The organism is Listeria grandensis FSL F6-0971, from assembly GCF_000525835.1.
GTDB classification, from domain to species: Bacteria; Bacillota; Bacilli; order Lactobacillales; family Listeriaceae; genus Listeria_A; species Listeria_A grandensis.
In genome coordinates this window covers 1-57,671 of the sequence record NZ_AODD01000009.1, presented here as the reverse complement: position 1 = coordinate 57,671, position 57,671 = coordinate 1, and the positions used below count along the sequence as shown (strand labels likewise).

Sequence of the window (57,671 nt, the reverse complement as noted above, 5' to 3'; positions counted from 1 at the left end):
GGTTTAGATTACGAGATGTTGCGTCTAGAACATGTAACTGCTTGGCGTGAGCGTTGGAAAAAAGCGGATGTGTTGATTTCGGGAGATGACGCGGCACAACAAGGGATTCGCTTTAATATTTTCCAATTGTTTGCGACGTATTATGGTGAAGATGCGCGTCTTAATATTGGGCCAAAGGGCTTTACGGGTGAGAAGTATGGTGGTGCGACTTACTGGGACACAGAGGCGTTTGCTTTGCCGCTTTATTTATCACTAGCGGACAAGAACGTATCGCGTAATTTATTGCAATACCGTCACGATCAATTGGATGGTGCAAAGATTAATGCGCGTAAAATTGGCATGAAGGGTGCGCTTTATCCGATGGTCACGTTCACTGGTGTGGAGTGTCATAACGAATGGGAGATCACATTTGAGGAGATTCATCGGAACGGCGCGATTGCCTATGCGATTTATAATTATACAAATTATACAGGGGATAGCTCCTATTTAGAAAATGAAGGCATGGATGTGTTGACTGAGATTAGTCGTTTTTGGGCGGATCGGGTGCACATGTCGGAACGATTGGATAAGTATATGATTCATGGTGTGACAGGGCCTAATGAATATGAAAATAATGTTAGTAATAACTGGTATACAAACTACATTGCGACATGGACATTGCGCTACACAATCGAATCGCTTGCGAAAATAACGCCAGGTAAAAAAGCGGAACTACAAGTTTCTGATGCTGAAATCGATCTGTGGCAGGATATCATTGATAACATGTACTTTCCGTATGATGAAAAGTGGCAAATATTTGTGCAGCATGACACATTCTTGGATAAAGAGTTGCGCTCAACGGATACATTGACAGAAGCAGATAAGCCAATTAATCAGAACTGGTCATGGGATAAAATTTTGCGGTCATGTTTTATCAAACAGGCAGATGTGCTACAGGGAATTTATATATTCGGTGATGAATTTGATTTTGAGACGAAGCAGCGAAATTATGAATTTTACGAACCGTTGACTGTGCATGAGTCAAGTCTTTCACCGGCAGTTCATACGGTGTTAGCCGCGGAAATTGGGCGTGAAGACAAAGCTGTCGAAATGTATAATCGAACGGCACGTCTGGATCTGGATAACTATAATAACGATACGGACGACGGACTGCACATCACTTCGATGGCGGGTAGTTGGATCGCGATTGTACAAGGCTTTGCAGGAATGCGTACCTATCAGGAACGCCTGTCATTTGCACCATTCCTACCGAAAACATGGACGAAATACGCTTTCAAAATTAACTATCGTGATCGCCTCATCGAAGTTTCGGTGAACGCGAAAACGGTACGCCTTGAATTACTCGATGGTGCGCCACTAGAGCTAGATTTATTTGGTGAAGCTGTGCAGTTAGTGGATAAGTTAGAAAAACATGATTACCATAAATAGTACGAGAGGGGGCTCCAAAGGGGGTTCCTTTTCGTGTTTATACAAGGCAGTCGTCACACGATTTTCTTAATTGTATTCAAATTTAATTAGGAAATACTTGGTTTTTCTTGCTTCTTTTTGGAGATAGCGACTTCTTTATAAATTCTTAAACAATTTCCGTGGCACAAATCTTTTTCCACCTCCTATTCTGTGCTATAATGGCAAGTATAAGCAATTTTCATACGCTTAATAATGGAAGCAGCAAAGGAACACGAACCTTGCTTTTTTGAAAACGGAGGCGAATTTATGACCATTCCAGACGGATCGATTTTGCATTATTTGGCAAATGTAATTGATATTTTAGTAGTATGGTTCGTTATTTATAAAGTGATTATGCTGATTCGCGGAACGAAAGCGGTACAGTTATTAAAAGGTATTTTTATTATTGTGGTTGTAAAGATCGTCAGCAGTTTCCTAGGATTACAGACGGTGGAATGGATTACCGATCAGGTGTTAACTTGGGGTTTCTTAGCTATTATTATTATTTTTCAACCCGAATTACGCCGAGCGCTAGAAACACTCGGGCGTGGTAGTTTCATCTCGAAAGCAGGGACTAAGCGTGAGAAAGAGCAACAACATCTGATTGATGCCATTGAGAAATCTGTCAGCTACATGGGCAAGCGTCGTATTGGCGCCCTTATTTCTATTGAACGTGGAACGGGGCTCGATGATTATATCGAAACAGGTATTTCAATGGACGCGGATATTTCTTCGCAGCTTCTAATCAATATTTTTATTCCGAATACACCGCTACACGATGGAGCAGTTATTATAAAAAATAATAAAATCGCAGCAGCAGCAGGTTATCTGCCATTGTCTGATAGCCCGTTTCTCTCAAAGGAACTCGGTACAAGGCATAGAGCTGCACTTGGTATCAGCGAAGTAACGGATTGCTTAACTGTTGTCGTTTCCGAAGAGACCGGTGGCATTTCGATCACAAAAGGCGGCGAACTTTTCCGCGAAGTAACACCAGAACGTTTACATGAAATTTTAGAGTTTGAGCTCGTTGTACCGATGCAGAAGAAGCCGTCAATTTTCAGCAAATGGAGAGGGGGCGGTAAGGAATGATGGATCGTATTTTAACCAATAAATGGTCTGTAAGAATCATTTCTCTCATCTTTGCAGCAATCCTGTTTACATCGGTTACATCGGCTACTGGCAACAATTCATTAACTACGACAGAAGGTGTGTATGTCGATGTTATCAACAATGTACCGGTAGAAGTCTACTATGACAAAGACAACATGAATGTCACCGGCGTACCAGATACGGTTGATGTGACGGTTAGTGGCTCGAAAGGTCTCGTGCAGCTCGCGAAAACCCAAGCAAATCTCATTGCCTACATCGATCTGACTAACGCAAAAGTTGGGACACAGAGCGTCAAAATAGAAATCAAAGGCTTATCAGATCGTTTGAAAGGAACGGTCAATCCACCAACTGCCAAAGTCACACTCGCAGAAAAAGTCACGAAAAAATATTCGGTAGAAGTGGAATTAAATAAATCGGTGATTGCAGACGGCTATGAGGCAGGAAGTATCAAAACTGATCCAAAGAAAGTCTCTATTACCGGATCGAAAGAAATACTCGACCAAATCGCCTATGTAAAAGCAACGGTATCTAATGAGAAAGATCAGACCAGCGACTTTACAACGAAAGCTACAATCAGCGCTTTTGATGTGAATTTAAATAAACTCGACGTCGAAATCGATCCAGAAGAAGTTGAGGTCACCGTTCCAGTTTCAAAAATAGGTAAAACCGTACCATTACGATTCCAACAAAGTGGCAACCCAGCAGATAAAACCGTAACGATTACAAGTATCACATCTGAAGATGAGAAGGTTACCGTGATTGGTAGCGAGGCTGATGACTGACAAGGTGGAGCAAATCACGATTCCAATTGATGTCACGCAAGTTACGGAGGACAAAACACTAGAGGTCCCAGTCCCAGTTCCAACTGGCGCAACATCGGTCACCCCTACTTCGGTAAAAGTAAAGATAAAAACTGGAAAAAAGCAGAATGACCAGAGTTCCAATGAGCCAAGTGAGAGCACTGGTCAGCCAACGAATAAAAGTCCGAATGTAACGGAACCAGATACACCGACGAAAGATGCAGAAAAAGACACGGATAAACAAGATGATTCAGCAGATCAAGACGCTTCCACAGGACAAAAGTCGACGGAATTTAAAGATGTTCCAATCAGTATTATTGGACTCGTTCGTTCTGAAACCTACAACACAGAATACTTGGACCCCAAAAGTGGGAAAGTGAGCATCATAATAAGTGGCATCAAGAAAGATATCGATGCATTGGGACGAAATGATTTTAATATCGTTGCCAATATGTCGAATTTACAAGACGGGACACATACCATTCCACTCACAGTTCATGGATTAGCATCAAATTTTACATTTACACTATCACAGTCTAAAGCAGAAATACAGGTCACCAAAAAAGTTGCAGATGCATCAGACCAGATTTCTAATTAATTTACAGCCCGATGAATATCGCATTATATGGCAGTTCATCGGGCAATTACATACGAATAGGTGTAAAAAAGATTAAAAAAAGGTATAATGAATAGATACACGGATCAAAAATTGTGACACAAAAGATTGGTCTCCACTAGGAATGAAAAACGAAATGAAGCAGACATTAATAAATCAGCGTGACCAACCTCTTAATTAAGAAGGAGCGAATTATAAAATGGGAAAATATTTTGGTACTGATGGTGTTAGAGGAATAGCAAATAAAGAGTTATCTCCAGAATTGGCATTTCGCTAGGAAGATTTGGAGGATATATACTAACAAAACACGTTGGGGAACATCCAAAAGTTTTAGTAGCCAGAGATACAAGAATCTCGGGTGAAATGTTAGAGTCTGCTTTAATCGCAGGTCTCGTATCCGTAGGAATTGAAGTTATGCGTCTAGGTGTAACCTCGACACCTGGTGTCGCTTATTTGACAAAAGCACAAGGTGCAGCAGCGAGCGTTATGATTTCCGCATCACACAATCCAGTAGAAGATAACGGTATCAAATTTTTTGGTTCCGATGGTTTCAAACTATCCGATGACCAAGAGTTAGAAATCGAAGCCTTACTTGATGGCGGAAGCGATGAGTTGCCACGCCCGAGTGATGCCGGATTAGGAACAGTAAGTGACTATTTTGAAGGTAAGCAGAAGTATTTACAATATCTAAAACAATCTGTAGAAGGCAACTTTTCAGGTTTACATGTGGCATTAGACTGTGCACACGGTGCTACATCATCGCTTGCAACGCATCTATTTGCCGATCTTGACGCAGATACAAGCTCTATGGGTGCATCACCAAATGGACTTAACATCAATGCAGACGTGGGCTCCACACACCCTGAAAAACTTGCTACATTTGTGAAAGAAAAAGAAGCACATGTTGGCCTTGCATTCGATGGTGATGGCGACCGTGTCATTGCAGTGGATGAGAACGGTGAAATTGTCGACGGTGATAAAATCATGTTTATCTGTGCAAAACATTTAAAAACACAAGGTCGTTTAACCAATAATACAATCGTATCTACAGTAATGAGTAATCTAGGTTTTTATAAAGGCCTGGATGAACTAGGAATTAAAGCAATACAAACCGCAGTAGGGGATCGTTACGTGGTAGAGGCCATGCGTGAAGGAAGTTATAGTCTTGGTGGTGAACAATCTGGCCACATCGTATTCCTAGACTACATTACAACAGGCGATGGTTTATTAACAGGTATTCAATTAGTCAATGTAATGAAAGAAACCGGGAAAAAGCTATCCGAGTTAGCAGCAGAAATGCAAACCTTCCCTCAAAAATTAGTTAATATCCGCGTTACTGATAAAAATCATGTCACGGAAAATGCAAAAGTTCATGCAGCAATCTCAGCAGTGGAGGCAGAAATGAACGGAAATGGTCGCGTATTAGTTCGCCCATCCGGAACAGAGCCACTCGTTCGCGTCATGGTCGAAGCAGCATCTGCGGAAGACACAGAACGTTTTTGTGATAGTATAGCAAGTGTGGTCGTTTCCGAAATGGGTCTCTCGGCGGAGTAACAAGCACTCATCCCCGTCGTTAAGCCTCTGCCTTGGTTTTCGGATTTTCGGTGACGAGTCAAAGTTTTAGGGATGAAGGCAAGTGAAATTAAGGGTAAGCGAGCAGTTTTTGCTCGCTTTTCATTTGTGGGGAGGTTTTTTTGTGAAGAAATATAAGATTATTTTGCTTACTATTGCCACGCTAGCTCTTTTTATTGTCGGTGTGCAGTTGATTGTGGATACGCATACGAAAAATCTGGCGGATACGAAAGCAGAGGCGAATCAGCAAGTGATGCGCAATATTACAAACACGCAGATGAAGTCGATTTTGGCAGAGAAGAAGACGGGGTATGTTTATATTGGACGCCCGACTTGTCCTGATTGTGAGCCGTTCCGTAAGAAGCTTGTTGGAGCGCTGAAGGAAACAGAGCGCCAGGCTTTTTATTACAATACGGATAAGGCTAGGGAGGCTGATAAGAACTATACAGCGATTATTAAAGAAATGGGTGTCAGAGTGGTGCCAACGCTTATTTATTACACACGGGGCCTGGAAACGGACCGTTATAAAGGAGATCTCGACGATCAAGCGCAAATCAAAACCTGGCTTGAAAAACAAAAATAGAGTGTCAAACATATCGCTGAGCTTGTTCAGTTCTATGTTTGGCACTCTATTTATTTTGGTGAATTAGTCTGTAGTCCGAGGCGTGCGGTGTATTTCCAATTGCTCACGAAGCTTCAGAATGTCCAAAATGACAGTTGGCTTTGGTTTCAGTCTGATAATGCCTTGCTCTCGTAATTTTTGAAGCTCTACGTTCGCGCGTGTTCTTGGGACTTGTGAAACTAGGGCAAGATGGTTTTGCGTGATGCCGCGCGGAAAACTAATACCATCATCTGTCTTGATTCCGACTGTGTTCGCAATGTAAAGCAATGCCGAAATAAGTCGGCGACGAGGATCATGGTGGGCAATTTCAACAAGGGCATTACGCTCGTGTACTTGACTGTAACCATCAAAGTACAAGAACCAAAAACCGTCTGAGTCTGTTTGGAAAAGGCGAAGAATATCATTTCGGTTGTAAATTCTGATTTTTGTATCTCGCAAAGCAGTTACATTAAATTGAAAAGGAGAATCTAACAAGAAATTAGCACTACCAAACCAAGTATTACTATTTAAAAAACGAGTAATTACTTGTAACTTATCTGAGTTTGTTACACTAAATGAAATAAGTCCAGAATCCACTATGTAAAAATGGGAATCTATTTTGCCTTCCTCCACAATGAGTTCATTTTTCTTGAAGCTCGCCGTCTTGTGTGGAATATCCAGTTCGGTTATCTTTTCAATTAACTTTTCTCCATTAAAATTTTTTACTAAGTCAGCTACATACATAATTTGATTTCCCCTTCTCTTTAACGATTGATCTTACTTCTTATTATAAAGATTTTTCAAAATAAAAAAAGTCATAAAGTATACTTTCGTAAAGAAAATTAAGTATAATATGTTACAGTTTTATGAATATGTTAAAAATATGCAACTTTATAGAGGAGTAATTGGAAAAATTAAACTGATTTTATAAAAGACGAATGTTTTTTCATTCCATCCATGAGAGTTGCAGAATAATTTGATCTTGGGCTAAGATTCCATTTTCCCAGATTGATTCAGAATAAGATGTAGTAAAATAATCTGGAACAATCTCGACCATTCGAAACCCAGCTTTTTGATAAAAAGCAAGTGCCTGAATACTCGAATTAGCTGTTTTGACGATCAAGTTTTTGCTACGTAATTGCTTTACATGGGAGATAGCATAATCTAAAAGTTGTTTTCCATAGCCTAGCCCTTGGTACTCTGCTAAAACAGCGATATTGACGATTTCTGAGCAATCTTCTTTATTTTGTATACAAACAACTCCGACTGTGTATTCCTCTTCTTCTATCAAGAAAACGTCAGATTGATAAAAGTAACGCTTAATCTCAGATATATTAGGATCTGCTAAAAGTAAGGCTTCATAGGGTATTATACCATACTCTACCCATTTCTTAATTTCCATGAAAGCACCTCCATCCTAATAGTAGCAATGATATCAAAAAAATACAATTAATATGGAAATTGCATAGTATTATAGGTTCAGGTTAATACTAATTGATTATGGATGATATTGTTTTGGCGATAATAGTGTTAATAAATCCATTATATGTAAAGAAAATGCTTACTTAGTTGATTTTTCCGGAAAAATGAACATAAATGCAATGTGATAGGAAATATAATGAAAATGTTCACAAAAAATTCACAAATAGAATCAACAATAATTAGTTCTTTTTTGCTATAATGGAAATATAGCCCATTAGGCTATGGTATACCTCAAGACCTAAAAATAAAAAGGAGTTGAATGACATGTCAGGACAAATTAGGATGAGCCCTGCGGAACTTCGCGATCGTTCAAAAACATACGGTCGTAAAGGACAGGACATCGAACAAATTTTAAGAGAGTTAGAACAATTACAAGAACAATTACGCAGTGAGTGGGAAGGGGAAGCGTTCCGCAAATTTGATGATCAATTCCAGCAATTGAAACCCAAAGTAACGGATTTCTCCAATTTGATGCACCAAATCGAACAGCAATTAAGCAAAACAGCAACAGCGGTGGAAGAAAACGATGCGAATTTATCGCGCAATTTCGGATTGAATTAAAGCGTTACCAACTGCATAAAGTACATAATACATCTTTGTGCAGTTACCGATGAGGTCGTACATTGTGATGTGCGGCCTTTTTAATTTGATTAAAAGGAGATGGAAGAATAATGTCAGGACAAATTAGAATGAGCCCTGCGGAACTCCGCGATCGCTCGAAAACTTACGGCCGTAAAGGGCAAGATATCGAACAAATCTTAAGAGAATTAGAGCAATTACAAGAACAATTACGCAGTGAGTGGGAAGGGGAAGCGTTCCGTAAATTTGATGATCAATTCCAGCAATTGAAACCCAAAGTAACGGATTTCTCCAACTTGATGCACCAAATCGAGCAACAACTGGCTAAAACAGCAAATGCAGTGGAAGAAAATGATGCGAATTTGTCTCGCAATTTTGGATTGAACTAAGAAATATTAGATGCTGGGGCTATTTTTTAGCCTCAGTAATATAGTAAACGCTTCATTTGGAAATTCGAAGTTGGGAGACTTCTTACATAAATAAAGCAACGGGAGTGGATATAGGTGAAAAAAATAAAGTGGAGTGTGTTGGCTTTTTTAGTGCTGGCTTTGCTTCTTTCGGCTGGAACGTCTTACTTGGCGTTGGAACAAAATGCGGCTAAGAAAGAAAATGGTATGCAAACGAAAAAAAAATGTCCATCGCGCTTGTCAATGAAGACATCGGAGTTAGGACGGATGACGGCGAGAAAATTGATTTTGGTGATAAATTTACAGCGAAAGTTTTGAAACAGACGGATCATAAATGGGCGACTACTTCTCGTGGATTTGCTGAAAATGGTTTGAAAAATCGGGTGTACGATATGATTATCTTTATCCCACAAGATTTTTCAAAAGCGGCGATGTCCATGACGTTGGAAAAGCCCGAGAAAGTGAAGATTTCTTATCGAATTAGTGAGACTGGAAATAAAGATGTAGCAGCAGAAGCTGAACGAGCGGCAGCGGCTGTACTAGAAGACTTTAATAGTCAGATTATTGATGTTTATTTTGCGAGTATTCTTACTAACCTTCATGGAGCGCAGGATAGTATAACAAAATTGGTCGACAAGGAAGAAACGTATGGTTCGATATATGATGCGCATGTTAATTCGCCATTATCTAACTATACGCAACAATTCAAAACGGTGCAGGATTACACGGTTATGTCTAAAGATAGTTTTAAAGGATTGCAGGATATTTTAAAAGGATTTGGAACAGGGCTCGCGGAAGGAACGAAAACGAACGAGACGTATTTTCAGTCTTTAGAAAAATTGGCGAAAAGTCAAGAAACGAATGCGCTTGTTTCAAAGTCGTTTGCTGAGCAGATGTCAGGAAACGATACAGCGATGTCAACGGCAGATGTATCGGAACAACTTTCTAATCTGAAAAGTTCTAATGATGCGATTTTCAAGCAGTTTCAGAAAATGGAAGAGGAACGGACATTATCGACTCAGGTAGATAGTGTACAGACATACCTAGATGCAGTGAGCGAGCAGGTTGCCATGATAAATACAGAGGTTACGACAAAAATGGGCGAAAGCTTGCGTGGAAGTGTGGAAGGGGACTTACTTAATTATATTTCGGATGAGGGGAATCGGAATATTACGCTAGATGATTTGACGGATAAGACGTTGAATAATCGCTTTAATGATGAAATTCAAAGATTAATGAAAGAGATTCCGAATTACGATGCTTATTTATTGAAAGATGATGCTAGCGCGGAGGAAAGAGCGGTTTTCAATGAGTTGCGGAATGTGATTGAAATCGCTAGAAGGTATATGAGTTCGAATGCAGGCGATTGGTCGGAGGGACTACTGGATAAGAAAAAAGAGTTTCCAAAATATGAAGCGGTCGAAAATGCAATTGATAAATTGAAACAGGAGAAGGTCGCTGGGCTTGGGACTCGTAATTTGGTTGACGGAAATTACTATATTTATACCTTTAGCCAAGATTTCCAGATTGAAAAATCGGGAGTCAAAGATAATACACAAAAATTAATTTTTAAACAGCCAGAAGGTTTTGCAGTGCCTAGTAGTGAAGCGACTTATTCTGTTAAGCTTACGAAAGAAGATGGCAGTTATGTATACAGTACAACTAACTATGATGAGGCAAAACAGGAGTGGACGATTGATATCGATCCAAGTGTGACGGACCCTGATGGATCGGGTGTTACAAACTTGGATTTGAATTTATCCATCGAATTGTATATTAAAGAAGAGGCGCTTACAAATACGGAAGGAACGGGATTTGATTTATTTGCTCCGATTAAGGTTGATGTGACAAATATCGAGACTAGGTTGGAAGTGGAAGAACCTGCGGACCCAGACAATCCACCTGATCCACCAGTTACTAATCCGGTAGAAGATAAAAACGTGAACATCGAATTAGGGCCGCAGTACATTATTACGACGCAAGAGCGAGATGATGCGATAAAAGAAATACACGATACGATTGGGGCTATTGAGAAAGAGACAACAATGTTAGCGGATAATGTGGCGGATTATGTCAAACCTTACTATAAATTATCTGAGCTCTTTAAGACGTATTACGGTATTGATGCTCGCGTTACGCCATTAGACTTAGACGGAAAATCATTGACGGAGTATGCAGCGGACAAGAAGAATTCCTACTACTATCAATTCAATATTGAAAATCGAATTGCAAGTATGGTAACGCTGATTACAGATAATGTCACGAATTTTATCCATCGGGATTTAGAAATTTTCCAGCAGCAAGTGGATGAGTCACAGACGCGGACGGCGATTACGAAAGAGAATGCGAATGTGTTATCGGAGCGTTTAACAGAAACAACGACACAGGCGGCGACTATGAATACGAGCGTTGCCCAAACGCTTGCAAATATAGAAGCATGGCGTAAAGTTAGCCTAGAGTTGCTTGAAAAAGGCGGCATCGTTGTGACGAATAGTGGCGATGAAAAGTCCGCTACTTTATCTTTGGGAAGTGAATTTGGCGCGTTACTATCGCAAAGTAAGTCATTGGCGGATTCTTCAAAAACGAATCTTAACTCGGCGGATAATGTATACAAAACATTTGATGCTATTGATAAACAAGCGAAGAACATCCAAAACAGCGGTTTAGGCATTGTAACGCAAGCGCAAAAACTATCGGCAAATATGGCGAATAAGCTAGGAACGGATCAGGAGTTTGCTTCTAATTTCGCGACTATGATGAAAAATAGTCGTGTTGGTGATCGCCAAAATGAAAATTTATATAGTTTTCTGAGTAACCCAGTCGAGAAAGTAAAAGGGGAAACGATTGCGGCGGGAGATACGTTTACACCGTACTTGATTGTTTTAGTTTGCTTTATTGTTGCTTTATTTACGGGTTATGTGATTGCGGCACAGGAGCGTAAACGTAAGCAAGAGGATGAGTTTTCTGAAGAAATGGCGTTGGCGTATCAAAATACACCGATTACGCTCATGACGGTTGGAATTGCCTTGATTGAGGGCGCGATTATTGGTGTTATTTCTGCTTACTTCTTGGAAATGAAAGGCGTTATTTTCGTTTCTTGGATGGGCGTTATTATGTTGGTTGTATTTGTTTTTGTAACGATTTCTACTTACTTGTTACGACAATTACGAATGATTGGGATGTTCTTGTTACTCGTTATTTTAGCGCTTTATTTATTCTTAACGGAGGCAGTTGGGCTTAAAATTGACCAAGATTCGATGTTAGCTACGATTCGTTCGTTGTCGCCATTGCAATATGTGGAGAACTTGTTGAATGGGTTTATGAGTCGCACAGATGATTGGCTTGTTCTGATGTATAGTCTGATTGGCGCGGCGGTAGTTGGTATAATCGTGAATTTATTCGTATGGCATCGGAGTAAGCAGGCAGGAGGAAACGACGATGAAGCATAAAAAAAGTATGATTTCTGCGATTCTGATGGGGACAATTCTTGCTATTCCTGTAGGTGTCTTTGCGGCGAATAGTGAAGATTCGTACCTTGGCGATGATGGGAAAATGGAAATGCAGTTGGACCGGGCGACAAAAACGATTGACGAGAAGAACACGGATATGGATACAGAGCAAACGGAGCTTGAAAAAATGGGAATCACGTTATTCACGCCTGAAGCTGAGAAAAATGCTGCGGAGATAAAGGCGCAAGAAAAGAAACAAATGGATGATGTAAAAGCTGCTCTGTTTACTGGGGAATCAAAAAAAGATAATTCCGTGCAAGTGATGAAAGCTTCTTTGTTTTCTGAGGCAGAGGAAGTAGCGGGGCAAAATGAAGCGACGGAAGTAGGTCAAGATGTGCCAGAAAAAACGAATAAGACGATTTGGTGGGTTCTATCGGGTATTGTTTTGGCTGTAGGCGCGTTGCTTTATATGGTTGTTCGGAAAGTATGGGAATAAGGAGAGGGAGATAGAGATGGCACAAGATACGCATATTAATGTGACGATCAATTTTACGAAGTGGGGTGGGCGGATTCACGATTTGCGAATCCCGAAGCACCAACCGGTCAAGGCATTGCTACTGAATTTGGTAGAGACGTTAAAGTTGTCGCAGCCGAACATGTCGCATTGCGCGATTAAGGTGGCTAATAAAGAACTATTGTTGACAGATGATGATAAGTTGACGGATTTTCAAATTACAGACGGGGACATCATTGAAATTTTATAAAAGGGAGATTTGAGACACATGATAACGAGGGAAATAATGGTAGATTCGATGGAATATAATTTTCAGGTGGATGGGACGACTTGGCAGGTTGATTTTTCGAAGTCACAAACGAAGGTGAAGGATATTCGTCAATTGGCTTTGTTGAAGGAGAATTCGACCTTTTTTGTACCGGCTTCTTTTGAGGATAAGGGCGATGCGTTATCGTTCCAATTCGATACAGCTGGAAAAACAACATGGGATGAGCTGTATGGACTTGATCGGAATGAGAAGTTACGAGCGATTGGTAATGTAGCACGTTTCGCAGAGTTGTTGAAGACGCGATTTACGTTCTTCTTACATCCAGAAAATATGGTTTTTGATGTGAATCAAATGCCGTTTTTAGTGTATCGTGGGATTCGTGATGTGTTGCCGCCGTATACGATGACGGACGAGAAGTTTTTGAAGCAGTATAAGTGTTTGATTGTGGCGCTGTTTTCGAAAAAGTACGCGTTTGATGAGTTGATTTCGGGATCGCTTGATAATGCGAAGGGGACGAGTTTTGATCGGAGTATTATTGAGGCGAAGGATTTAGCGGCAATTGAGGAGATTTTAGCGGAGAGTTATGCGAAGGAAACGGCGGCTGTGAATCGGAAAATGACGCTAGTGCAACGGAAGAATTATCGTTTGTTTAAAGGGCTTACGATTGGATTTATTATTGCGACGCTTGTTCTGGCGGTTCCGGTTGCTTATTTTGCTTTTGTGAAAGTGCCATTTCAAGAGACATTGCTGAGCGCGAATGAGGCGTTTATTGCGGATGATTATGGAAAAGTGACGGAAACGTTGCGTGATGTGGATCCAGAGAAGTTACCACAAGCGAGCAAATTTGAATTGGCGAAATCGTATGTGGAAAGCGCGAAACTGAGCGATGTTCAGAAGAAGACGGTGCTACAAAAAACAACGCTAAAATCACCGGAAGAGTATTTATTGTACTGGATTTATGATGGACAGGCGGAACTTACGAAGGCCAATGATATCGCGCTAACGATGAAAGATAATGATTTGCAGGTTTACAATTTAGCAAGACAGATTGAGCAGTTGGATGCTAATACGGAAATGAAGGCTTCTACGCGAAATGAGGAACAGGAAGCGCTCAACGACAAAATCAAGAAGGTAAAAGAGAACGAAGCGAAGTTAAAAGAAGAGATGGCGAAAGAGGAAGCCAATCAAAAAGAACAAGACAAAGCGCACGCAACTTCGGAGGTAGAATAAGATGGAGAAGCAGCTACTGACGATTAGTTATGGCAACCAGTTACATAAGTGCCAGTTAGATCCGAAAAAAGAGGTAACGATTGGCGGGGACTTGAGTCATACGGTGACCTATGATAACTTGGCGGATTCGTTGCAAGTGATTTGGAAAGAGGACGCGGAGCAATGGTTTTTAGGTGATTTGCCGCTTGCTTTGAATGAGCGTCTGAATTTGGAGACGTCTGACGGGGAGAAGATCCAGTTTTATTTGACGGAGGATTTGGCCGCGCAGGTTTTTGATACGACGACGAAATATTCGATTACATTTGGTGAGAAGGATTTTAATGATGTTGTGATTGCGGGCACGACGGCGGATTTGTTGTTTATTCGTGAGGAGCTTGGTGCGACGTTTAAATTGAATGTATATGGTGGGATTGTTTACCATAACTATTATCGTGTGGAATCGGAGTGCCTGTTGCAAGCCGGGGATCAGCTTTATTTTGATGGCGTGACAATTCGGGTTGGTAAGGAGGACATCGAGATTATCGCGGGAGATGGCCGTGTTCATGCGACGCTTGCGCAGTTGGTTGCGCCGGACAATGCTTTTAGTGCGGATTATCCGGATTATCACCGGTCACCGCGGATTATTTATCGTGCGCCGGAGACGAGTTTGACGATCGCGAAGCCGCCGGGCAAGCCTTCAAAACCAAGCGAGGAATTGATGAAAATTTTGATTCCGCCGCTGATTATGATTGCCATGTCGATTGTGATGATGTTTTTACGTCCGAATCCGATTTTCGTGTTGATGACGCTTGGGATGACGGGCGCGACGGTGATTTTCTCGGTGACTACGTATGTGAAAAATCGCAAAAAATATAAGGTGGACATGAAGGAACGTGACGCGAGTTATCGTCGTTATTTGAAAGACAAGACGTCGGAACTTCATGCTGCTGCAGAGGAACAGGCGCATTCGCTACATTATCATTTTCCAACGGTGACGGAGATTCGTGATATGGCGCTTTCTATTGATTCGCGGATTTATGAGAAGACGATGTTCCACCATGACTTTTTGCAGTATCGGGTTGGTACTGGGGAGGAGAATACGTCGTTTCAAGTGGAATTCCAAGAGGAGGAGTTCACGCAGGACAAGGATGAGTTGGTGGAGAGTGCAAAGGGTTTGAAGTCGCAGTATTATTCGGTGAAGGATGTGCCGATGGGGACGGATTTGATGAACGGGCCGGTTGGTTATATTGGGCACCGCGCGCTTGTGATTGAGCAGTTGCAGTTGATGGTGATGCAGACCGCGCTTTTCCACAGCTACTATGATTTGCAGTTTATTACGGTATTCCCAGAAGAGGAGAAGGAACAGTGGGACTGGATGCGTTGGTTGCCACACGCGAGTTTGCGTGATATTAACGTGCGTGGCTTTGTGTATCATGAGCGTTCGCGGGACCAGGTTTTGAACTCGTTGTACCAGATTTTGAAGGAGCGCAAGATGGCTTTGGAGGAAAAGGGCAACAAGTCGGAGCAGATGTACTTTTCACCGCATTATGTGGTGCTTGTGACGGACGAAAAACTGATGATGGATCACACGGTGATGGAATTTTTCAATGAGGATCCTAGTGAGTACGGGGTTTCGCTTGTGTTCGTGCAGGACGTGATGCAGAGTTTGCCGGAGCATGTGAAGACCGTTATTGATATTCGGGATGCGAAGAACGGGAATGTGATTTTGGAGCAAGGTGAGCTTGTGAATCGTGGCTTTACGCTGGATCATTTCCCTGCTGATTTTGATAAAGAGAGTGTGAGTCGTGCGTTGGCGCCGCTTAATCACTTGCAGAACTTGAAAAATTCGATTCCAGAATCGGTGACATTTTTGGAGATGTACGGTGTTGATCGCGTGGAAGAGCTTGGCATTAGCGCGCGTTGGGAGAAAAATGAGACGTATAAAAGCTTGGCGGTTCCGCTTGGTTTGCGTGGGAAAGACGATATTGTCAACCTGAATTTGCATGAGAAAGCGCATGGTCCGCATGGTTTGGTCGCGGGTACGACGGGTTCTGGTAAGTCGGAGATTATTCAATCGTATATTATCTCGCTTGCCGTGAATTTCCATCCATATGAAGTCGCGTTCCTGCTGATCGATTATAAAGGCGGCGGAATGGCGAATCTATTCCGAAACTTGCCACATTTGCTCGGTACGATTACGAACTTGGATGGCGCGCAGAGTATGCGTGCGCTAGCGTCTATTAAAGCCGAATTGCAAAAGCGTCAACGTCTATTTGGCGAGCACGATGTCAACCATATTAACCAATATCAAAAATTATACAAATTAGGCGAAGCATCCGAAGCGATGCCGCATTTATTCCTGATTTCCGATGAGTTCGCCGAGTTAAAAAGCGAGCAGCCGGAATTCATGAAAGAACTTGTTTCGACGGCGCGTATTGGGCGTTCGCTAGGTATCCATTTGATTCTAGCAACACAAAAACCGAGCGGTGTCGTGGATGACCAAATCTGGTCCAACTCGAAATTTAAACTGGCGCTGAAAGTACAAAACGCGTCAGATTCCAATGAAATTTTGAAAACACCAGATGCAGCGGAAATCACGCTACCAGGTCGTTCGTATTTGCAAGTCGGGAATAACGAGATCTACGAATTGTTCCAAAGTGCTTGGAGTGGTGCGGATTACGTGCCGGATAAAGACGATCAAGAGCAAGTGGACACGACGATTTACGCGATTAACGATCTCGGTCAGTATGAAATTTTGACGGAAGATTTAAGTGGTTTGGGCGATAAAGAGGATATTTCAAAAGTGCCGTCAGAGCTCGATGCGGTGATCGATTATATTCACGATTATACCGAGGAAGCGAACATTGCGATGTTGCCGCGTCCGTGGTTGCCGCCGCTTCCTGAGCAAGTATTCGCACAAGATTTGCACCCAGTAGATTTTGAAAAAGCTTGGCAAGAGCCGAAAAAATCACTGCGCGCGACGATTGGGTTACTTGATCAACCAGAGATACAAGCTCAAAATCCATTAACGCTAGATTTAACAAAAGATGGGCATGTAGCCGTATTTTCAAGTCCTGGGTATGGGAAATCTACCTTCTTGCAAAGCGTTATTATGGACTTGGCTCGTCAACATAACCCGGAACAATTACATGTGTATCTTCTAGACTTTGGTACAAATGGCTTGTTACCATTAAAAGAAGTACCGCATGTCGCTGATACAATCACGATTGATGAATTTGAAAAATGTACGAAATTTATTAATATGATGCTTGTAGAGTTGAAGTCGAGGAAAAAATTATTAAGTAAGTTCGGTGTAGCTAATGTGGGGATGTATGAACGTGCAAGTCAGCAAGAAATACCTAACATCTTGATAACCATTGATAATTTTGACGCAGTAAGAGATGCAGGATTGGACGAAAGGTTCCAACCTTTGATAAGCCAAATTGCACGTGAAGGTAGTTCCGTTGGTATTTATTTAATGATTAGTGGCGGACGCCAAAATGTCTTGAATATTCAACTTGTCGCCAACATAAAAACACAAATAGCGCTTTATCTGATTGAAGAAAATGAACCAAAGAGTATTGTAGGTCGGACAACGTTGAAAATTGAAGATATGATGGGCCGTGGATTAGTTAAAGTTGAGGACCCAACAATTTTCCAAACGGTGCTGCCGAATAGAGGTAGTGATGTGCTAGAGATCATTTCTGGAATTCAAGAGGAAGGTAAAGCAATGGATGCAAGTTGGTCTGGTGAGAAACCACTAGCAATTCCAATGGTGCCAGAGGAGTTAACGTATGAAGAATTTGTTTCATGGCGAGGAATAGAAAAAATCGGTAGCATAATACCATTAGGGCTTGAAAAAAATCAGGTAACACCAGTTGGAATCGATTTACGAGAAGTTGGTAACTTCGTAATTGCAGGTTTATCTAAGGAAGATGGAGATAATACAATACGTGTTATGTTGAAGTATATGTTAGCCCGCGATAGTTATGAGATTGGAATTATTGATACCAAAAAACGTGAATTCTCTGCCATGCAAGGAAAGGTCAAGCTGTATGTTAGTGGTAAGGAGAGTATTGTTCAGCTGTTAGAACAGTTGAATGGAATCGTTGCTAAGAGAGAAGAAGCTTATAAGTTGGAACAACAAGAAAATCCTGATGTAAGTCCGGAACATTTTATTACTAAATTTAAGCCTATTGTGATATTTATAGCCGACTCATCTGATTTAGTAGATGAAGTAGATGATAGAGATTGGGATAATGTTGTAAAACTTATGAAAACTGGTGCATTTATGGGAGTCAATATCGTTTCTAATACTCTATTTGATGCGTTAGATAGCCGTTACGACGTCATAACGAAGTATCTAAAAGTTCAATCACACGTATTATTATTTAGAAGCACATATGGACAGTCGATGTTTGATGTGACAAGTAAAGATACTCGTGCGACTATTTTTAATCCTCAAGAAGCTTATTTAATCAGTGATCGAGTAGCAACGAAGATTAAATTACCCTTGTGGAAGGAAGAGTAATAATGTTTTCTCATCCATTTCATATGGGCTGGATGAGAAACAATTAAGAGTGTAGACATGCAATTATTGGCGAAATAAATTTAACTTGTTTATAGTTAATGCTGTAGAGAAGTTAAAAAAAGGAAGTGAAATCATGAAGAAAAGAGCAATTGTAGCGGGAATAGTAATTAGCTTAATATTAGGAGGGTGTAATTTGATGGATAAAAAAAGTAATGAGGATGCAGTATCAAAGAAAGAAGTGGCAGTACAGGATTATACGGGACAGGGATTTATTTTCATTGATGGTGATAAGACGAAAGATATAGTTGCAGAGAATAAAGATCTGATTTCTAAATATGCGTTAGACTATTTTAAAGAAAAATATGATACCGATGTGGTGGTTAATAATGTTGTACCAGCGAGAAATGCGGCAGTAGTCATTTTGGAGTCCGAGGAGGAACCTCAATTTAATACATCGGTTATCGTGAGCATTGATATGAATAAAAAGAAGGTATTAGATTCGGTTACATCTGAAGAAGGAAGTATCGCTCAAAGTATACAAACGGGGCTTTATGCTATGGCTTATGAAGATAAGTTTTCTAATTTAGATAAGTTTGTTAAGTCTAATTCTGAAAAATATGGATTTATTGGATTGACAGATGAGGCGGTTAAAAAGACAAGAGATTCTGGCTATGTTACTAATTACTATTATTTGGCTATGCAAGGATCGGGCGCATCTAATATTTCCAATCTATATATGGCTAATAAAAATATTAATAAAGATTCTTTAAAGAGCTTATTTGAAAAAGAAAAAAATCCTGAAACTTTAGTAGGAATTGTCATTTCACTCTATACTAAAGATAAGACAGTGGACATGGATAAAGTGAATTCAATAATTACTAATTTAAAGAATGCAGAAGGACTACCTCCAGGTGCCTATGCAGTAATTGTTAATGGCAATATTATTGATGTAACAAGTGGTCATGCAATAGGGGATTCTGTGGGAACTTCAATAGGTGTGGATGAAATTGTGAAAAAATAGCACTAATATTTGGGGAGAGTGAAAATAATGGGAAAGACAACGCCAGATAAAGATTTAATAGAGCTAGGCGGAAGTTCTGTATATAAAAATCCAGTTGTAAATACCGTGATTTCTATCAATGGTAACTCATATAAAGTTTTAAATACGAATTATAAAGGAGCAGCTGGGCTAGATGCAATAACAATCGCTAATATAAAGACTGGTGAAATTTCAATAGTTTATCAAGGAACACAGGGAATTGATGATGTTCTTACAGATGCATCTTTACCGGGCAAAAATATAGATGCGCAATTAGCTGCGGCAAATGCGTATTATGATAAAATGAACAGCTACTATAAAAATAATCCAATTACTCTACGGCAAGCAGATGGAGAAATGAAAAAATTCTCTGCGAATGGTGTCTCAAATGTTGCTGGTAATTCTCTTGGAGGCGGATTAGCCAATCATGTAGCCATCCAGAACCAAGGTGTATATAGTGTCGCTTTTGACCCAGCTATACTACCATATGCACCAGATAGCGGTAAAAGCAAATATATCACAAATTATATGAGTCAATATGACCCACTCACGCTAGGAGAACTTGGCCTAGGATACGATGCAAGGTTACCTGGTAAACAAGTAACTATGTATGGTGGCTTACCTTGGTTCGCTGCGTTATCACATAATCATACAGGCTATAATGATGACGGTGAATATGAAATTGGGAAACCTGGGGATGTTGGCTATGGGAAAATAAAAATTGGTGCTGATGACTATTTAGCGGTAAGTCCTTGGGGGAATGTCCTTGCCAGCAATTATGGAGGATCGGGTACCAAGATTAAAATTGATCCGGGCACTTTGACGCAACTAGCGGTATCATTAACTGCTAACACATTAGGCCAACTTAAGGATGCTAAAAGTTATTTGGATAACTCTGTTGATATTGTTAACCATGAGGGAGGAAACCTTGATCATCGAGTTGGGGATTTAAAGGATCAGTTTGATGCTGTTCTAAAAGAAACAACTTTTGGAAAAATATTTTTAGGAGCTGGTGCGTATGAACAGTTAAGAAACCAGTTTGAAAAAGAATACCCAATATTTACAACGGCTGTTGACGTGATGCAAAGAATACGTACTACGCCCATTATTTCTGATGTTTTAGATTTTATACTAACTAACTCATTCACAGTGGTTGATGCATTATTGAAGCTACCTATGCTTTTAGGTGATATTGTCCTAAAGGCGGAAGACATAATTGATCACATGGGTGGGATAAAAACTAAAGCCATCCCCAAGCTATTTGTAAATATAGATACTAAATTTTTTTGATGGTATTGTAGACGAATTGGTTAAACATTATGCGATTATTGATACAAATAAAGATAAATTCGAAATGCAGGTCACTAATTTCAGAGATCAAGTAACAGCTGTCAAAGACGTGATGGAAATAGCAGATAGAAATGCATCGAAAGGTATTTATAATGAGGTTAATTCGGGACCTAGTACTGTGAAAATAACTATTGAAGACTCGCCGTACTTGAAAACTGGAATGACTGTGAGACAAAAGCAGATTGATTCTAATTTTAAAGAATTTTCAACGAGTCTGAGTCTAAGTATGAAGCCGCTGTTATGGAATCTAGGAAGTACCATAAATCAAGCAAAGATTGCTATGGATGATATTTTAGGAAATTTACGAATCATTGTTGCGGCAGTTAATGCAGTGGATATTCCTATTGTTTCGTTTGATGACGATTTAAGAAGTACATTAAGAAGTTTAGAGAGAACATTAAATGGCTTGAAACAATCAGCAGAAGGTGCGCATCAAGCAGTCACAGATCTAGAATCTGGATTTGAAAATGTTTTGACCAATTTTAAACCGTACATAGATACGGCATTGTTTGAGGGGACAAAGTATCATAATGTTATTTTGTATAATCAAGCAGCATTAAATATTCTAGAGATAACTAGGCTAGTGTTTATAGATATTAAATATCAATTAAGCGGTAGTAATAGTTCGGAAGCGGTTCAATCATTAGATATTATTGCTAACGATGTGAAACTGAATTTAGATAGATTGATTGAGCAAGTAAAACTGGGTACGATTCAGTAATAGAATGTGAGAAATGCTGAGGTTGGGAGTCCTCAGCATTTTCAATTGAATACATAACAATGCAAAATTAAAAACTATAAAGCGAGCTATCGATAATGATACAGAGATTATTGAGTATGATTTACCAAGACAAAAAGTTCGTTCCATAGCAGGGAAAACATTGAAAAAGCAATTTGTTAAATTTATGAAAGTGCAGGTGTGATAAAATATGGGAGCAGGTGAAATTTCGATCTCGCTTACTGAACAAGAACAACTGCTTGTTGAAATGCAGAAATTAGCACAGCATTCAGGAGAGTTGACACAATTGCTGAAAGAAGCAGGAGAAGCAGTAAGTGCGATTTGTTTAGAAGGTCAATTTAAAGATAGAATTATTAACAATGATCAAGGAACAATATCACGATTCACACTCAAAGCACAGACACTCCAAACACTGGCAGAAGTTTTGTCAATCCAAACAGAGAACACGTATAAAGCAATGATGAGGGGGAAATGCAAAACTTGGAAAGGTCACTAGAAATGGTCTGGATGAAACAAATAGTGATGTCGGTATTCAGTCGGAGCTTATGTTTGCATTGCAAGCTATGAGTTTTGGAGATGACTTGTACCAAAATCTTAAGAGTAGGAGCTTTCTTAAAGAACATTCTGAATTGGAGTTGGGGTGGCTAATCTCGAGTAGAGAAGAATCGAATGCAAATCTTGATAAAGCAATCGAATATTATATAGAGGGTATAACCGATAAGGCAGAAGCTAAAGAAGTAATAAATCAGATTGCTACTCCTGTTTTTAGTACTGATGAAACAGGATATGCGAGTGAACATATCCAAAAATTCAATCTAACTTTTCGACAGACAGCTCCATGGACGGAAGATGCTAAAGAGCAATTTCTAAAAGAGTTGAGTGCTATTCCTGGTTTAGAACCGGGACATTACGAAATTCTATTAGAAGCTAAAGACGCTGATACATCTGAAAAAACAGGGTTTTATATAAAACCAAACGGAGGCGTAGAACCTAATTATTATGATCCAAGTGACGAAAAGGAATCATGGATAAACTGGTATAAATAATTTAAATAGCAAAGCCGAGTTCCCGGACCACAAATCCCCGAACTCGGCTTTTTCCCATTCCTCCAAAACCTCTGCTATAATCACAATACCCACCAAAAACCCAATCCAGCCTCCAAACCCACCACACACTTTGTACTCAAATCACCTAGCTATCTTTATGTAACCGCTTTAAAATAAAAAGTAAGGAGGAGGCAATCATGTTTGATCAACGTGCATTTTGGCTTTTTGAGCAGATTATTCGGTATGAGAAAATGACGAGCGTGGCGCTTGTTCGAAAAATGGGGCTGTCGGAGCGGCAGTTTCAATATGATTTTGAAAAGATGAATCAGGCTTTGCGGCATGTTGGAAAATCGGAAATTGGCATACGAAATCAGTGTTTTATTATCGATCCTGGGCTGAAAACGGCTTATTTGGAGGGTTCGGAGTTATTTATACGGCAGGAGGAGCTTTTTCTCGGGGAGCAGGATCGGGTCTATTTACTTTATTTGTATACGTTTATTCGGCAGGAGGAAATATCGAATTTTCATTATCAGCGGGTGTTGCATGTGAGTCGGAATACGGCGCTGAGTGATGTGAAGAAGGTGCGTGGGTTTTGTGCGGAGGCGGATGTGCGATTGGTGTATTCGCGGCTTTCTGGGTATCATTTGGTGGGAACAGAGCGGGATAAGCGGGTGCTAGCGGGGCGTTGTGTGAATGCATTGTTGGTGTTGCCGCTCGGCGAGATTGCGCTGAAATTCGTTCTGGAGAGCTGGGGACTGCGCGCACGGTTAGACGCGACGGAGCGGATGCTGCTTGATTGGCAAAAGGTGAACCGGGTGGAGCTCGTGCAGGATCGGCAGCGGGAATGGCTTTATTTGGCGGCGTTTCTGAGGTGTCGCGGGAAGCATGCGGGGCTTGCGTTTTCGGGTATGGAGCGGGAGTTGATCATGCAGCAGGCGGTGTATAGGATGACGGAATCGCTTGTGGTGGCGCTGTTTGGGACGCAAAACGAGATGGAGCGGCTTTACGTGACGGTGCAGGTGATTGGGGCGCAGCGGACGGCGGAGATGGGTGAGCATGCGGTGTTGCTGGATTTGGCGGATCGGATTATTGCGGCTTTTGAGAAGCTGACGTTGTTGACGCTGGATAATAAGCGCGAGTTGCGGCGGAGTCTTTACGACCACCTGGTGCCGGCGTATTTCCGAATCGTGTTTTCGCTGCCACTGATCGCGCCAATGACGGAGCAAATTAAGACGGCGCACCCAGAGTTGTTCGAGTTTGTGAGGCAGGCGTTGTCACCACTTGCAAAACTGACTGGGAAAACCGTAAGCGAAGCGGAGATTGGTTATTTTACGATTCATTTTGGTGGGTATTTTGAGCAGAAGCGCGAGGCGCGGCGGGATTTTGAGGCGTTGTTGGTTTGTCCGAACGGGATTAGTACGTCGCTGATGATGAAATCGCAGTTGCGCCAGTTGTTTCCGGAGTTGCGTTTCGTTATGGCGGACGGGGCGAATATTCCAGAGTCGGGATACGATATGATTTTTTCGACGGTGTATGTGCCGACGCGAAAACCGGTGTACTTAGTGCAGCCGCTATTGACGTCGCTTGAAAAGAATTACTTGATTCAGGCGGTCGCGGCGGATTTTCCAACGATCGATCACCGCCATATTTCTGTGGATGCGTTACTCGAAATCATTGAACGGCACGCGGTGATTGAGGATGAGCAGAAATTATATGATGCCATATTTAATAAGATTTACGGAAAAGTGTCGATAGAGAGGGGATATGCGCCAATGCTATCAGAATTATTAACGAAGGATATGATTCAGTTTACGGATGAGGAATTGGGTTGGAAAGAGGCGATTCGACTTGCCGCAGCACCGCTTGTGACGGGAAATCGTGTGAAAACGGATTATGTGGATGCGATGATTGAAACGGTCGAGGAAATGGGGACGTACATTCATATTGGAAAAGGGATTGCGATTCCGCATGCGAGACCGGAAAAAGGTGTGAATCAAATTGGGATGTCGTTTTTGCGAACGCGGACGCCAGTGCATTTGGTAGACGATTCGGGTCCCGCGATTGATATTTTTATTTGTTTGGCGGCAGTGGATAATGAGGCTCATTTGAAGGCGTTGTCGCAATTGACGCGATTTTTGACGAATGATGTGGCTTTGGAGAAATTGAAGCAGGCAGAAACAGTGGAAGAAATTACAGATTTAATAGAAGGAGAGGAACAGGAATGAGAATTTTAGCGGTTTGTGGGTCTGGTCTTGGTACGAGTTTTATGGTAGAGATGAATATTAATCAGGTGTTGAAGGAGCTGGGCGTGACGGATGTGGAGGTGTCGCATTCGGATCTAAGTTCGGCGACTCCGGATAGTGCGGACGTGTTTTTCCTCGCGAAGGACATTGCGGAGGGCGGCGAATCGCTCGGTGAGGTGATTGTGCTGGACAGTATAATCGACATGGATGAGCTGCGCGAGAAGGTAACGGCGGTTGTTCGGGACAAGGGCTTGATTTAAAAATGGGGAGGGGGAAGAGATATGAATGACTTTCTAAAAGTGTTAGTGGATATTCTGAGTCAACCAGCGATTCTGGTGGCGTTAATCGCGCTCATCGGTTTGATTGCGCAACGGAAAAAATTATCGGACACGCTAAAAGGGACGACGAAAACGTTTGTCGGTTTCCTCGTGATTTCGGCGGGGGCTGGGATTTTATCGGCATCACTCGCGCCATTTGGGAGATGTTTAAGGCGGCTTTTCATGTGACGGGAGTCGTGCCAAATAATGAAGCGATTGTTGCGATGGCCTTGACGGAATATGGGACGAATACGGCGTTAATCATGTTTTTCGGAATGATGGTCAATATTTTGATTGCACGGTTCACGAAGTTTAAATATATCTTTTTGACGGGGCATCATACGCTTTATATGGCGTGTATGTTGGCGGTAATCATGACGGTGGCGGGCTTCACGTCGGTTCCGCTGATCATGGCGGGAGCTGTGGCGCTTGGAATTATCATGTCGCTTTCTCCGGCGATTGTGCAACCGTTTATGCGAATTTTGACGGGGAATGACAACGTGGCGTTGGGCCATTTTAGTGCGGTTGGTTATGCGGTGAGTGGTCTTGTCGGCAAAGCGGTCGCTGGCAAAAATCCGAAATCGACGGAGAAAATTAATTTTCCGAAAGGATTAGGCTTTTTACGGGACAGTACGGTGAGTATTGCGCTAACGATGATGGTGATTTATGTAGTCGTGGCGCTGTTTGCGGGGCCTAGTTATGTGGAGGCCAACTTGAGTGATGGCACGAATTATCTTGTGTTTGCGATGATTCAGGCTGGGACTTTTGCGGCGGGTGTGTTTATTATTTTATCTGGCGTGCGGCTTGTGTTGGCGGAGATTGTGCCGGCGTTTAAAGGGATTTCGGAGCGTTTGGTGCCGAATGCAAAACCTGCGCTGGATGTGCCGATTATTTATCCGTATGCGCCGAATGCTGTGTTGATTGGGTTCTTCTCGAGCTTTATTGGCGGGATTGTTAGTATGGTGATCATGACGTTTACGGGTGGCGTGATTATTTTGCCTGGCGTTGTGCCACATTTCTTCACGGGGGCTGCGGCTGGTGTGTTTGGGAATGCGACGGGCGGTGTTCGTGGCGCGGTTCTCGGAGCGTTTGTGAACGGGATTTTGATTAGTTTCTTGCCTGTTTTCTTGATGCCGGTGCTCGGAAATCTTGGGTTTGCGAATTCGACGTTCTCGGATACTGATTTTGGTGTGAGTGGGATTTTCTTCGGTGTGCTCGCGAATCATGGCGGGACGATTGCGATTGTGGTGAGTTTGGTCGCGATTCTGGCCGTGATGTTCTTGCTTAGTATGAAACGGAAAAAAAGGAACGCGGTAGAGGAGGAAGCATGATGTTGGCTAAAAATCTGGATGTGGCCGCGAAGCAAATACGGCTGTATACGTTGAAGGAGCTACGAGCGCTTGGATTTGGTCATTTTGGTGGGAGTTTATCGATCGTGGAGGCGTTGGCGGTGATTTACGGGAAGCATTTGGCGGTGGATCCGGAGAAGCCGGAGGACGCGAATCGTGATTATTTCGTTCTGTCGAAGGGACATGGTGGGCCGGCTTTGTACGCGACGCTGTTCTTGAAGGGATTTTTCGCGGAGGAGGAGTTGTATACGTTGAATCAGAACGGCACGCGTTTGCCGTCGCATCCGGATCGGAACTTGACGCCGGGTGTGGAAATGACAACGGGTTCGCTTGGTCAGGGGATTTCGGTCGCTGGCGGGATTGCATTTGGGAATATGTTGGCTGGACGTGAGAATTATACGTATGCGATTGTCGGGGACGGCGAGCCTAACGAGGGCCAGTGCTGGGAGGCGTTTCAGTTTATTGGGCACCACCGGCTGGACCGCATGATTGTATTGATTGATGATAATAAGAAGCAGTTGGACGGTTTGACGGCGGATATTATTGATCCGCTCGATTTGGAGTGGAAGATGCAGGCGTTTGGATTTCATACGTCGAAGGTGGATGGTAGTTCGACGCAGGTCATAGATGAAGCGATCCAGACGGCAAAAAGAACCTCTGGAAAGCCGCACGCGATTGTGCTAGATACGGTGAAGGGGCAGGGCGTGACGCATATTGAGGAGAAGGCGGATAATCATCATTTGCGCCCAGATGACGCGGATTGGCAAGCGATTGACGGTGCCATTTTGGCATTAGAAAACGATTTGGAAGGGGTGGCACAATGACGCTCGTACTTGAAAAAGACCAAATAGAGATGCGCCAAGTTTACGCAGACACGATACGAAAACTAGCAGCCGCAGATCCGAATGTAATTGCGCTGGAGGCTGATTTGAGTAGCTCGATGTCGACTGGAGGGCTAAAAGAGGAGTTACCAGGCCAGTACGTGAACGTCGGGATTATGGAGGCAAACATGATGGGCATCGCCGCGGGACTTAGCGTGCTTGGACGCAAGCCATTTATTCATTCGTTTGGCCAATTTGTGACGCGTCGTGCTTTTGATCAAGTTTTTGTATCGCTTGGCTATGCGCAAGTTTCAGCCGTGATCGTTGGCTCTGACGCAGGCGTTTCCGCAGAACATAATGGCGGCACGCACATGACGTTTGAGGACATCGCCTTAATGCGCGAAATCCCAAATGCGTATGTTTATGAGGCTAGCGACGCGATTCAATTCGGATGGCTCCTCGAACAAGCCTACGAAAAAGGCGGTTTACACTATATCCGGACAATTCGTAAAAACGCGACACAACTGTATAAACCAAATACCACCTTTGAAAAAGCACAAATTTTGCATCAAGGTACGGACATTACGATTTGCGCCGCAGGAATCATGGTTGCGGAAAGCTTAAAGGCGGCGGCAAGCCTCAAAGAAATCGGCATCTCGGCCGAAGTTATTGACTTGTTTTCAATCAAACCATTAGATGGTGCAACACTTCTCGAATCTGTCAAAAAAACAGGACGCGTCATCACCACAGAAAATCACAACGTAAACGGCGGGCTTGGAAGTGCTGTCGCGGAATTTCTCGGAGAGCACCATCCCGTTCCGCTGTATCGCATCGGTGTCCGCGAACAATTCGGTCAGGTTGGTTTGATGCCATATCTCCAGGAGTTTTACGGACTTACCGCTGAACATATAGTTTTACAAGCGAAAAAAATGATTTCATAAAAAGAAGGCTGGGCAATTAATTCACGCCCAGCCTTTTCATTTTGTGTTAGAATAGATAGAAGAGGTGAATCCACATATGGCAATGAAAGATCAAATAGAAACAGAAGTCAATCAATATTTAGCGGACAATGGCATGTCGACGAGTTTTCAGCGTCTCATGTATGCTGGCCCGTTGATGCGCACTAGGCACAGTCTCGTACTCGTTTTCACAGAAGTCGGCCTGATCACCTTCTCTTTTTCCATCGTCAGCAAATCCGAAACGCACATGTATTTTTTACCAAAAGACAAAATCCGGGCCATTCGCCTTGATAAAAAACGTTTCGTACATAAACTAGCGATGGAAGCAGAAAATGAAGAAGGGCAAGTGGAACGCGCCCAATATTTCGTCAGTAAGCGGGTTTTTGGAAGACCTTGGCATACGGAGACACTTTCCTATCTTTTCGAAAAAAAGATTTTTTCACCAATATAACCATATTTTAATCGTGGAAATATCTTTTTTCTGATACAATGGTGAAAAGGGTATTTTTTATGGAGGTAACTACTATGGAACTAACTTGGTCACTTTATGATTTGCAGAAGAGAGAAATGGTAAGCACTTTTCCGTCAATGGAAGATATTTCAATGAGCGAACGAATTATGGAACAAATAAAGGAAGGCAAAGATGCGCGCTGGGAGATGGAACTTTTCCCATTTGGTCTAGAAATCACGGAGGAGAACATTCATTTTAATATTGTTCTCGCCAATTTCTTAGATGTGCAAGTGCAACAAATTGTATTTTCCTTTAATATTACGGTCGGTGGTAGATCGATTGGTACAGCTTATTTTGATGCCGGCAAGAATGATATCGGCATGATTGAGCCAGAAGTTGGTATTATCCAACGCTTCACTTTCGAAAATCCAGGATTCAGAGTCGGCGCGACAGATGATTACGTTTTCAATGCGACATACCGCTATGTCTACAAAGAAGAAGAGTTCTGGCGTTTATCCGAGCTTGAATATATTGTGGACGGCAAAAAAATGAACCTGCTATAGGCACAGAAAATACAGCTTCCCAGAAGGTTTTCAAAAAAACAACGAGGAGTTGTAGGATGAAGAAACAAGTAAGTGGATTTATCATGTTATTTTTAGGGACAACGTTGCTACCTAATGTTAGTAGTTTTTTATACAGCTGGGCACTAAATGGCTCCGATTTTAAGTTAACGTGGATTTTGTGGGTAACATTGGCTTTAACCGTATTACTATTCGTTTTTGGTATATTGGCACTGCTAGATAAGTCCTCTTTAGCGGCTAATTTAGTCATTTTACTTGGGTTTAGTGTTTTTCAAGGTTGGATGTTATGGCAAAATCAAATGAAACCATGGATCGATGCAGGCGAGTTAGACATGCTAGATTATTCTCGTATTATCACGCTTTTAGTTGCACTCATCGGTCTCGTTTCGCCTTTCATAAACACAACGGAGAAGCCGTCAACACCAAGCATAGATTGGCAAAAAAAATGGCGTTGGGCAGGCGTATTTTTCGCAATACTTGGTTTAGGACTGTCGGTTACAATCGCGGTCATCGTCTTATCTGGCGAAGAATTCTTTTTCACAACACCGTTTGATGCGTATCTTGGAATAGGCATTGCATTTTTCTTCCTACTTGCTATTCTATTCGGATTTAAAAAACCAAATGCCTTCATCACGGCGCCGCTACTAGGCCTATCTTTCAATTTCTTGACAGAATATCTATGGCTCGAACAAATACTCCAAAAAATTGGCTCACAGATCGGTTCGCAAATTGGTCAAGATGAAAATACGATTGTCGCGCTTAAATTAATTATCGGTACACTCGGCATATTTGCGAGTCTGTTCTTAGTCATAGCGACAGAAAAAAAGAAATTCGACGCCTAATTAGGATCGAATTTCTTTTTTTACCATTTTTTTCGTAATAATAGTACAATCGCGGCAATAATCAAGATACCACCTATTACAATGGTCCAAATCGAGAAGTTGTCGCCGGTTCCTGGTAATTCATTCATTTCGACAGCATGGACTGTTTGTAATGAACCGAATTTCCAAAAAATGGCCCACGCAACAAAAAGTGTTGTAAACCCAGCAAGTATTTTCTGAAAAAAATTTCATGTGTTAACCTCCAAGTTTCATGATTTGAAATTCTACATCGTATCATCGCTAAAACCTGATTATGACAGGAAATGACGCTTCCTCTCCATTATCAAATAAAAACTACTTTTTGTCAACGGCTATACCAATTTTGTAATTGGTACATTATATAAGGCTTGACGAACTATACAACTTTGAGGTATGATAATTTTGTTTCCTAGAAAAAAATGAGGAGGATCGCTCAAAATTAAATAGAAGCGCCAGAACTAGGTAATTGTCCTAGTTGACGAGGAAGGGATTAATCGAAAATTCGGCGGGAGTCCCTCGGTTGTACATGCAATCGTGATGCCTTTGCTACAAACCATTAGGGTGACCTAGTGAACAGAGTGGAAAGGAACATGTTTTTACCCCCCATGGAAACGCGAAAAGGAAAACAGACAACGGAATAGTCTGCCCTTTTTTCAAAAAATAGAGGGCTTGCATACAGGATACGTCTGCTCTCATACCAAATGGAGGATATTATTATGTGTGGAATTGTAGGATTTATTGGAAAGAAAAATGCGAAAGAAGTTTTATTAGAAGGACTAGAAAAGTTAGAATATCGTGGTTACGACTCAGCTGGAATTGCTTTGAAATCATCTGATGGCGTACTCGTAGCGAAGGAAAAAGGTCGGATTGCTGACTTGCGAGCAGAAGTACCAGCCGGTGCATCTGGTGAAATGGGGATCGGTCATACGCGTTGGGCAACACACGGAAAGCCGAGTCACGCCAATGCACATCCCCACCAAAGCAAATCAGGGCGTTATACGATGGTGCATAACGGCGTCATTGAAAACTACTCCTTACTAACAGATCAATATTTAGCTGATGCTAGTTTTGCGAGTGATACGGACACAGAAGTGATCGTCCTACTCATCGAAATGTTTGCAAACCAAGGCATGACAACGAAGGAAGCATTCACGAAGACACTTAGCTTACTTCATGGTTCTTACGCTATTTGCCTGATCGATAAAGAAGATAATGAAACGCTCTATGCAGCGAAAAATAAAAGCCCACTCCTCATCGGAAAAGGCAAAGATTTCAACGTTATTGCAAGTGATGCCATGGCTGTAATTCGTGAAACGGATCAGTTTGTCGAAATTATGGATGGAGAAATCGTGCTTGTAAAACGCGATGGTGTAACGATCGAAACGCTAGATGGCGAAGAAATCGAACGCGAGGCTTACACAGCAGAATTAGATGCATCCGATATTGAAAAAGGAACGTATCCGCATTACATGCTAAAAGAAACAGATGAACAACCGGCTGTGATTCGTAAAATTATCCAAGCCTACCAAAATGAAGATGGTGAGGTAACAGTCAATCCAACCATCGTGAATGAAGTACTGGCATCCGATCGTATTCACATCGTCGCATGCGGGACAAGTTATCACGCAGGGCTAGTCGGTAAAAATCTGATTGAAAAATTAGCTGCAATACCAGTAGAAGTTCACGTTTCCAGCGAATTTGGCTACAATATGCCACTTCTATCTGAGAAGCCACTTTTCATTTTTATTACGCAGAGTGGTGAAACAGCAGATAGTCGTCAAGTTTTGGTGAAGGTAAAAGAGCTTGGATACCGTTCTCTAACGATCACAAACGTGCCAGGCTCCACGCTTGAGCGCGAGGCAGACCACACTATGCACCTCCATGCTGGGCCAGAAATTGCAGTAGCATCAACCAAAGCCTATACAGCACAAATCGCTGCTTTATCTATTCTAGCAACCGTTGTAGGTCGTAAGAAAGGCCTTAGCATCGCCAAAGATTTCAATTTAACGGTGGAACTAGGCATCGTTGCCAACGCGATGGAAACGTTGGTTGACAGCAAAGAAATCATCGAGCATATCGCTGGTGAGTATTTAGCAACGACACGCAACGCCTTTTTCCTTGGTCGCCATATCGATTATTTCGTTGCAATGGAAGCGGCGCTGAAGCTAAAAGAAATTTCTTATATCCAAGCAGAAGGTTTTGCGAGTGGTGAATTGAAGCATGGAACGATTGCCTTGATTGAAGAAGGTACGCCGGTTCTTGCGCTAATCACGCAAGAAAGCATTAACTGGAATATTCGCGGTAACGTAAAAGAAGTACTTGCACGTGGCGCTAAGGCTTGTATCCTCTCGATGGAGGGCGTGAACCAACCAGGTGATCAATTCGTTATACCAAAAGTACACGAGCTTCTGACACCGCTTGCGAGCGTTGTACCGTGTCAACTTCTAGCGTACTACGCAGCGCTTCATCGCGGTTGTGATGTCGATAAGCCACGTAACCTCGCGAAAAGTGTCACGGTAGAATAAACAAATAAGGATGTAGAAACGTATTAAATACGTGCTCTACATCCTTATTTTTATTTATTAACTTCCTTTTTGGGAGGGAGAAGCTGTTTAAAATAAAACTGTTTTGGCGTTTTCTCATAACTAGGTTTGGTCTTATTGTTCATAAATTGATCGATTTGTTTGTCGATCACGACCCAACCACGCCAAGACAAATGAATCGTGTCTTCTAAGAAGTAAGGTGTATCGCTATAGCGCGACATGTCTACATATTGAAATCCTTGATCCTTCACTTGCTTTCCAGACTTATCATAATACTTCTGTAATTTCTCTCTCGAAGCGCCGATATAGTCATACCAAGGACCGTTCACAGGTGGATTAATAAATAATACATCTGCACCAACTTCTTTAAACGCGTCCATAACAAGTTGCAAATCACTGTATTCTGGCGACTTATCGTAGCTTAAGTTCGTTCGACTATCTTTCAACTGGTTAATCGTAGGTGCCAGTTTCTTCTGATAATAAGAATCCTTAATAAAAAATGGATTAGCTCCGACTTTAGACTCGCCGGTTTTTGTAGCTAGCTCGTCTAATTTCGCGTAATCTAACTTGTCAGGAAGCAATCTCAAGTTATTCGCGACTTTTTCTTCGCGTGATCCTTTAATAAACTTCGATTCCAAATCATCTTTCCGCTGCAAAATTTTCATTTCGGCAGCAGCGGCCATTTTCGTAAATGTATTGACCTCGGTTTTAGGACCAGGGGATGCAATATTTTCAAGTAAGGTAGATAAAGTCGTATCGTTTTTCACGACTTTATAACTTAGTAATCGGCGTGCGGCATATCTTCTCTCAGGTGTTGGAGCATCGTCAGAAAGCGCAAATTTGTACGCTTGCAGTGGCGAGAAATTCCCACCAAAATGTCCATCATCAACACCAGCAGGTTGAAACCATTGTGGTGATAGGATAAACACGACTTTTTTGCCTTTTAGCTCGTTTCCCATCGCTTTAATATCTAAATAATGCGAGAGTGATTGTGTACCAGGACGACCGATTAGAAATGGCGTATAGCCACGATTATATTTCTCGGAGAACACATTCGGATGGAATTGATCGACCCGAGAAAGCTCAGAAGAACCGAAAATAGGTAAATAAGTTTTATCTGCCGCAAGCATTTTTTGTTGAATGGCAACACCTTGAACGACAGTAGTACTCATAGAAGTCGCGCTTTTTTTGATCGTGCCTTGTGTGACGCCACCAAAGATGGAACTTGGGCCGAACAGGATGCATAAGAACACAGCCCCTGCAATAAGCAAAGGCCCAAATGTCATCCAAAGCTTCTTTTTCATTTTAGTTCCTCAAGTTTCGCGATGATTTGATCCGGAGTTGCCCACTCATCACGATCAAATTCGGAAACAGGAACTGTAATACCTAAGCGCGATTCTACTTCTATTAAAAATTGCACGGTTGCCATTGAATCAAGTAAACCTTCATCAAACATGTTCACAGAAGTGTTCTCCACAACTTCCTCAGACTCTGTAATCTCTTCTAAAATTTCTAATACATCTTCACGAAATGCCATAATAATTTACCACCTTACCCTAATATAGTTTAAAAACTTATTTTGTCTAAAATACCCGAGAAAATCAGGAAGCCGAAGCAGACGAACTGGAACGTAATCACGATGCCAATCACGTTTGTGACTTTGTTTTTCGGATAGAATTTCTTTTTCTTATTCCAGCGTTCAAAGAGGTCGAAGCCGACAATCAAAGCCGCCTGATATAACCCATAAACGATGTAATACCAATGAAGTCCGTGCCACATTCCCATGAGAAGAAAGTTCGCAAAATAGGCGATATAGGCTACGGTAAACTTGCTTTTGAAAAACTTCTTTTTCGTCATCCAGAAAACGAGACGCATGAAGACGAAATCACGGAACCAGAAGGACAATGTCATGTGCCAGCGATTCCAGAATTCTTTAATATTGCGACTAGCGAACGGTTTGTTAAAGTTCATCGGTGTTTGCACGCCCATCAAGTAACTAACTCCAACGGCAAAAGCGCTGTAACCTGCAAAATCAAAGAATAAATACATACTATACGCATACATATAACCGACCAAACTCCACCCGAATTGGACGTGGTGGTGGAGGTTATACTCCAGTCCAACAATAGCGTTCGTTTGAATTACGTATGCAATAATAAATTTATATAGAAAACCTAAGAAAATAAGGAAAATGCCTCGATTAAGTAAATTCGCATATTTGTCTGAATCTAGTGGTGAGTCGGCTTCTTTTTTAAATCGACGGAAGCGATCAATAGGACCAGATGATAGCGTAGGAAAGAACAATAGAAAGTTAATGAAATCCCAAGAGTTCAATTCTTTAATCAAGCCATCACGCGTTTCCATGATCATTTGCGCGGCCTTAAAAGTTAAGTACGATATCCCGAGAAACCCAAGCATCGTTGAGTTTGCAGCAAGCAAAGGTTGTACTTTTACGATAAATAATGGGAGAATCGCGAGGATCAATGCGAGAACAAAGATACCACCGTGATTATGTTTCTGACGATAATTAAAGTATAGTCTCACAAGCGCTAGTTGCCAAAAAACGAAAACGATTAGGGCAATGGCTTGGATTGGATTGCCAGCGAACATCATGTAGATGAAAACTAGCGTTACAAAAGCATTGTAAACTGGCATTCGTTTACCGAGCAAACCAGCAATCACAATCGGAGCTAAAAAAGCGAACAATACTGCAAAATAGAGTATTGATCCGTATGGCGTTGTCATGAATTCACCTCACTGGATAGCATCTTGCGGTCAATTTTGCCGTTCATCGTTAGTGGGAATTCTTCTTTGTAGACCCATTTGCGTGGAATCATGTAGCTTGGCATCGATTCAGCGAGCACTTTTTTGATAGCAGCACTTAGTTTGTACTCTTTCTCAAAATCGTGTGCAAAAGGAACAACGAATGCAACTAAGCTGTCCACTTTTCCTTCGCGCATCTTTGGAACAACAATACAAGAGCGAATATAGCTGACTTCTTTTAAATTATTCTCGATATCTTCAAGTTCAATGCGATAACCGTGAAGTTTAATTTGGAAGTCCAAGCGTCCTTGGAAAAATAGCATACCGTCAATGATCATACCACAATCACCGGTCTTGTAGGCTTGGAAAAGCGTGTCCGCATAAAATACAGCATTTGTTTTCTCAGGCTCATTTAGATAGCCCTTGGAAACACTGGGACCAACCAAAACGATCTCGCCTTTCTCGCCGTCAGGTAAAGCTACACCATCTTCATCCATAATTAGAAGTTTCGTATCAGGCTTAATACGGCCTAGTGGCAAGCTTGGATAGGTATCTACATTTTCAGCATTAATCACGACATTAGTAACAGCAACTGTTGCCTCGGTTGGCCCATACGTGTTATAAACGGTAGCCTGAGGGAAGCGTGTAATCAGTTCACGTGCCGTTTCTTTCGTTAAAACTTCCCCACAAAATAGGAAATGCGTGATAGACGGATTCATGTCACCATTGAAATTAGCGTCCATCAGACAAATGTCCACAAAAGAGGGTGTCGAAACCCAGACGTTCACTTGCAAATCTGGAATGGCTTCGTACAAACTTTTTAAATTAGCACTAATTGTCTTATCAAGTGGCACTAGTGTCCCGCCGGCAAGTAAGCACGGATAGAGATCCATCACTGAAAGATCAAACGAGTAGGGTGCCTGATTTAAGAAACGCTCGCCTTCACTAATACCAAAGTCTTGCAAAATCCAATTCGTGAAGCTAACCAGATTGTTATGGCTAATCTGAACGCCTTTTGGAACACCAGTACTTCCAGATGTGAAAATGATATAGTAATTCTCATCGGCTTTCACAAATTGGGATGTAGCAGGTTGCTTTCCTTTATTTTTTTCAATAAAGGCATGTAATTGTTCTGGTGTAACGATATCATTATGCCCTGTTACAGCCTCCTCAGGCAGCGTTTCGGTGCAAAGAATTAGACTAGGATTAGCAACTTCTGTAATCTGTTTAATGCGGTCAGCTGGCATAGATACATCGATGGGAACATACGCCCGTCCAGCTTTCGAACAAGCTAAGAATGTAACAATTTGCGAAGCTGACATGTGTCCATACACAAGGACTGGTGCATCATCCGTTAAAACTTGCATTAAAAAGACTGCTAATGCGTCTGACTGTTCCTTTAATTCTCTATAAGTCAGTGACTCACCTTGGTAGTCGTAGCAAGACTTATTCGGTGTCTTCGTTGCCCACTCATCGATTCGTTCATTAATGGAAGTAGTGAAAAAAGATACACTCATTCATAATCCCCTCTCTTCTCTCTAAAATTCGTTATAAATAAAGGTTGTGTCGTTTGGATTTTTGAAACCGTAGAACCATAGTAAGCCTAGTAATACAATCAAGTAGAACAAGGTCTTCCAGATAAATATAGCTCTTGGATGAGACATCGCGGTTTTTAACTTCTTCATGCTGGGCATCACCTCTTAATATTTCTTTAATATTACAAATGTTAAAATCGAGTGTCATGTATTTATATAATGTAACGCATTTTCTTGGAAATGTCCAATTACATTTTTGTAAGGTTACGTAAGAATGGGTTTACGGGAGATTAAATTAGCATTTTGGACTATTTTTTTTTATAGAAAGACTGTTTTAAATGTAAATAAAACTACATCAACAAATTATTTTTTTATGAAAAAGCATTACTGGGCAACATTTTATAAGGTTTTGAAGGGATATTTATGAACTTTTTGTGAATTTTTGAAGAATGTAAGATGTAATAGAAAAAAACTAAAAAATGGTATTTAATGTATGGAATGTTTCGCAGTGTAATAATTCAATTTATGAAGCTTTGTATGATACGACTATGCGAAACCTTCGAAATTCTATATAATGGAGAGAGAATGAACTTTTTGAGGGGGATTGTGGAGATGAATAGTAAACAAATCGCGGGAGAAAAGGCGTGTGAGTTTATTCAAGATGGTATGGTTGTAGGGCTTGGTACAGGATCAACCGCTTATTACATGATTCAAAAATTAGGTGATCGCGTGGCTGATGGACTAAATGTTACTGGTGTAGTCACATCGAAAGCAACAGAAGAATTGGCGAAAGAGCGCAATATTCCGCTAATGGATTTAAACGAGGTTGGCGAAATTGACTTGACGATTGACGGTACGGATGAAGTTGATGGGTTGTTTCGGGGTATTAAAGGTGGCGGTGGTGCACTTTTATTCGAAAAACTAGTAGCACAAGCATCCAAAAGAAGTATTTGGGTTATTGGGGAAGACAAGGTTGTGGAGACACTAGGCGCCTTCCCATTACCAGTTGAGGTCGTGCCGTTTGGTTACAAGCAAGTGGAGCGTCAGCTAGAAATGAATGGATACAAGCCAGTGTTGCGTCATCATGAAGATGGTAGCGTTTATTTAACGGACAGCGAAAACTATATTTTAGATTTACATATGGGGGCAGTCACCAATCCTGAGGAATTAAACACGTGGTTGAATAACCTACCCGGCGTTGTTGAGAATGGTTTATTCTTGAATTATGCGACTTCGATCGTTATCGGTTATTCCAATGGAAACGTGGAGGTCCGAGATAAATAAAAAAGAGGTTCCCGAATTTTGGGAGCCTCCTTTTTATGCTTAACCTATTTGTTTTTGCATATTTTTATGTTCAATACCAGCATCTAGGAAGATATCGGAGCACACTTCATAGCCTAGTTTTTCGTAAAAGGGAATCGCGGTTGTTTGTGCACCTAGTTTCAGAAGGGTAACTTTTTGGGCGATTGCCTCTTGTTCAATGGCTTCCATAATGCGACGTCCGCTGCCTTTTTTACGAGCTATCTTGCGGGCGCAGATGCGCTCTACTTTGCCATACTCGGGAAGAGCGCGAAATCGCCCTGTCGCAAGCGCTGTACCATCTTCATCATAGTCGACAAACATGATTGTTGAGTCCAGTGAATCGAACTCGTCCCACTCCAACTCAGGATCTACTTTTTGTTCTAAAACGAAAACCTCCTTACGAATATCAAATGCATCTTGTTTCCCAGATTTGTCGGTTACTTTCTGTACTGTCATGCTTCTTTTTCCTCCTTAAACGGTCATATCTTCGGTGGCAAACTGTTCTTTATCTAGCATAAATTGCAACGCTTCTTTCACAAAAGGCTGCCAATATTTCCAGCGATGCTTGCCCTCGAATTCTTGAAAATAATAATCAAAACCACGCGCTTCCAAAATAGTATGAAGTGCAAGATTTGGTTCCAAAAAGTTTGCGACATTATCATCGGTTGTTGGGACTTCGGTTTCTTCACTACCAATGACGTGGAAAATCTTCACTAAAGCAGGGTTCGCTTTCTCGGCAAGTGTCATTAATTCTTCATTCACGAGCGGGGAATGTAAAATCGCATTTCCAAATGTATGTGGGTACTTTAGCGCAGCTTTGAGAGAAACGCTGGCTCCGAGGGAATCACCCATCAAGAAACGACTAGCACCCATATGATATGTCGGGTAATTGGCTTCGATGTAAGGTACTAATTCATGTGCTAGAAAGCGAATATACGCCTCATTTTGCGCACCGTCTGGATGGTATTTCGCTCGTCGGTCCTCCACGGTTTTATAAGGGATGCCTACAAAAATGGCCTCTTGAATGGTTTTGCTTTCTACTAATTCATCAGCGAAGCGTGCCAGTTTGCCAAATTGAAAATAATCTTTTCCATCCTGCACTAGGAAAAATGGATACTTCGAAAGAGGCGAAAACGTTGGTGGTAAGTAAATTAATAAGTCCAATTCCTCATTTAAAACAGTGCTCCAGATCTTTTTTTCCAACATTTTTGCTTCTGTCATTTTTATAATCCCCTTTCCTAGATCGTTATTATTATCTAAATTTTTAGACAATAGTCTGTAAATAAACCAATTTGCGCTGAATTTAAATAACGTACTAACATTCTACCACAAAATAAAGCAGAACGGCAAAATTTTGCTTAAATAATCAGTTTTTTTTTCAAAAGGTTATAAGTCTTTTTTCCAATCCACTGAAATTATGATATAATGAACAAATCAAATATTAGAAGAAAAAGGGTGGGAATCGCATGAGCAGTAAGGATATTGATTGGAGCACACTTGGTTTTGAGTATATAAAAACGGATTTGCGCTATGTGTCTATTTGGGAAAATGGCAAGTGGGATGATGGGACAATGACAGAAGATAATGTCGTCCATATTGCAGAGGGCTCCACAGCGATTCACTACGGACAGCAGTGTTTTGAAGGTTTGAAAGCCTATCGCACGAAAGATGGTTCGATTAATTTATTCCGACCAGATCAGAACGCGAAACGGATGAAAGCAAGTTGTGATCGTCTATTGATGCCGGAATTTCCAGAAGATCGTTTTATTGATGCGTGTAAGCAAGTAGTTGCGGCGAATGAAGCTACATGCCGCCGTACGGTTCAGGTGGAACGATGTATTTACGCCCATACTTAATTGGAATTGGCGATAATCTAGGCGTTCGCACAGCACCGAAATTCATGTTTTCTGTATTTTGTTGCCCGGTTGGCCCGTATTTTAAAGGTGGCCTAAATCCGACTAACTTCATTATTTCGGAGTACGATCGCGCGGCGCCAAACGGTACGGGTGCCTCTAAAGTAGGCGGTAACTATGCAGCAAGCCTTTACCCAGGTAAAATCGCGAAAGACCGTGAGTTCAGCGATTGCATTTACTTAGATCCCGCGACACATACAAAAATTGAAGAAGTAGGCGCAGCGAACTTTTTTGGAATCACAAAAGATAATCGTTTCGTAACGCCGTTTTCGCCATCTATTTTACCGAGTATTACGAAGTATTCCTTACTTTATTTAGCGGAACACCGCCTTGGTTTGAAGGCCGAAGAAGGAGACGTGTACATCGATAAATTGGACGAGTTCACAGAAGCTGGTGCGTGTGGTACGGCGGCCGTGATTTCACCGATTGGTGGCATCCAAAATGGTGACGACTTCCACGTGTTTTATAGTGAAACCGAAGTTGGACCTGTGACGAAGCAATTGTATGATGAGCTTTGCGGTATCCAGTTTGGTGACATTGAAGCGCCAGAAGGTTGGATTTATAAAGTGAAATAAATTTTGATAGAGGTTTACGAACTTTGATCCGCAGGGTATAATGAATTTGGAAATAGTATGGGCGTGAGCTCACCAAAATCCCCTCGTTGTGTGGCAACGAGGGGATTTTTTAAGGTGTTAGAGGCGCCGTCTATTTATTTTTCACGGCCCCGACTCGCTAACTTGTGTTTGAGCCATACAATAGCACAGCCAACAACAGTCGGCGCAATGATACTGGAGAATAGTATGAACATGAAACTCACCTCCTTCTTGTGAATGACTCACACGAAGATAGACCACGATTCATTATTTTTATATAGACAACAGGTTATAAAAATAGAAAGTCTAGAGTAAGGAAAATACATCGATTAGTACATAGAAATATGATGTTTTGTGGTTTGGATTAGCTTAGTACAAGAAAATAGGTGATAATGATGAAATTGACAGAGAGCAAGAAGGTAAAGATTCTTTTATGGATTCTTGGTAGTAATTTTTTTACGGGGATATTAGCACCTGACGAGGTTTCAGATGTTTATTTGGCGTCCAATTTAGTGATTTTAGTGACGCTGATTGTATTGGAATGGCGTTATAAAAGGAAAAATCGTAAAGAAAGTAGTGAGACATGGGGAGAACAACAGCAAAGATAACATCGATTTTTTGTATTAGTTTGGGTTCCAAGTATTATGTAGGTGTCAGAAATGCTGAATAGGAAGAGGAGTAATACATGGCTTTATGGGGTTCGCTCATTATTTATGTGGTGATTTCAGGATTTATCCTTATATTTAGTAAAAAATACGGTTTTCGAATTGCGATAGCGCTAGGGCTAGGGCTTCTTATGCTGTTTATATTTGAGGATACGCCTAAGGATACGTTTTTTGTGGCTTTAGATATTGGCTTGTCGCTTTCTGTGTTTTCGATTTTGTTACTGGTAGTTGTGTTTTTGTGGGCTAAAAATAGATGTAAAAAAGTATAGATTTTTAGGAGGAGAATAAGATTAGTATTTTTAGAGAAGATGAAGAAGTGATTCCAATGCTAACAAAAGCAAATATTGAGCTGGCGGAAGCGACATTTGGCGTGAAGTTACCTGCGAGCTATGTGAAAGTTTTGGAGGAGAGAAATGGTGGTTATTTAAAAACGGATGCGGTGCCAGTAAATTTTGCGAACGATTGGGCAGAAGATCATATTCATTTGGATGAGCTCTATGGTATTGGACCGGATGAAGGCATTATGGAGACGGAATATTTGAGAAATGAATGGGGGATTACTAAAGGAGATATCATTATTATTGGTGGGGACGGTCATGCATTTGTCGCGCTTGATTATGAGGGGACAACGACAGATCCGAAGGTTATACACATTGATACGGATAGTTCGAAAGTGAATGTGATTTGCGACAGTTTTGATGCGTTATTGCGAATAATGTATGTAGCGGAGGATCCGGACGATGACGAGATGCCTCACCGGATAGATTGGAAAAAGAAGCTCAAGAATGTTGCCACCATCGTGATTTTATTAGCGGTATGTGGTGCTATTATTTATAAAGGCTACATGTATATTTCTGATTGGCTATAAAATTAAAAACAGCGATGCAATCTGTATGATCGAGATTGTATCGCTGTTTTACGTCAATTCCCTGAAATGTGTTTTTTCGGTAAAATAAAATGGATCGCGTAGCTGAGTAGGCAGCAGGCGAACATGGCCCAGAATACCATATGCAGTCCGTTGTACAGAACATCGCGTAACGGTTCAACGAGTGTGACATCCACATTTCCAGATGTCTGTGGGCTGATTAGTTGGTTTAGGTTATCCCGATTCACACCAGTCGCTGTGTCACGAAAACCATTCGCCAATACGGAGTTGAAAATCGTTCCGAATACCGCGACACCAATCGTCTGGCCGACCGTACGAAATAGTGTATTAGAAGCCGTCGCGATTCCGGTCTGATCTTTTCGCACAGCATCTTGGACGGTGACCGTCGTGGTTGTAAATATAATCCCAAACCCAAAGCCCATCAAGGCGCTATCAAGATAGAAGTATAGGTCCGGTGTTGTGCTCGGAAACAGCGCCAAAAAAAGTCCGCTGACCGTCGCGATAATTACGCCGAGTCCAACCGTGTGGCGATTCCCAATCGACATCAATAGCCGACCACCGATAAACGAACCGATAATCCAGCTCACCGACAGCGGTGCAATCATTAGGCCGGCAATCATGGCATCATGGCCCATCATGCCTTGCGCCCACATCGGAATGTACACATTAATCCCAATCAAGAACGCGCTCACGAGAAATCCAATCAAGTTTCCGATCAGCACGACTGGATTTTTAAACAGGATGAAAGGCATGATCGGGTCTTGGGCTCGTTTCTCGGCGTAATAGAAAGCAACGAATAGCGCTATCGACATAGCGAACAATACGATGACGAGCGGCTCTAGCCAATTCAGCGTCTCACCAGCTCGTTGCAAAGCGAATAGTAGGCTGAGCAGTGCGACGGTGAACAGCGTTGTTCCTAAGTAATCGATCGGTAATTTGACGCGAACGAGGTTTTCCTTCAAGTAAATCGAAATCAAAATAATCGTTGCAATTCCGACGGGCACGTTGATGAAGAAAATCCAGTGCCATGATAGCTGATCTACTAAAAATCCACCGAGCAATGGTCCGAAAACACCAGCGATTCCCCATGCGGCTCCCATGAAGCCAAGCACTTTTGCTCGTTTTTCGAATGGGTAGACGTCAGCGATAATCGTCATCGTCGTTGGTAAAATTCCGCCAGCTCCGATTCCTTGAATGGCTCTAAAAATAATTAATTGCTCCATCGTTTGCGCGAAACCACAGAGGGAGGAACCAACAATGAAAATAATGGTGGCGATAATAAATATTTTTTTGCGGCCGAATAAATCGGATAATTTTCCGTAAATTGGGACAGTAACGGCCGAAGTAAGTAAGTAAATCGAGAAAATCCAGTTCATCAGCTCGATGCCCTGCAAGGCGCTGACAATAGTAGGCATCGCCGTACTAACAATCGTTCCCTCAATCGCAGCCATAAAAGTAGCCACAAAAACAGCAATCGTGACGGCTGTTCTTTTTGTATTCGTTTGTTCCATTTTGATAAAAACTCCTTTCACATAACGTTAAAATTATAACATAACTCGAAATGAAAAAGCAGGATAGCCGTCATTATTTTAAAAAAGGGGTATAATGAAACGTGAGAAGAAAGTGTGAGGAGGAGTTGGAGAATGGCGTTTGAACCAAATACATTAGAGACGATGCAGTTGATCAAGGAATTGACATCGATACCGAGCCCTACTGGGAACACGGAACAGGCACTTGCCTTCGTCGAAAATTACTTGAAAGAAGCTGGGATTGCGAGTACGCGAAACAATAAAGGTGCGTTACTCGTATGTATCCCTGGGAAAGATGATACGAAACAGCGGATGTTGACAGCGCATGTGGATACGCTTGGCGCGATGGTGAAGCAGGTGAAATCCGACGGTCGTCTCGCGATCAATCTGATTGGTGGTTATCGTTTTAACGCAATTGAAGGCGAGTACTGTACAGTAGAAACAAGCGATGGCAAGCGTTATACGGGAACCATTTTGATGCACCAAACGTCGGTTCACGTGTATCAAGAAGCCGGGACAGCCCCTCGTGACGCGAAAAATATCGAGATTCGCTTAGATGCCAAAGTTTTTAATCCAGAAGATGTGGCAGCGCTTGGAATTAGTGTTGGTGACTTTGTGTCGCTCGATCCACGCGCGAGGATTATAAACGAGGAATTCATTAAATCGCGTCACCTCGATGACAAAGCGAGCGTTGCGATCCTGCTTACCCTTTTGAAAAAGTTGCAACAAGATGGCGAAGTGTTACCATATACGACGAATTTCCTGATTTCCAATAATGAAGAGATTGGCTACGGTGGTAACTCGAATATTCCCGCCGAGACAGTGGAGTACCTTGCTGTCGACATGGGCGCGCTTGGTGATGGCCAAACGTCTGATGAATACACGGTTTCGATTTGTGCGAAGGATGGAAGCGGCCCGTACCATTATGGTTTACGCAAGAATTTGGTGCAGCTTTGTATAGATAATGGGATTGATTACAAAGTTGATATTTACCCGTTTTATAGTTCCGATGCAAGCGCTGCGATCAAGGCTGGTTTTGACATTGTGCACGGCTTAATCGGGCCCGGAATCGACGCTAGCCATGCTTACGAAAGGACGCACCGAGATTCTTTATATCACACAGAAAAATTAGTGTACGCTTATTTATTTTCTGAAATGGTGAAATAGGAGGAGACGAATATGTCTATTTTTGAGTTAGAGCAGGAGACGCTTCACGGTGAAAAGGTTTCATTAGATAAGTATAAAGGCGAGGTTATCATTGTTGTCAATACGGCGAGTAAATGTGGCTTCACACCGCAATATGAGGAGCTTGAGAAGTTGTATCAGGAGTATAAGAGCCAGGGGTTTACGATCCTTGGTTTCCCGTCCGATAGTTTTATGAACCAAGAGCTTGACACGGACAGCGAAATTGAAGAATTTTGCAAAATTAATTACGGTGTGACGTTCCCACTTTTTGCAAAATCGAAAGTGCGTGGCTCGGATATTAACCCTGTTTTTGAGTACTTGACGAAGCAGAAAAAAGGATTACTTGGTGGTGGCATCAAATGGAATTTCACGAAGTTCCTGTTGGATCGTGATGGCAACGTGGTCGAGCGTTATGCCCCTAAAGATAGCCCGTTGAATATGAAGGATAAAGTTGAGGCATTGCTATAGTAAAGTAGTAAGTGGAAGTCGAATCTTAACGGGTTCGGCTTTTTTGCCTAATAAAACAAGTGAAGAAAAGTCTGAATTATAGGACCATTTTACAAGTTGTTATCGTTAACAGTTAAATTTAGGTTGATTTAAACAACCCGGCTTGCTTATACTTTAAAATGAGTAAGCGCTTTCTAATAAAAAGAAAAGGGGTTTGGGATTTGAAAAACATGTGGCGTAAGTATTTAGTTTCCATCATGATTGTGTTGTTTGCTGTACAGAGTTTTAGTTTTGGCATGCAAGGTTTTGCGGAGGAAAGGATCACACCGAAAGCGGATGCAGCACAGCAGGCCAAGTTAGCTAGTACTGTGAATGACAGTGTTTTATCCGAAAATAGGGAAAGTAAGACGAAGGTTATTGTGCACTACAATCCAAAAAGTCAGGCGAGTAAGGCTTGGCAAATGTGGGTGTGGAATAATGATGGTGTTGCGGGGCATGAAGTCGTTTTTGAAGATACGAGTGCCTATGGTGACTATTCGAAAGTGGCAGTCCTGGATGTGGATGGTGTGCAATCGGAACTCGGATTTCTCATTAAAAATGGTTCTGGCTGGGGCGGCGATCGTGATATTAGCAGCGATCGTTATATTTCCACAAAAGAGGGAATTACAGAGGTTTGGCTGAATTATGGTGAGGAGGAAATTGCGACAAAGCCGGCGAATTTGACGGTTTTACCGACCCATGAGAATTTGGAAGTGACGTTTTATTATCACCGCGATGATAAGGATTACAGCCATTGGTTTGTTCATTCGTGGGCGGATGGTGCGACGGGAACGCAGACGGTTAATTTTACGGATGGGCAGGCGGATGGTGATTGGCAGTCTGTGAAGGCGACGTTTAACGCTTCTAGTGGCGCGAGTCTGTCGAAGCTGGGCTTTATTATTGCGAATAATGCGACCGGTAATTGGGAAAAGGACGGGACGGAGGACGATCGTTTTGTTTATCTGTTTACGGATGATGGCAAAGCAGAGGTTTGGATTGTAAGTGGTGATAAGGCGGGTTACCGGAATCCCAATTTTGCGGATGCGACGAAGCAGATAAAAACGGCGAGTTTGACGGGTTTTAAAGAGGTGAAGGTGACGCTGAATCGGGATGCGACGGCGCTTGATTTGATGGCGGATGTGACGCTTACAGAGGATGGTAATGCGGTTGCTATTTCGAATATTAGACGGGATGTGGCGAATCCAGCTGTTTTCTATATCGAAACGGCGCAAGATTTGCCAATTCAAGCAGCTTTGACGGTGAAGACGGCTGGTTTTGGCGAGAAATTGGTGGATACGACGAGCATTGTTCGAAATCCAGCGTTTGATGCGAAATATGCGTATACTGGGACGGAGCCGCTTGGTGCAACGTATAACGCGGATCAAAGTGTGTGGCAATTGTGGGCACCGACGGCAGCGAGCGTGAAGTTGACGACGTATCAAGATAATTTACCGAACAGTCCTGTGGCGCAAAGCTATGAGATGACGCCAAAAGCGCAAGGAATCTGGGAATTCACCGCAAAAATTCCTTCTGGAACGGCGTACACATACGATCTTATTTTTGCGGATGGGAAGAAAACCGTGTCGCAAGATCCGTATGCAAAAGCTGCGACGGCGAATGGAAATCGTTCTGTTATTTTAGACCCAGCAGTAATGGTTCCCGCAAATTGGGAGACGAATCGGATGCCTGCGTTTACAAATTCAACGGACGCGATTATTTATGAAATGCATATTCGGGATTTCTCGATTGCAAATAAGGATACGGTGAATAAAGGGAAATATTTAGGCGTGATACAAGAGGGGACAAAAACGGCCAATGGGGATGCGACGGGAATCGATTATTTGAAAAACCTCGGCATTACGCACGTGCAAATTTTGCCAATGTTTGATTATGCGTCGCTCAATGAGGAGAATCATCAAAGCGTTTCGGAGCAACTGGGTGCGTTGCCATACAATTGGGGCTATGATCCGAAAAATTATAATGTTCCAGAAGGTAGTTATAGCACGAATCCATACAATCCTGTGACGCGGATTCAAGAGGCGAAGCAGATGGTACAAGGCCTTCATAGCAATGGGTTGCGTGTGATTATGGATGTGGTTTATAATCATGTATTTGACGCGGGGGCACATTCCTTTGAGAAGACGGTTCCGGGTTATTATTTCCGATATGGCGATGACGGCAAACTTTCCAATGGGACGGGTGTTGGAAATGATACGGCTTCTGAACGCGCGATGATGCGTAAATACATGGTCGACAGTGTCGCTTATTGGGCGAAGGAATACCATATGGACGGCTTCCGCTTTGATTTGATGGGCATTCACGATATCGATACGATGAACGCGATTAAAGCGGAATTGAACAAAATCGATCCATCCATTATCGTGCTTGGCGAAGGTTGGGACCTTGGGACACCGCTTGCAAATGATACAAAAGCGAATCAAAAAAATGCTTCCAAAATGCCGGAAATCGCTCATTTTAATGACTCGATTCGGGATGCGATTAAAGGAAGCACATGGGGCGGTCAAGAAGCAGATCCAGGTTTTGTCAACGGCGCTACTGATAAAGAAGAGCTGCTTGCTAAAAACATACTAGCTGGGAGTCTGCGAGATCAAGGACAAGGTATTTATGATTTTGCTAAACCGAGCCAAGTTATTCAGTACGCTGAAGCGCATGACAATCTGACGCTTTGGGACAAGCTATCCTACTCGAACCCAGGGGACAACGAGCAAGATAAAAAGAAAATGCAAAAATTAGCTACCAGCATCGTTTTACTTTCGCAAGGCGTTCCGTTTATTCATGCTGGGCAGGAATTTTACAGAACGAAAGATCAGGATGAGAACAGTTACCAATCCAGTGATGCGATCAATAAGCTAGATTGGGAGCGTTATGCGGATAATATCGATTCGGTGAAGGACATCGAGGCCGTGATGCAACTCCGCAATTCTGAGCCGCTTTTCCGGTTGACGGATTACGCCCAGATCAATCAAAAAATGAAGATTATCAAGCAAGCGGATCGTGTTGTAGCCTATGAATTAAAAGATGGCGCAACATCATATGTGGTACTTTTCAATGCGAATAAAGCGGAGCAAGAAGTGGCGATTCCGAGTGGTCAATACCATGTGAAAATTGGCGAGACAACGACGGATTTAGCGACGGAAACGAGTGCCGTGAAGGTGCCGGCACTTTCCACGCTCGTTTTGAAAAATGGTGAGGCAACTTTTGAAATTGAGGCGTCAGCAGGAGCCGGTGGGACGATTACGCCGAGCGGGAAACAGATCTACAACCATGGTGAGAAGCCCGATTTTGTGGTGAAGGAAGATGCTGGATACCGTGTGAAAGAAGTTCTCGTGGACGGCCAAGCGGTGACGTTATCGGGTAATACTTACACATTCCAAGCCCTAGCGGCAGGACACACGATCGAAGCTCATTTTGAAATTTTGTCCAAAAATAATGCGATCGAAAGTCTGAGTAAAATCACGTTGCCGTTATCGGCTATAAACGCGCAGTCGGGGGTGAACGCGAAGCAAGCTTATCTGCTAGAAGCACTGAAGGCGCGGGGTTATTACAATTATGAAGGTGAAACGACGCAATACAACCTCGCGATAGCATTGGATATAGCGAACTTCGATTGGGAATCGCTAAAAGCTGGTGTATATGAGGGAACGATAAAACTTGCCAACGAATCTAGAGAACGCGTGGTACCAACTACGAAAAAAGTTCAAATCACGCTAACAGATGCCTTACCAGCGCCGGGTGACCCGAACGAGCCAACAAATCCGCCAGAAAGAGTAAATGGAGGCACAGCGACACCACCGAAAAAAGGAGTGAATCATTTACAGTTGAATGCGGTCGGAACGCAGGATGTCAAACCTGTTTCAAAAGAAGATTTACCAGCGACGGGGGATGGGTCTCAGTCCTTGTGGTTACAACTTCTTGGCGCAGCATGTATCTTGGTTAGCCTCCCTTTTATCATCCGTACACGAAAAAAGAAAATCAGCGAATAGAGCGATAAAACTTGCTACTATTTTTTCACCAAATACTATCTCAAAAACGCCTCGATGTGATATACTAAGGAAATGTGAGTATGTCTAGGAGGAGTTTGAAAATGGGTCATGATTTACAAAAAGAGGTTGCTTCGCGCAAAACTTTTGCAATTATATCTCACCCGGATGCGGGGAAAACAACCATTACAGAGCAATTATTACTTTTTGGTGGAGCGATTCGTTCTGCTGGTACGGTAAAAGGAAAGAAATCAGGCAAATTTGCGACGAGTGACTGGATGGAGATTGAGAAACAACGTGGGATCTCGGTAACGAGCTCTGTGATGCAATTTGATTATGACGGTTCACGGATTAACATTTTGGATACACCGGGTCACTCGGATTTCAGTGAGGATACGTATCGGACATTGATGGCGGTTGACAGTGCCGTGATGGTTATTGATAGCGCGAAAGGGATTGAGGCACAGACCTTGAAACTTTTCAAAGTGTGTCGGATGCGTGGAATCCCGATTTTTACTTTTATTAATAAAATGGACCGTCAAGGGAAGGCACCGCTAGAACTTTTAGCGGAATTAGAAGAGGTTTTAGGCATTGAGTCGTACCCGATGAATTGGCCGATTGGGATGGGGAAAGAGCTTGGCGGTTTGTATGACCGATATCACCGTCAAGTAGAGCAGTATCGTGTGGAAGGTGATGAGCGTTTTCTACCTCTTGGTGAGGACGGCGATTTGGCAGAGCCGCACGCGATTCAGAACTCGAGTTATTATGAGCAGGCGCTTGACGAAATCATGTTGCTAGATGAGGCTGGAAATGATTTCAGTGAAGAACGAATTGCATCTGGCGAGTTGACGCCCGTATTTTTCGGAAGCGCGCTAACGAATTTTGGTGTGGAGACGTTTCTAAAAACGTATGTAAACTTTGCACCAGCACCACAACCGCGCGAATCTAATGAAGGTGAAATCGATCCTTACATGAACAAGTTTTCCGGTTTTATCTTCAAAATTCAAGCGAATATGAACCCAGCTCACCGTGATCGCATTGCCTTTGTGCGTATTTGCTCTGGTGAATTCGAACGAGGCATGGCGGTGAACTTGACGCGTACGGGTAAATCGATTAAACTCGGTAATTCGACGCAATTTATGGCGGATGACCGCGAAACGGTTAACAGCGCCGTGGCGGGTGATATTATCGGTTTGTACGATACAGGGAATTACCAAATCGGCGACACGATTACAAACGGTAGCAAAACGTTACAATATGAGAAACTACCGCAGTTTACGCCAGAATTATTCATGAAAGTCTCTGCAAAAAACGTGATGAAACAAAAGCATTTCCATAAAGGTGTCGAACAGCTTGTCCAAGAAGGCGCGATTCAACTATTCAAGACGTGGCGCATGGAGGATTACATCATTGGTGCGGTTGGTCAATTACAATTTGAAGTATTTGAGCACCGAATGAACAATGAGTATAATTCCGAAATTCGCATGGAGCCAATCGGTTCTAAAATTGCCCGTTGGATCAAGGAAGAGGACGTCGATGAAAAACTTTCGACGCAGCGTAGTATGCTTGTAAAAGATCGTTTTGACAAGCCATTATTCTTATTCGAAAACGAATTTGCGTTAAATTGGTTCCACGATAAGAATCCAGATATTGAATTAACATCATTACTATAAAAGCAGGAAGAGCTCAAAATTGGGCTCTTTTTGTTTTTTTGTAAAAATATCGTTTAATACAATAACGGAAGGGGGAAAGAACAAAGGAGGGAGATGAGAAAATGAAGAAGATACTTTTTTTGATAGGGCTTGGTCTGATAAGTATAGTCGTGCTGGGTTTGGGCGGACAAAGTGTAAAAGCCGCGACGGACTATGGTTCACAGTTCTTTACACATGTAGAATTACAAGATAAAAACGGTGTTCCTGATACGGATTTTAAAGAAAACGAACGCGTGAAGGTTGTGTATAACTGGAATGTGACGCAGGTAGTACATAGTGGAGAAACGATGACACTTCCATTACCTGTACAATTGAAATATGTTAGTTTTGCACCTTTTTTATTAAAAGACAGTGGTGGAAATACGGTAGCCACAGCGCTGGTAGATCCTGTATCGGGAAAAATCACTTTAACATTTACTACTTTTGTTGATACACATACGGATATTCATGGCTCGATGTTTTTCTATGCCGATTTTAATAAAGCCAACATTGTAGTCGACCAGATAAATCCGATTGCTTTTCCAGTTGCAGGAGATCTGACGACGCTTGGAGTGATGATTCGTAAGGTAGATAGTGGTGGTGGCACGGGAACACCGACTGTCGTTTTCAAGCAGGGACGGATTGACGCGAACGATAGCAGTCTCATTAACTGGACAGTCACGCTGAACAACGCATTGGTAGATATTAATAGTGCGTACTATACCGATGTGATGGGACCAGGCCAAACGCTCGTTGGAAACGTAAAACTGAAATACCGCGATGCAGATAAAAAAGAACTTTATACACAAAATGAAAATATCACGCTAGATGCTAATCGCAGTTTCCGGCTCGATCTTGGTGACCTAATAGATACATCAGTTGTCATCACTTACCAAACAAAAATGGCGGGTGGACAATTTAGTTATAAAAACACCGCAAAAATCGGTGGCTCAAACATTGAGGAGCAAACGAGAAATGCTACAGTCAATGATTATTCAGGCGGCGGCGAAGGTGGCGGAACAACGCCACCACCGGTCACTCCACCAACGACCAATCCTGAACCACCAACGCCAGAGAAGCCGAATGTAGATTCGATTACTGTGACACCAAATGAACCAGAAGTGACCACAATCACGGACGAGAATAACGAGATACAAATTTACATCGTCAAAAAAGGCGATACACTTTCAAGCGTTGCAACAAAATTCGAAACAACACCACACCAACTCAGAGTATGGAATAAACTCAAAACCGACGCACTCAAAATTGGTCAAAAATTAATCGTAAAGGTAACACCGAAAAAAGGGACAACAAGGGTAATGAACATGTCTAGTCTCACATCACCAACAATGGAAACACTTCCTCAAACCGGTGATGTAAGTCATGGTATCGCTGAATTAATAGGCACTTTATTAGCCGTAAGTTCTGCAACATTTCTAATACGTAAGAAATGAGTCTGAGACAAAACTCAAGATAAAGCAAAATCGTCCAACCCATTACTTTGGGTAGGACGAAAATTTTGCTTTACACAAATCGAGCGAAAGCGTTTGTATTCAGGGAGTTTGGTGGAGGCTGGAAGCGGAGTGTACGATTGTACATGAGAACCGGAAGTCCGCTAAACTCCCTTAATGTGAGCGCTTTTCGCCGATTTATCTGGGTTATGTCCCAGCCCCATCTATTTCCGCACTCAATTTGGTGGCTACTTTTTCGTAATTTCGAAAGCTCGCTAGGTCTTGCTTTGGAATATCCAACAGATCCTGAGACTGCAAAATATGTTTTTCCAAACCATCCGCAAATGCCACAAAATCATCACCCGTCATTGTCTCGTAATCTAGAGAATAATATTTAGATTGTCGGTACAGCGACTGTAAGGCCGAATCAGTGATCTCCACTTTTTGATCGGCAAAGATCTCATCATATTTAGCAGAGATAATTTCCCCATTTTCTGTAACAACTTGTAGACGCGCTGTTAAACCATTTCCGAGCGGTTCCGCAATGCCGTAATAATAAAATCCGAATGGCTTCTTCACCCAGTCTTTCATCTCGGCCGCGAGTGGCATCATCCCGTTTCTAGCGCTAGTAGAAGATCCTTTCACCGTCTGGAAATTCCCATCTAATCGGTTTTCCGCAAGCATCTGCCCCTCTAAAAAGGTAATCCCGTTCACCCAAGTCACAAGCGTATCATCCGTTCGCGCATTCGTCGCTTGGAAAAAAGCATAATCCGATAAGCGTTTGGAAGCATTGGCATATTTCGACTCATAATAAGTCTCGGAGGCGAGTTCATTAAATTCCACTTGAATCAGTTTTCCGCTATCATCCGTTACTAATTCCAGAATCCCCTTATTGCCCCCATCGAATTGCCGTTCATTTTTGTAGTAGTTTCCTTTGATGATACCTGTCGGCGGTTGAACAGACCAAAACATCTTGGCTTCTTTCTGTTCTGGCGTCCATTTCGGTTCTGGATTTGTACCGAATGTCGTAGTCGTTGCAGAGGTCACCACATCATAATTATACTCATGTGCCTTTGTTTGGACCGTTATTTTTTTCGCTTTCGGCTCATTCGCTGTTTCCGGGTGGCTATTTTCATTAGAACAAGCCGCTAGTAGTAGCGATGAGAACACAATACATATCAGTTTTTTCAAATCAGTCTCCCCCTTCACATAATTCCATTATTGCAACTAAAAATAAAGTACAGCTAAACAAAAAATGAAATAAAGATAAACTTTTGCACGAAATAAGTTATCTAAATGCGAAATCAGGGTACTCGGTGACTCATCAAAGGAAGGATGCGTAATAAAGCGTTGTTGACACCGCCCCACGTTTCATGATATTATTTTTCTATCAATCAAATATCACTTTTGACATTCGTCAAGGGGGAGTAGCGTTAGTCTTATTTAGAAAGGCTAAGATAAAGTCGTCATTACATGGATGCGAGTCCATCGGTTTTATCAACATTTTATTACAAAATGTCAGCGAGACCTTTGCCAAACACTGGCAGAGGTCTCGCTTTTTCGTGTTTTAAAAGAGGCGCTCATGACGGTTGAAAGATGAAGGAGGAATTTATTTGGATACAGCAATGATACTGGAATACGGCTGGGTACTACTAGTCTTGATCGGTTTAGAAGGGATTTTAGCTGCTGATAATGCGGTCGTTATGGCTGTTATGGTCAAGCATTTACCTGATGAACAGCAGAAAAAAGCATTATTTTATGGTTTAATTGGAGCGTTCGTGTTCCGCTTTGCCGCCCTATTTCTCATCTCCTTTTTGGCAGAAGTTTGGCAAGTACAAGCGCTTGGTGCCGCATATCTGCTCTATATCTGTATTAGTCATATGTGGAAGCATGCCAAGGGGAAAGATGACGATCACAAAGTCAAAGAAGGCAAAGGCTCGAGCTTTTGGATGACCGTTTTAAAAGTCGAGATTGCAGATATTGCGTTTGCGATTGATTCGATGCTAGCTGCTGTAGCCCTCGCGATTACGCTGCCGGCAACAGGTTGGGGAACCATTGGAGGACTTGATACAGGACAATTCGCCGTGATGTTTATCGGCGGTTTAGTCGGACTTATCTGTATCCGTTTTGCCGCGACACAATTCGTGAAATTACTGAAAAAATACCCATCACTGGAAACAGCCGCATTCTTAATTGTCGGCTGGGTCGGCGTGAAACTTGTTGTTTACACATTAGCGCATCCTGAATTAGGCGTTATTCCAGAACACTTCCCACATTCAACGGTTTGGAAATTAACATTCTGGGCAGTGATGATCGGTATCATTATCTGGGGATGGCTCGTATCTGTCCGTTCCGCTAAGAAGAAAGAAGCCTGAGCTAAATAAGGTATAGCTCCCGTGTTATGCGGGAGTTTTTCCGTTACACACAACAACAAAAGAATGGCAAATAGGGCGGTAAATATGTTAAAGTGGAGAGTAAAGAAATGGTGGGGTGAAAATGGATATTTCGATTTGGGGAGAGTACCTCTGGGTCTTCTTAATTTTAGTCGTATTAGAAGGCGTACTTTCAGCAGATAATGCGGTCGTCATGGCCGTTATCGTAAAAAAACTACCGCATGAACAGCAACGCAAGGCCCTGTTTTACGGCCTAGTCGGTGCGTTTGTATTCCGTCTGATTGCAATGCTGATTATTTCATACTTAGTTAATTTTTGGGAAATACAAGCGATTGGTGCTATTTACTTACTTTACCTCGCGATCAAGCATATTTGGGATAAGCGAAAAGGCAAGGCGAAAGAGGAAGCGACAGACAAAGAACCAAAAACAACCTCTTTCTGGGGAACTGTGGCGCGTGTAGAGTTAACGGATATTGCTTTCGCGCTAGATTCGATGTTAGCAGCTGCCGCCTTGGTTGTCACGTTACCAAAACTCGGCACATACGAAATTGGCGGCATGAGTGCAGGTCAGTTTATCGTCATGTTCCTTGGTGGTTTGGCAGGATTGATCGTGATTCGTTTTGCAGCAACACAAGTTGTCAAGTTACTCGAGCGTTACCCTACATTAGAAACAGCAGCTTTCTTAATCGTTGGCTGGGTTGGGGTGAAAATGGCCGTCATTGCACTGGCTAACCCACAAGTAGGTATTTTACCAGAGAGTTTTCCTGATTCACCGGGGTGGGAAATCACCTTTTGGGTTGTCATGATTACACTTGGTTTAGGTGGTTATATCATTGCTAGAAAAAAAGAAAAAACAAAAGGGATAACTATATGATCGGTGGCAACACGCGGCGGGGTAGAATGCGCGCACGGATGTCTAGGCTAACGCCAATCCAAGTCATTATTGCGTTTTACTTTCTATCGATTACATTTGCAACTGCACTATTAAGCATGCCATTCACGCAAAAGCCTGGTGTCAAAATACCGTTCATCGATACGCTTTTTACCGCGGCTAGTTCTGTGAGTGTGACTGGACTTGCTTCCGTCAATGTTGGTGAGTCCTACAGCCGTGCAGGTATTTGGGTGCTAATGGGCATCTTCCAAGTCGGCGGACTCGGTGTGATGATGCTTAGTACGTTCTTCTACCTCGTTCTAAAAAGACGTGTGGGCTTGCGGCAACGGCAGTTAATCATGACGGATACGAATCAGTTTTCAATGAGTGGGATGGTGCGGATGCTACGCGAAATCCTCGTGTTGATTTTCGGAATCCAGATTGTTGGTGGTCTGATTCTGGGTATTTATTTCATTCCGTTTTACAATGGAGATGTTGGCGAGGCAATGTTCCAAGGCCTGTTTAACTCGGTTTCAGCGGTGACAAATGCAGGTGTGGACATAACGGGTTACTCTTTGACGCCATTTGTCAACGATTATTTCGTCCAATTCATCACAATTCTGCTCATTATTTCAGGTGGAATAGGGTTTCCGGTTCTTATCGAAGCCCGCCGTTTCCTATTTGAAAAAAACACGTTGATTCCATTCCGATTCTCATTGTTTGTAAAAGTAACCACAGTGACATACATGGGTTTACTTGTCATTGGTGGCTTGCTTATTTGGGCGATGGAAAGCCAGCATTATTTTAAAGGAACCTCACTTGATGAAGGCTTTTTTAACTCGATGTTCCTATCGGCGACATCTAGAAGTGCAGGGCTTTCAACGATTGATACATCCGCGCTTACTGATCCGACGCTACTCGTTGTTTCAGGACTGATGTTCATCGGTGCATCTCCGAGTTCTGTGGGTGGAGGAATTCGAACAACGACGTTTGCGATTACGATTTTGTTCCTATATTCCGTGATTCGCGGACGCAATCATATTTATATTTTTGGTCGTGAATTGTACCAGGAAGATGTTCGCAAAGCGTTGGCTGTTGCTATTTTTGCATCACTTCTGTGCATTGGTGCTATCACTATCTTAGGCTATACCGAACAGGCAGAACTGATGGCGATCATTGTTGAAGTCCTCTCCGCGTTTGGAACATGTGGCTTATCGATGGGATTGACGAGTGATTTGAGCAATATCGGTAAGATTGTTATTATTCTACTCATGTTTATCGGTCGGGTGGGGATTATGTACATGATGTTATCCTTCCGTCGCAAAAATGAGCCGAAGAATGCGATTAGACTGCCGAAAGAGAAAATTATTACGGGGTGAAAACAGTTGTTTTGACTTTCATATAAGTGAAATCTATGCAGTGCCAGATTGTTTTTTTTGTTCTGGCTTTTTTTGAATTAAAGTTGGATGCCTTTTCATTTAATTTTAATCTTAATGTGCTAGAATTAGAAAAAAACTTAGAGGAA

Annotated in this window: 49 protein-coding genes, 3 pseudogenes and 1 riboswitch (1 of these 53 running past the window's edge); of the genes and pseudogenes, 40 read left to right on the top strand and 12 right to left on the bottom strand. The window is 42.2% G+C overall.

Translation table 11 applies throughout. The features are described from left to right. From PGRAN_RS07180 to PGRAN_RS15600, 6 genes and pseudogenes are all read left to right on the top strand, one after another. Positions 1-1,428, top strand: partial view of a glycoside hydrolase family 65 protein gene (locus tag PGRAN_RS07180; protein ID WP_036066149.1) — the 3' portion only. The gene continues 855 nt to the left of window position 1, outside the view; 1,428 of the gene's 2,283 nt are visible here — the last part of the coding sequence; its start codon lies beyond the left edge, outside the window; it ends in the stop codon at positions 1,426-1,428. A gap of 285 nt (positions 1,429-1,713) precedes the next feature. Beyond that, positions 1,714-2,535, top strand: a complete 822-nt coding sequence (gene cdaA / locus PGRAN_RS07175) for a diadenylate cyclase CdaA (RefSeq protein WP_036066148.1) — start codon at positions 1,714-1,716, stop codon at positions 2,533-2,535. Continuing rightward, positions 2,532-3,338: a CdaR family protein gene (locus PGRAN_RS17260; RefSeq protein ID WP_051998481.1), complete on the top strand. Its 807-nt coding sequence runs from the start codon at positions 2,532-2,534 to the stop codon at positions 3,336-3,338. The genes cdaA and PGRAN_RS17260 overlap by 4 nt, the downstream gene beginning before the upstream one ends. Beyond that, positions 3,331-3,954 (top strand): YbbR-like domain-containing protein, encoded by a 624-nt coding sequence (locus PGRAN_RS17255; RefSeq protein WP_051998480.1) that lies wholly within the window; start codon positions 3,331-3,333, stop codon positions 3,952-3,954. Before PGRAN_RS17260 ends, PGRAN_RS17255 begins: the two co-directional genes overlap by 8 nt. Positions 3,955-4,171: 217 nt before the next feature. Further along, positions 4,172-5,526: pseudogene (gene glmM, locus PGRAN_RS07165) on the top strand (phosphoglucosamine mutase). Between the two features lie 142 nt (positions 5,527-5,668). Beyond that, positions 5,669-6,127, top strand: a complete 459-nt coding sequence (locus tag PGRAN_RS15600) for a thioredoxin family protein (RefSeq protein ID WP_051998479.1) — start codon at positions 5,669-5,671, stop codon at positions 6,125-6,127. A gap of 63 nt (positions 6,128-6,190) precedes the next feature. On the opposite strand, the gene PGRAN_RS07155 is transcribed toward PGRAN_RS15600, so the two are convergent. After that, positions 6,191-6,889, bottom strand: a complete 699-nt coding sequence (locus PGRAN_RS07155) for a Crp/Fnr family transcriptional regulator (RefSeq protein ID WP_036066147.1) — start codon at positions 6,887-6,889, stop codon at positions 6,191-6,193. 202 nt (positions 6,890-7,091) lie between these two features. Beyond that, positions 7,092-7,547 (bottom strand): GNAT family N-acetyltransferase, encoded by a 456-nt coding sequence (locus PGRAN_RS07150; RefSeq protein ID WP_036066146.1) that lies wholly within the window; start codon positions 7,545-7,547, stop codon positions 7,092-7,094. 344 nt (positions 7,548-7,891) lie between these two features. Here PGRAN_RS07150 and PGRAN_RS07145 point away from each other — a divergent pair, with 344 nt between their 5' ends. From PGRAN_RS07145 to PGRAN_RS07055, 20 genes and pseudogenes are all read left to right on the top strand, one after another. After that, complete coding sequence (locus tag PGRAN_RS07145; RefSeq protein WP_036066145.1) at positions 7,892-8,188, top strand: WXG100 family type VII secretion target; 297 nt, start codon at positions 7,892-7,894, stop codon at positions 8,186-8,188. 110 nt (positions 8,189-8,298) lie between these two features. After that, complete coding sequence (locus tag PGRAN_RS07140) at positions 8,299-8,595, top strand: WXG100 family type VII secretion target (RefSeq protein ID WP_036066144.1); 297 nt, start codon at positions 8,299-8,301, stop codon at positions 8,593-8,595. A 242-nt stretch (positions 8,596-8,837) separates the two neighbouring features. Further along, positions 8,838-12,062 (top strand): type VII secretion protein EsaA, encoded by a 3,225-nt coding sequence (esaA, locus tag PGRAN_RS07135; RefSeq protein ID WP_051998478.1) that lies wholly within the window; start codon positions 8,838-8,840, stop codon positions 12,060-12,062. Then, a complete protein-coding gene (gene essA, locus PGRAN_RS07130; RefSeq protein ID WP_051998477.1) occupies positions 12,052-12,558 on the top strand; it encodes a type VII secretion protein EssA in 507 nt (168 codons plus the stop codon). The genes esaA and essA overlap by 11 nt, the downstream gene beginning before the upstream one ends. A 16-nt stretch (positions 12,559-12,574) precedes the next feature. Then, the gene (locus PGRAN_RS07125) at positions 12,575-12,826 is read left to right on the top strand and encodes an EsaB/YukD family protein (RefSeq protein ID WP_036066143.1); all 252 of its coding nucleotides are present in this window, start codon (positions 12,575-12,577) and stop codon (positions 12,824-12,826) included. A gap of 36 nt (positions 12,827-12,862) precedes the next feature. Beyond that, positions 12,863-14,074, top strand: a complete 1,212-nt coding sequence (essB, locus tag PGRAN_RS07120; protein ID WP_051998476.1) for a type VII secretion protein EssB — start codon at positions 12,863-12,865, stop codon at positions 14,072-14,074. A gap of 1 nt (position 14,075) precedes the next feature. After that, the gene (gene essC / locus PGRAN_RS07115) at positions 14,076-18,584 is read left to right on the top strand and encodes a type VII secretion protein EssC (protein ID WP_036066139.1); all 4,509 of its coding nucleotides are present in this window, start codon (positions 14,076-14,078) and stop codon (positions 18,582-18,584) included. A 133-nt stretch (positions 18,585-18,717) separates the two neighbouring features. Beyond that, entirely contained in the window at positions 18,718-19,605 is an 888-nt protein-coding gene (locus PGRAN_RS07110; protein ID WP_036066137.1) for a DUF1672 family protein, read from the top strand. A 27-nt stretch (positions 19,606-19,632) separates the two neighbouring features. Beyond that, positions 19,633-20,913 carry an SA1320 family protein gene (locus PGRAN_RS16260; protein ID WP_051998474.1) on the top strand — a complete coding sequence of 427 codons (1,281 nt, stop codon included), beginning with the start codon at positions 19,633-19,635 and terminating at the stop codon, positions 20,911-20,913. 16 nt (positions 20,914-20,929) lie between these two features. Then, the gene (locus tag PGRAN_RS16255; protein ID WP_051998473.1) at positions 20,930-21,694 is read left to right on the top strand and encodes a hypothetical protein; all 765 of its coding nucleotides are present in this window, start codon (positions 20,930-20,932) and stop codon (positions 21,692-21,694) included. A 208-nt stretch (positions 21,695-21,902) separates the two neighbouring features. Beyond that, positions 21,903-22,208, top strand: a complete 306-nt coding sequence (locus PGRAN_RS07100) for a hypothetical protein (RefSeq protein WP_036066136.1) — start codon at positions 21,903-21,905, stop codon at positions 22,206-22,208. Between the two features lie 49 nt (positions 22,209-22,257). Further along, positions 22,258-22,758, top strand: coding sequence for a hypothetical protein (locus PGRAN_RS07095; RefSeq protein WP_036066135.1), 501 nt, complete (start codon positions 22,258-22,260; stop codon positions 22,756-22,758). Between the two features lie 197 nt (positions 22,759-22,955). Continuing rightward, positions 22,956-24,983, top strand: a complete 2,028-nt coding sequence (locus PGRAN_RS07090) for a BglG family transcription antiterminator (protein ID WP_036066134.1) — start codon at positions 22,956-22,958, stop codon at positions 24,981-24,983. After that, on the top strand, positions 24,980-25,261 hold the full coding sequence (locus PGRAN_RS07085) for a PTS sugar transporter subunit IIB (protein WP_036066132.1): 282 nt from the start codon (positions 24,980-24,982) through the stop codon (positions 25,259-25,261). The genes PGRAN_RS07090 and PGRAN_RS07085 overlap by 4 nt, the downstream gene beginning before the upstream one ends. 21 nt (positions 25,262-25,282) lie before the next feature. After that, a pseudogene (locus PGRAN_RS07080) lies at positions 25,283-26,649 on the top strand (PTS ascorbate transporter subunit IIC). After that, a complete protein-coding gene (locus PGRAN_RS07075; protein ID WP_036066131.1) occupies positions 26,646-27,491 on the top strand; it encodes a transketolase in 846 nt (281 codons plus the stop codon). Before PGRAN_RS07080 ends, PGRAN_RS07075 begins: the two are co-directional and overlap by 4 nt. Continuing rightward, positions 27,488-28,429, top strand: coding sequence for a transketolase family protein (locus PGRAN_RS07070; protein ID WP_036066130.1), 942 nt, complete (start codon positions 27,488-27,490; stop codon positions 28,427-28,429). The genes PGRAN_RS07075 and PGRAN_RS07070 overlap by 4 nt, the downstream gene beginning before the upstream one ends. Before the next feature lie 76 nt (positions 28,430-28,505). Then, positions 28,506-28,898, top strand: coding sequence for a hypothetical protein (locus PGRAN_RS07065; protein WP_036066129.1), 393 nt, complete (start codon positions 28,506-28,508; stop codon positions 28,896-28,898). 74 nt (positions 28,899-28,972) lie between these two features. Continuing rightward, on the top strand, positions 28,973-29,461 hold the full coding sequence (locus PGRAN_RS07060) for a hypothetical protein (RefSeq protein ID WP_036066128.1): 489 nt from the start codon (positions 28,973-28,975) through the stop codon (positions 29,459-29,461). A 56-nt stretch (positions 29,462-29,517) separates the two neighbouring features. Further along, on the top strand, positions 29,518-30,321 hold the full coding sequence (locus PGRAN_RS07055; protein ID WP_036066127.1) for a hypothetical protein: 804 nt from the start codon (positions 29,518-29,520) through the stop codon (positions 30,319-30,321). Positions 30,322-30,341: 20 nt separating this feature from the next. On the opposite strand, the gene PGRAN_RS16250 is transcribed toward PGRAN_RS07055, so the two are convergent. Continuing rightward, positions 30,342-30,449, bottom strand: a complete 108-nt coding sequence (locus tag PGRAN_RS16250) for an LPXTG cell wall anchor domain-containing protein (protein ID WP_077914617.1) — start codon at positions 30,447-30,449, stop codon at positions 30,342-30,344. 606 nt (positions 30,450-31,055) lie between these two features. Here PGRAN_RS16250 and glmS point away from each other — a divergent pair. Next, the gene (gene glmS / locus PGRAN_RS07050; protein WP_036066126.1) at positions 31,056-32,864 is read left to right on the top strand and encodes a glutamine--fructose-6-phosphate transaminase (isomerizing); all 1,809 of its coding nucleotides are present in this window, start codon (positions 31,056-31,058) and stop codon (positions 32,862-32,864) included. A 50-nt stretch (positions 32,865-32,914) separates the two neighbouring features. Here the strand turns inward: glmS and dltD are convergent, their stop codons facing one another. The 5 genes from dltD to PGRAN_RS07025 are packed head-to-tail and all read right to left on the bottom strand — an operon-like array spanning position 32,915 to position 37,330. Beyond that, the gene (gene dltD, locus PGRAN_RS07045) at positions 32,915-34,186 is read right to left on the bottom strand and encodes a D-alanyl-lipoteichoic acid biosynthesis protein DltD (RefSeq protein ID WP_036066125.1); all 1,272 of its coding nucleotides are present in this window, start codon (positions 34,184-34,186) and stop codon (positions 32,915-32,917) included. Next, entirely contained in the window at positions 34,183-34,419 is a 237-nt protein-coding gene (dltC, locus tag PGRAN_RS07040) for a D-alanine--poly(phosphoribitol) ligase subunit DltC (RefSeq protein ID WP_036066124.1), read from the bottom strand. Before dltC ends, dltD begins: the two co-directional genes overlap by 4 nt. A 29-nt stretch (positions 34,420-34,448) precedes the next feature. Continuing rightward, positions 34,449-35,627 (bottom strand): D-alanyl-lipoteichoic acid biosynthesis protein DltB, encoded by a 1,179-nt coding sequence (dltB, locus tag PGRAN_RS07035; protein ID WP_036066123.1) that lies wholly within the window; start codon positions 35,625-35,627, stop codon positions 34,449-34,451. Then, positions 35,624-37,162, bottom strand: a complete 1,539-nt coding sequence (dltA, locus tag PGRAN_RS07030; RefSeq protein ID WP_036066122.1) for a D-alanine--poly(phosphoribitol) ligase subunit DltA — start codon at positions 37,160-37,162, stop codon at positions 35,624-35,626. The genes dltB and dltA overlap by 4 nt, the downstream gene beginning before the upstream one ends. A 21-nt stretch (positions 37,163-37,183) precedes the next feature. After that, entirely contained in the window at positions 37,184-37,330 is a 147-nt protein-coding gene (locus PGRAN_RS07025; RefSeq protein WP_036066121.1) for a teichoic acid D-Ala incorporation-associated protein DltX, read from the bottom strand. Between the two features lie 462 nt (positions 37,331-37,792). On the opposite strand from PGRAN_RS07025, the gene rpiA reads away from it, so the two are divergent. Then, complete coding sequence (gene rpiA, locus PGRAN_RS07020) at positions 37,793-38,464, top strand: ribose-5-phosphate isomerase RpiA (protein ID WP_036066120.1); 672 nt, start codon at positions 37,793-37,795, stop codon at positions 38,462-38,464. Between the two features lie 39 nt (positions 38,465-38,503). Here rpiA and PGRAN_RS07015 read toward each other — a convergent pair whose 3' ends face one another. Both PGRAN_RS07015 and PGRAN_RS07010 read right to left on the bottom strand, forming a co-directional pair. After that, the gene (locus tag PGRAN_RS07015; protein WP_036066119.1) at positions 38,504-38,938 is read right to left on the bottom strand and encodes a GNAT family N-acetyltransferase; all 435 of its coding nucleotides are present in this window, start codon (positions 38,936-38,938) and stop codon (positions 38,504-38,506) included. A gap of 15 nt (positions 38,939-38,953) precedes the next feature. Beyond that, entirely contained in the window at positions 38,954-39,703 is a 750-nt protein-coding gene (locus PGRAN_RS07010) for an alpha/beta hydrolase (RefSeq protein ID WP_051998472.1), read from the bottom strand. Between the two features lie 245 nt (positions 39,704-39,948). Here PGRAN_RS07010 and PGRAN_RS07005 point away from each other — a divergent pair. From PGRAN_RS07005 to PGRAN_RS06990, 4 genes and pseudogenes are all read left to right on the top strand, one after another. Then, positions 39,949-40,970: pseudogene (locus PGRAN_RS07005) on the top strand (branched-chain amino acid aminotransferase). 410 nt (positions 40,971-41,380) lie between these two features. Continuing rightward, positions 41,381-41,596 (top strand): hypothetical protein, encoded by a 216-nt coding sequence (locus tag PGRAN_RS07000; RefSeq protein ID WP_149024010.1) that lies wholly within the window; start codon positions 41,381-41,383, stop codon positions 41,594-41,596. A 77-nt stretch (positions 41,597-41,673) separates the two neighbouring features. Further along, positions 41,674-41,922 (top strand): hypothetical protein, encoded by a 249-nt coding sequence (locus PGRAN_RS06995; protein WP_036066116.1) that lies wholly within the window; start codon positions 41,674-41,676, stop codon positions 41,920-41,922. 56 nt (positions 41,923-41,978) lie between these two features. Further along, positions 41,979-42,521 carry an SMI1/KNR4 family protein gene (locus tag PGRAN_RS06990; protein WP_051998471.1) on the top strand — a complete coding sequence of 181 codons (543 nt, stop codon included), beginning with the start codon at positions 41,979-41,981 and terminating at the stop codon, positions 42,519-42,521. A 53-nt stretch (positions 42,522-42,574) separates the two neighbouring features. On the opposite strand, the gene PGRAN_RS06985 is transcribed toward PGRAN_RS06990, so the two are convergent. Then, positions 42,575-44,050: an LM6179_1298 family efflux MFS transporter gene (locus PGRAN_RS06985; protein WP_036066114.1), complete on the bottom strand. Its 1,476-nt coding sequence runs from the start codon at positions 44,048-44,050 to the stop codon at positions 42,575-42,577. 132 nt (positions 44,051-44,182) lie between these two features. Here PGRAN_RS06985 and PGRAN_RS06980 point away from each other — a divergent pair, with 132 nt between their 5' ends. The 5 genes from PGRAN_RS06980 to PGRAN_RS06960 all read left to right on the top strand — a co-directional run bounded on the left by PGRAN_RS06980 (position 44,183) and on the right by PGRAN_RS06960 (position 52,885). Beyond that, positions 44,183-45,235: a M42 family metallopeptidase gene (locus PGRAN_RS06980; protein ID WP_036066113.1), complete on the top strand. Its 1,053-nt coding sequence runs from the start codon at positions 44,183-44,185 to the stop codon at positions 45,233-45,235. A 12-nt stretch (positions 45,236-45,247) separates the two neighbouring features. Beyond that, the gene (locus PGRAN_RS06975; RefSeq protein WP_036066112.1) at positions 45,248-45,721 is read left to right on the top strand and encodes a glutathione peroxidase; all 474 of its coding nucleotides are present in this window, start codon (positions 45,248-45,250) and stop codon (positions 45,719-45,721) included. A gap of 209 nt (positions 45,722-45,930) precedes the next feature. Then, positions 45,931-49,743 (top strand): type I pullulanase, encoded by a 3,813-nt coding sequence (pulA, locus tag PGRAN_RS06970; protein WP_241433309.1) that lies wholly within the window; start codon positions 45,931-45,933, stop codon positions 49,741-49,743. A gap of 101 nt (positions 49,744-49,844) precedes the next feature. After that, the gene (locus PGRAN_RS06965; protein ID WP_036066111.1) at positions 49,845-51,413 is read left to right on the top strand and encodes a peptide chain release factor 3; all 1,569 of its coding nucleotides are present in this window, start codon (positions 49,845-49,847) and stop codon (positions 51,411-51,413) included. Positions 51,414-51,514: 101 nt separating this feature from the next. Further along, positions 51,515-52,885, top strand: coding sequence for a collagen binding domain-containing protein (locus PGRAN_RS06960; protein WP_051998469.1), 1,371 nt, complete (start codon positions 51,515-51,517; stop codon positions 52,883-52,885). Positions 52,886-53,089: 204 nt separating this feature from the next. Here PGRAN_RS06960 and PGRAN_RS06955 read toward each other — a convergent pair whose 3' ends face one another. Further along, positions 53,090-54,073: a hypothetical protein gene (locus tag PGRAN_RS06955; RefSeq protein ID WP_051998468.1), complete on the bottom strand. Its 984-nt coding sequence runs from the start codon at positions 54,071-54,073 to the stop codon at positions 53,090-53,092. Positions 54,074-54,292: 219 nt separating this feature from the next. Beyond that, positions 54,293-54,402, top strand: a riboswitch (yybP-ykoY riboswitch). Between the two features lie 93 nt (positions 54,403-54,495). On the opposite strand from PGRAN_RS06955, the gene PGRAN_RS06950 reads away from it, so the two are divergent. The 3 genes from PGRAN_RS06950 (at position 54,496) to PGRAN_RS06940 (ending at position 57,525) form a co-directional block, all read left to right on the top strand. Then, the gene (locus PGRAN_RS06950; protein ID WP_036066243.1) at positions 54,496-55,257 is read left to right on the top strand and encodes a TerC family protein; all 762 of its coding nucleotides are present in this window, start codon (positions 54,496-54,498) and stop codon (positions 55,255-55,257) included. Positions 55,258-55,378: 121 nt separating this feature from the next. After that, positions 55,379-56,149, top strand: coding sequence for a TerC family protein (locus PGRAN_RS06945; protein WP_036066110.1), 771 nt, complete (start codon positions 55,379-55,381; stop codon positions 56,147-56,149). A 38-nt stretch (positions 56,150-56,187) separates the two neighbouring features. Then, the gene (locus PGRAN_RS06940; RefSeq protein ID WP_036066242.1) at positions 56,188-57,525 is read left to right on the top strand and encodes a TrkH family potassium uptake protein; all 1,338 of its coding nucleotides are present in this window, start codon (positions 56,188-56,190) and stop codon (positions 57,523-57,525) included. Positions 57,526-57,671: the final 146 nt, after the last annotated feature.

Excerpts from the sequence above, each read along its gene's own strand:
- PGRAN_RS06975 (WP_036066112.1), top strand. The coding sequence starts at position 45,248 with ATGTCTATTTTTGAGTTAGAGCAGGAGACGCTTCACGGTGAAAAGGTT.
- PGRAN_RS06940 (WP_036066242.1), top strand. The coding sequence starts at position 56,188 with ATGTCTAGGCTAACGCCAATCCAAGTCATTATTGCGTTTTACTTTCTA.
- pulA (WP_241433309.1), top strand. The coding sequence starts at position 45,931 with ATGTGGCGTAAGTATTTAGTTTCCATCATGATTGTGTTGTTTGCTGTA.
- rpiA (WP_036066120.1), top strand. The coding sequence starts at position 37,793 with ATGAATAGTAAACAAATCGCGGGAGAAAAGGCGTGTGAGTTTATTCAA.
- cdaA (WP_036066148.1), top strand. The coding sequence starts at position 1,714 with ATGACCATTCCAGACGGATCGATTTTGCATTATTTGGCAAATGTAATT.
- PGRAN_RS17260 (WP_051998481.1), top strand. The coding sequence starts at position 2,532 with ATGATGGATCGTATTTTAACCAATAAATGGTCTGTAAGAATCATTTCT.
- PGRAN_RS07125 (WP_036066143.1), top strand. The coding sequence starts at position 12,575 with ATGGCACAAGATACGCATATTAATGTGACGATCAATTTTACGAAGTGG.
- PGRAN_RS06995 (WP_036066116.1), top strand. The coding sequence starts at position 41,674 with ATGGCTTTATGGGGTTCGCTCATTATTTATGTGGTGATTTCAGGATTT.
- PGRAN_RS07010 (WP_051998472.1), bottom strand. The coding sequence starts at position 39,703 with ATGACAGAAGCAAAAATGTTGGAAAAAAAGATCTGGAGCACTGTTTTA.
- PGRAN_RS06965 (WP_036066111.1), top strand. The coding sequence starts at position 49,845 with ATGGGTCATGATTTACAAAAAGAGGTTGCTTCGCGCAAAACTTTTGCA.
- PGRAN_RS06990 (WP_051998471.1), top strand. The coding sequence starts at position 41,979 with ATGCTAACAAAAGCAAATATTGAGCTGGCGGAAGCGACATTTGGCGTG.
- PGRAN_RS06945 (WP_036066110.1), top strand. The coding sequence starts at position 55,379 with ATGGATATTTCGATTTGGGGAGAGTACCTCTGGGTCTTCTTAATTTTA.
- PGRAN_RS07060 (WP_036066128.1), top strand. The coding sequence starts at position 28,973 with ATGGAACTAACTTGGTCACTTTATGATTTGCAGAAGAGAGAAATGGTA.
- PGRAN_RS07015 (WP_036066119.1), bottom strand. The coding sequence starts at position 38,938 with ATGACAGTACAGAAAGTAACCGACAAATCTGGGAAACAAGATGCATTT.
- PGRAN_RS07065 (WP_036066129.1), top strand. The coding sequence starts at position 28,506 with ATGGCAATGAAAGATCAAATAGAAACAGAAGTCAATCAATATTTAGCG.
- PGRAN_RS07155 (WP_036066147.1), bottom strand. The coding sequence starts at position 6,889 with ATGTATGTAGCTGACTTAGTAAAAAATTTTAATGGAGAAAAGTTAATT.
- essB (WP_051998476.1), top strand. The coding sequence starts at position 12,863 with ATGGTAGATTCGATGGAATATAATTTTCAGGTGGATGGGACGACTTGG.
- PGRAN_RS07085 (WP_036066132.1), top strand. The coding sequence starts at position 24,980 with ATGAGAATTTTAGCGGTTTGTGGGTCTGGTCTTGGTACGAGTTTTATG.
- PGRAN_RS07095 (WP_036066135.1), top strand. The coding sequence starts at position 22,258 with ATGTTTGCATTGCAAGCTATGAGTTTTGGAGATGACTTGTACCAAAAT.
- PGRAN_RS07075 (WP_036066131.1), top strand. The coding sequence starts at position 26,646 with ATGATGTTGGCTAAAAATCTGGATGTGGCCGCGAAGCAAATACGGCTG.
- PGRAN_RS07145 (WP_036066145.1), top strand. The coding sequence starts at position 7,892 with ATGTCAGGACAAATTAGGATGAGCCCTGCGGAACTTCGCGATCGTTCA.
- glmS (WP_036066126.1), top strand. The coding sequence starts at position 31,056 with ATGTGTGGAATTGTAGGATTTATTGGAAAGAAAAATGCGAAAGAAGTT.
- PGRAN_RS07000 (WP_149024010.1), top strand. The coding sequence starts at position 41,381 with ATGATGAAATTGACAGAGAGCAAGAAGGTAAAGATTCTTTTATGGATT.
- PGRAN_RS07055 (WP_036066127.1), top strand. The coding sequence starts at position 29,518 with ATGAAGAAACAAGTAAGTGGATTTATCATGTTATTTTTAGGGACAACG.
- esaA (WP_051998478.1), top strand. The coding sequence starts at position 8,838 with ATGTCCATCGCGCTTGTCAATGAAGACATCGGAGTTAGGACGGATGAC.
- PGRAN_RS06980 (WP_036066113.1), top strand. The coding sequence starts at position 44,183 with ATGGCGTTTGAACCAAATACATTAGAGACGATGCAGTTGATCAAGGAA.
- PGRAN_RS07110 (WP_036066137.1), top strand. The coding sequence starts at position 18,718 with ATGAAGAAAAGAGCAATTGTAGCGGGAATAGTAATTAGCTTAATATTA.
- essA (WP_051998477.1), top strand. The coding sequence starts at position 12,052 with ATGAAGCATAAAAAAAGTATGATTTCTGCGATTCTGATGGGGACAATT.
- dltB (WP_036066123.1), bottom strand. The coding sequence starts at position 35,627 with ATGACAACGCCATACGGATCAATACTCTATTTTGCAGTATTGTTCGCT.
- dltA (WP_036066122.1), bottom strand. The coding sequence starts at position 37,162 with ATGAGTGTATCTTTTTTCACTACTTCCATTAATGAACGAATCGATGAG.
- PGRAN_RS07090 (WP_036066134.1), top strand. The coding sequence starts at position 22,956 with ATGTTTGATCAACGTGCATTTTGGCTTTTTGAGCAGATTATTCGGTAT.
- PGRAN_RS16260 (WP_051998474.1), top strand. The coding sequence starts at position 19,633 with ATGGGAAAGACAACGCCAGATAAAGATTTAATAGAGCTAGGCGGAAGT.
- PGRAN_RS06960 (WP_051998469.1), top strand. The coding sequence starts at position 51,515 with ATGAAGAAGATACTTTTTTTGATAGGGCTTGGTCTGATAAGTATAGTC.
- PGRAN_RS07150 (WP_036066146.1), bottom strand. The coding sequence starts at position 7,547 with ATGGAAATTAAGAAATGGGTAGAGTATGGTATAATACCCTATGAAGCC.
- PGRAN_RS07140 (WP_036066144.1), top strand. The coding sequence starts at position 8,299 with ATGTCAGGACAAATTAGAATGAGCCCTGCGGAACTCCGCGATCGCTCG.
- PGRAN_RS17255 (WP_051998480.1), top strand. The coding sequence starts at position 3,331 with ATGACTGACAAGGTGGAGCAAATCACGATTCCAATTGATGTCACGCAA.
- PGRAN_RS07025 (WP_036066121.1), bottom strand. The coding sequence starts at position 37,330 with ATGAAGAAGTTAAAAACCGCGATGTCTCATCCAAGAGCTATATTTATC.
- dltC (WP_036066124.1), bottom strand. The coding sequence starts at position 34,419 with ATGGCATTTCGTGAAGATGTATTAGAAATTTTAGAAGAGATTACAGAG.
- PGRAN_RS07100 (WP_036066136.1), top strand. The coding sequence starts at position 21,903 with ATGGGAGCAGGTGAAATTTCGATCTCGCTTACTGAACAAGAACAACTG.
- essC (WP_036066139.1), top strand. The coding sequence starts at position 14,076 with ATGGAGAAGCAGCTACTGACGATTAGTTATGGCAACCAGTTACATAAG.
- dltD (WP_036066125.1), bottom strand. The coding sequence starts at position 34,186 with ATGAAAAAGAAGCTTTGGATGACATTTGGGCCTTTGCTTATTGCAGGG.
- PGRAN_RS16250 (WP_077914617.1), bottom strand. The coding sequence starts at position 30,449 with ATGAATGAATTACCAGGAACCGGCGACAACTTCTCGATTTGGACCATT.
- PGRAN_RS07070 (WP_036066130.1), top strand. The coding sequence starts at position 27,488 with ATGACGCTCGTACTTGAAAAAGACCAAATAGAGATGCGCCAAGTTTAC.
- PGRAN_RS06985 (WP_036066114.1), bottom strand. The coding sequence starts at position 44,050 with ATGGAACAAACGAATACAAAAAGAACAGCCGTCACGATTGCTGTTTTT.